The sequence below is a fragment of the Candidatus Woesearchaeota archaeon genome, from assembly GCA_016214075.1.
Lineage (GTDB): Archaea > Nanobdellota > Nanobdellia > Woesearchaeales > DSVV01 > JACRPI01.
The window spans coordinates 1-56,777 of sequence record JACRPI010000020.1; the positions used below are offsets into that span (position 1 = coordinate 1).

The 56,777-nt window shown below is 39.3% G+C and carries 62 protein-coding genes (1 of these 62 running past the window's edge); 37 read left to right on the forward strand and 25 right to left on the reverse strand.

What is annotated here, in order from left to right; genetic code table 11:
• Positions 1-185: 185 nt before the first annotated feature.
• The gene (locus HZC31_03825) at positions 186-530 is read left to right on the forward strand and encodes a hypothetical protein (GenBank protein ID MBI5002488.1); all 345 of its coding nucleotides are present in this window, start codon (positions 186-188) and stop codon (positions 528-530) included.
• Between the two features lie 64 nt (positions 531-594).
• Here HZC31_03825 and HZC31_03830 read toward each other — a convergent pair whose 3' ends face one another.
• The 5 genes from HZC31_03830 to HZC31_03850 all read right to left on the reverse strand — a co-directional run bounded on the left by HZC31_03830 (position 595) and on the right by HZC31_03850 (position 6,140).
• Entirely contained in the window at positions 595-2,790 is a 2,196-nt protein-coding gene (locus tag HZC31_03830) for a hypothetical protein (protein MBI5002489.1), read from the reverse strand.
• A gap of 18 nt (positions 2,791-2,808) precedes the next feature.
• Entirely contained in the window at positions 2,809-5,097 is a 2,289-nt protein-coding gene (locus HZC31_03835; protein ID MBI5002490.1) for a type II/IV secretion system ATPase subunit, read from the reverse strand.
• A 66-nt stretch (positions 5,098-5,163) separates the two neighbouring features.
• Positions 5,164-5,409, reverse strand: a complete 246-nt coding sequence (locus tag HZC31_03840) for a hypothetical protein (GenBank protein ID MBI5002491.1) — start codon at positions 5,407-5,409, stop codon at positions 5,164-5,166.
• Between the two features lie 169 nt (positions 5,410-5,578).
• Positions 5,579-5,947: a PIN domain-containing protein gene (locus tag HZC31_03845; protein ID MBI5002492.1), complete on the reverse strand. Its 369-nt coding sequence runs from the start codon at positions 5,945-5,947 to the stop codon at positions 5,579-5,581.
• Positions 5,934-6,140, reverse strand: coding sequence for a hypothetical protein (locus HZC31_03850; protein MBI5002493.1), 207 nt, complete (start codon positions 6,138-6,140; stop codon positions 5,934-5,936). Before HZC31_03850 ends, HZC31_03845 begins: the two co-directional genes overlap by 14 nt.
• Before the next feature lie 82 nt (positions 6,141-6,222).
• On the opposite strand from HZC31_03850, the gene HZC31_03855 reads away from it, so the two are divergent.
• Positions 6,223-6,729 (forward strand): hypothetical protein, encoded by a 507-nt coding sequence (locus HZC31_03855; protein MBI5002494.1) that lies wholly within the window; start codon positions 6,223-6,225, stop codon positions 6,727-6,729.
• Between the two features lie 4 nt (positions 6,730-6,733).
• Positions 6,734-7,567, forward strand: coding sequence for a hypothetical protein (locus HZC31_03860; GenBank protein MBI5002495.1), 834 nt, complete (start codon positions 6,734-6,736; stop codon positions 7,565-7,567).
• 22 nt (positions 7,568-7,589) lie between these two features.
• Here the strand turns inward: HZC31_03860 and HZC31_03865 are convergent, their stop codons facing one another.
• From HZC31_03865 to HZC31_03880, 4 genes are all read right to left on the reverse strand, one after another.
• Positions 7,590-8,282 (reverse strand): hypothetical protein, encoded by a 693-nt coding sequence (locus HZC31_03865; GenBank protein MBI5002496.1) that lies wholly within the window; start codon positions 8,280-8,282, stop codon positions 7,590-7,592.
• Positions 8,283-8,329: 47 nt separating this feature from the next.
• The gene (locus HZC31_03870) at positions 8,330-8,959 is read right to left on the reverse strand and encodes a hypothetical protein (GenBank protein MBI5002497.1); all 630 of its coding nucleotides are present in this window, start codon (positions 8,957-8,959) and stop codon (positions 8,330-8,332) included.
• A gap of 6 nt (positions 8,960-8,965) precedes the next feature.
• Complete coding sequence (locus HZC31_03875) at positions 8,966-9,574, reverse strand: hypothetical protein (GenBank protein MBI5002498.1); 609 nt, start codon at positions 9,572-9,574, stop codon at positions 8,966-8,968.
• Between the two features lie 98 nt (positions 9,575-9,672).
• Positions 9,673-10,272 carry a hypothetical protein gene (locus HZC31_03880; GenBank protein ID MBI5002499.1) on the reverse strand — a complete coding sequence of 200 codons (600 nt, stop codon included), beginning with the start codon at positions 10,270-10,272 and terminating at the stop codon, positions 9,673-9,675.
• Between the two features lie 51 nt (positions 10,273-10,323).
• On the opposite strand from HZC31_03880, the gene HZC31_03885 reads away from it, so the two are divergent.
• The 16 genes from HZC31_03885 (at position 10,324) to HZC31_03960 (ending at position 26,095) form a co-directional block, all read left to right on the forward strand.
• The gene (locus HZC31_03885; protein ID MBI5002500.1) at positions 10,324-10,932 is read left to right on the forward strand and encodes a hypothetical protein; all 609 of its coding nucleotides are present in this window, start codon (positions 10,324-10,326) and stop codon (positions 10,930-10,932) included.
• Positions 10,913-11,578 (forward strand): MBL fold metallo-hydrolase, encoded by a 666-nt coding sequence (locus HZC31_03890; GenBank protein MBI5002501.1) that lies wholly within the window; start codon positions 10,913-10,915, stop codon positions 11,576-11,578. Before HZC31_03885 ends, HZC31_03890 begins: the two co-directional genes overlap by 20 nt.
• A gap of 316 nt (positions 11,579-11,894) precedes the next feature.
• Positions 11,895-12,575 (forward strand): hypothetical protein, encoded by a 681-nt coding sequence (locus HZC31_03895; protein ID MBI5002502.1) that lies wholly within the window; start codon positions 11,895-11,897, stop codon positions 12,573-12,575.
• Between the two features lie 27 nt (positions 12,576-12,602).
• Positions 12,603-13,358 carry a hypothetical protein gene (locus HZC31_03900; protein MBI5002503.1) on the forward strand — a complete coding sequence of 252 codons (756 nt, stop codon included), beginning with the start codon at positions 12,603-12,605 and terminating at the stop codon, positions 13,356-13,358.
• 12 nt (positions 13,359-13,370) lie between these two features.
• Entirely contained in the window at positions 13,371-14,051 is a 681-nt protein-coding gene (locus tag HZC31_03905; protein MBI5002504.1) for a hypothetical protein, read from the forward strand.
• 6 nt (positions 14,052-14,057) lie between these two features.
• Positions 14,058-14,828, forward strand: coding sequence for a hypothetical protein (locus HZC31_03910; GenBank protein ID MBI5002505.1), 771 nt, complete (start codon positions 14,058-14,060; stop codon positions 14,826-14,828).
• Between the two features lie 6 nt (positions 14,829-14,834).
• The gene (locus HZC31_03915; protein ID MBI5002506.1) at positions 14,835-15,695 is read left to right on the forward strand and encodes a hypothetical protein; all 861 of its coding nucleotides are present in this window, start codon (positions 14,835-14,837) and stop codon (positions 15,693-15,695) included.
• A 5-nt stretch (positions 15,696-15,700) separates the two neighbouring features.
• Positions 15,701-17,437: a hypothetical protein gene (locus tag HZC31_03920; GenBank protein MBI5002507.1), complete on the forward strand. Its 1,737-nt coding sequence runs from the start codon at positions 15,701-15,703 to the stop codon at positions 17,435-17,437.
• An 8-nt stretch (positions 17,438-17,445) separates the two neighbouring features.
• Positions 17,446-18,258 (forward strand): hypothetical protein, encoded by an 813-nt coding sequence (locus tag HZC31_03925; protein MBI5002508.1) that lies wholly within the window; start codon positions 17,446-17,448, stop codon positions 18,256-18,258.
• 4 nt (positions 18,259-18,262) lie between these two features.
• Positions 18,263-19,927 (forward strand): hypothetical protein, encoded by a 1,665-nt coding sequence (locus HZC31_03930; GenBank protein ID MBI5002509.1) that lies wholly within the window; start codon positions 18,263-18,265, stop codon positions 19,925-19,927.
• Between the two features lie 16 nt (positions 19,928-19,943).
• Complete coding sequence (locus HZC31_03935) at positions 19,944-20,735, forward strand: hypothetical protein (GenBank protein ID MBI5002510.1); 792 nt, start codon at positions 19,944-19,946, stop codon at positions 20,733-20,735.
• Positions 20,732-21,718 (forward strand): hypothetical protein, encoded by a 987-nt coding sequence (locus tag HZC31_03940; protein MBI5002511.1) that lies wholly within the window; start codon positions 20,732-20,734, stop codon positions 21,716-21,718. The genes HZC31_03935 and HZC31_03940 overlap by 4 nt, the downstream gene beginning before the upstream one ends.
• A complete protein-coding gene (locus tag HZC31_03945) occupies positions 21,715-22,686 on the forward strand; it encodes a hypothetical protein (GenBank protein ID MBI5002512.1) in 972 nt (323 codons plus the stop codon). The genes HZC31_03940 and HZC31_03945 overlap by 4 nt, the downstream gene beginning before the upstream one ends.
• Positions 22,683-23,333, forward strand: coding sequence for a hypothetical protein (locus tag HZC31_03950; GenBank protein MBI5002513.1), 651 nt, complete (start codon positions 22,683-22,685; stop codon positions 23,331-23,333). Before HZC31_03945 ends, HZC31_03950 begins: the two co-directional genes overlap by 4 nt.
• Positions 23,334-23,378: 45 nt before the next feature.
• Positions 23,379-25,136 carry an aspartate--tRNA ligase gene (gene aspS, locus HZC31_03955; GenBank protein MBI5002514.1) on the forward strand — a complete coding sequence of 586 codons (1,758 nt, stop codon included), beginning with the start codon at positions 23,379-23,381 and terminating at the stop codon, positions 25,134-25,136.
• Between the two features lie 35 nt (positions 25,137-25,171).
• Positions 25,172-26,095, forward strand: a complete 924-nt coding sequence (locus HZC31_03960; protein ID MBI5002515.1) for a hypothetical protein — start codon at positions 25,172-25,174, stop codon at positions 26,093-26,095.
• 18 nt (positions 26,096-26,113) lie between these two features.
• On the opposite strand, the gene HZC31_03965 is transcribed toward HZC31_03960, so the two are convergent.
• The 4 genes from HZC31_03965 to HZC31_03980 all read right to left on the reverse strand — a co-directional run bounded on the left by HZC31_03965 (position 26,114) and on the right by HZC31_03980 (position 28,855).
• Complete coding sequence (locus HZC31_03965; protein MBI5002516.1) at positions 26,114-27,163, reverse strand: hypothetical protein; 1,050 nt, start codon at positions 27,161-27,163, stop codon at positions 26,114-26,116.
• Between the two features lie 56 nt (positions 27,164-27,219).
• A complete protein-coding gene (locus tag HZC31_03970; GenBank protein ID MBI5002517.1) occupies positions 27,220-27,678 on the reverse strand; it encodes a hypothetical protein in 459 nt (152 codons plus the stop codon).
• Between the two features lie 69 nt (positions 27,679-27,747).
• Positions 27,748-28,383 (reverse strand): helix-turn-helix domain-containing protein, encoded by a 636-nt coding sequence (locus HZC31_03975; GenBank protein MBI5002518.1) that lies wholly within the window; start codon positions 28,381-28,383, stop codon positions 27,748-27,750.
• Positions 28,384-28,426: 43 nt separating this feature from the next.
• A complete protein-coding gene (locus HZC31_03980; GenBank protein ID MBI5002519.1) occupies positions 28,427-28,855 on the reverse strand; it encodes a GNAT family N-acetyltransferase in 429 nt (142 codons plus the stop codon).
• 140 nt (positions 28,856-28,995) lie between these two features.
• On the opposite strand from HZC31_03980, the gene HZC31_03985 reads away from it, so the two are divergent.
• Positions 28,996-29,310 carry a type II toxin-antitoxin system RelE/ParE family toxin gene (locus tag HZC31_03985; protein ID MBI5002520.1) on the forward strand — a complete coding sequence of 105 codons (315 nt, stop codon included), beginning with the start codon at positions 28,996-28,998 and terminating at the stop codon, positions 29,308-29,310.
• Here HZC31_03985 and HZC31_03990 read toward each other — a convergent pair.
• The 6 genes from HZC31_03990 to HZC31_04015 form a co-directional block, all read right to left on the reverse strand.
• Positions 29,300-29,446 (reverse strand): hypothetical protein, encoded by a 147-nt coding sequence (locus HZC31_03990; protein MBI5002521.1) that lies wholly within the window; start codon positions 29,444-29,446, stop codon positions 29,300-29,302. The two genes, HZC31_03985 and HZC31_03990, sit on opposite strands and share 11 nt — an antisense overlap.
• Before the next feature lie 44 nt (positions 29,447-29,490).
• Entirely contained in the window at positions 29,491-30,651 is a 1,161-nt protein-coding gene (gene tgt / locus HZC31_03995; GenBank protein MBI5002522.1) for a tRNA guanosine(34) transglycosylase Tgt, read from the reverse strand.
• A gap of 168 nt (positions 30,652-30,819) precedes the next feature.
• Positions 30,820-31,416, reverse strand: a complete 597-nt coding sequence (locus HZC31_04000; GenBank protein ID MBI5002523.1) for an HAD family phosphatase — start codon at positions 31,414-31,416, stop codon at positions 30,820-30,822.
• A 28-nt stretch (positions 31,417-31,444) separates the two neighbouring features.
• Positions 31,445-32,320: a hypothetical protein gene (locus HZC31_04005; GenBank protein MBI5002524.1), complete on the reverse strand. Its 876-nt coding sequence runs from the start codon at positions 32,318-32,320 to the stop codon at positions 31,445-31,447.
• 21 nt (positions 32,321-32,341) lie between these two features.
• A complete protein-coding gene (locus tag HZC31_04010; GenBank protein ID MBI5002525.1) occupies positions 32,342-33,820 on the reverse strand; it encodes a hypothetical protein in 1,479 nt (492 codons plus the stop codon).
• Between the two features lie 14 nt (positions 33,821-33,834).
• Positions 33,835-35,403 (reverse strand): hypothetical protein, encoded by a 1,569-nt coding sequence (locus HZC31_04015; GenBank protein ID MBI5002526.1) that lies wholly within the window; start codon positions 35,401-35,403, stop codon positions 33,835-33,837.
• 348 nt (positions 35,404-35,751) lie between these two features.
• On the opposite strand from HZC31_04015, the gene HZC31_04020 reads away from it, so the two are divergent.
• The 6 genes from HZC31_04020 to asnS all read left to right on the forward strand — a co-directional run bounded on the left by HZC31_04020 (position 35,752) and on the right by asnS (position 41,066).
• Complete coding sequence (locus HZC31_04020) at positions 35,752-36,471, forward strand: hypothetical protein (protein ID MBI5002527.1); 720 nt, start codon at positions 35,752-35,754, stop codon at positions 36,469-36,471.
• Positions 36,472-36,528: 57 nt separating this feature from the next.
• Positions 36,529-36,675, forward strand: a complete 147-nt coding sequence (locus tag HZC31_04025) for a hypothetical protein (GenBank protein ID MBI5002528.1) — start codon at positions 36,529-36,531, stop codon at positions 36,673-36,675.
• A gap of 77 nt (positions 36,676-36,752) precedes the next feature.
• Entirely contained in the window at positions 36,753-37,547 is a 795-nt protein-coding gene (locus tag HZC31_04030; protein MBI5002529.1) for a hypothetical protein, read from the forward strand.
• The gene (locus HZC31_04035; GenBank protein MBI5002530.1) at positions 37,547-38,185 is read left to right on the forward strand and encodes an HAD family hydrolase; all 639 of its coding nucleotides are present in this window, start codon (positions 37,547-37,549) and stop codon (positions 38,183-38,185) included. Before HZC31_04030 ends, HZC31_04035 begins: the two co-directional genes overlap by 1 nt.
• Before the next feature lie 316 nt (positions 38,186-38,501).
• Positions 38,502-39,704 (forward strand): hypothetical protein, encoded by a 1,203-nt coding sequence (locus HZC31_04040; GenBank protein MBI5002531.1) that lies wholly within the window; start codon positions 38,502-38,504, stop codon positions 39,702-39,704.
• Positions 39,705-39,797: 93 nt separating this feature from the next.
• Positions 39,798-41,066 carry an asparagine--tRNA ligase gene (gene asnS / locus HZC31_04045; GenBank protein ID MBI5002532.1) on the forward strand — a complete coding sequence of 423 codons (1,269 nt, stop codon included), beginning with the start codon at positions 39,798-39,800 and terminating at the stop codon, positions 41,064-41,066.
• A gap of 430 nt (positions 41,067-41,496) precedes the next feature.
• On the opposite strand, the gene HZC31_04050 is transcribed toward asnS, so the two are convergent.
• Together HZC31_04050 and HZC31_04055 are read right to left on the reverse strand one after the other, a co-directional pair.
• Positions 41,497-41,901 carry a hypothetical protein gene (locus tag HZC31_04050; protein ID MBI5002533.1) on the reverse strand — a complete coding sequence of 135 codons (405 nt, stop codon included), beginning with the start codon at positions 41,899-41,901 and terminating at the stop codon, positions 41,497-41,499.
• Positions 41,894-42,193 carry a hypothetical protein gene (locus HZC31_04055; protein ID MBI5002534.1) on the reverse strand — a complete coding sequence of 100 codons (300 nt, stop codon included), beginning with the start codon at positions 42,191-42,193 and terminating at the stop codon, positions 41,894-41,896. Before HZC31_04055 ends, HZC31_04050 begins: the two co-directional genes overlap by 8 nt.
• 519 nt (positions 42,194-42,712) lie before the next feature.
• On the opposite strand from HZC31_04055, the gene HZC31_04060 reads away from it, so the two are divergent.
• The 3 genes from HZC31_04060 (at position 42,713) to HZC31_04070 (ending at position 45,824) form a co-directional block, all read left to right on the forward strand.
• Positions 42,713-44,185, forward strand: a complete 1,473-nt coding sequence (locus tag HZC31_04060; GenBank protein MBI5002535.1) for an aldehyde dehydrogenase family protein — start codon at positions 42,713-42,715, stop codon at positions 44,183-44,185.
• Positions 44,186-44,250: 65 nt separating this feature from the next.
• The gene (locus tag HZC31_04065) at positions 44,251-44,583 is read left to right on the forward strand and encodes a hypothetical protein (GenBank protein ID MBI5002536.1); all 333 of its coding nucleotides are present in this window, start codon (positions 44,251-44,253) and stop codon (positions 44,581-44,583) included.
• Between the two features lie 26 nt (positions 44,584-44,609).
• The gene (locus tag HZC31_04070; GenBank protein ID MBI5002537.1) at positions 44,610-45,824 is read left to right on the forward strand and encodes a DNA repair exonuclease; all 1,215 of its coding nucleotides are present in this window, start codon (positions 44,610-44,612) and stop codon (positions 45,822-45,824) included.
• 24 nt (positions 45,825-45,848) lie between these two features.
• Here the strand turns inward: HZC31_04070 and HZC31_04075 are convergent, their stop codons facing one another.
• Positions 45,849-46,457, reverse strand: coding sequence for a hypothetical protein (locus HZC31_04075; GenBank protein MBI5002538.1), 609 nt, complete (start codon positions 46,455-46,457; stop codon positions 45,849-45,851).
• 536 nt (positions 46,458-46,993) lie between these two features.
• Positions 46,994-48,571, reverse strand: coding sequence for an ATP-binding protein (locus HZC31_04080; GenBank protein MBI5002539.1), 1,578 nt, complete (start codon positions 48,569-48,571; stop codon positions 46,994-46,996).
• A 105-nt stretch (positions 48,572-48,676) separates the two neighbouring features.
• Between HZC31_04080 and HZC31_04085 the strand changes: the two genes are divergently transcribed.
• The 3 genes from HZC31_04085 (at position 48,677) to HZC31_04095 (ending at position 51,356) form a co-directional block, all read left to right on the forward strand.
• Entirely contained in the window at positions 48,677-49,930 is a 1,254-nt protein-coding gene (locus HZC31_04085) for a thioredoxin domain-containing protein (protein ID MBI5002540.1), read from the forward strand.
• A gap of 65 nt (positions 49,931-49,995) precedes the next feature.
• Positions 49,996-50,655, forward strand: a complete 660-nt coding sequence (locus HZC31_04090) for a hypothetical protein (GenBank protein MBI5002541.1) — start codon at positions 49,996-49,998, stop codon at positions 50,653-50,655.
• Positions 50,652-51,356 carry a hypothetical protein gene (locus HZC31_04095; GenBank protein MBI5002542.1) on the forward strand — a complete coding sequence of 235 codons (705 nt, stop codon included), beginning with the start codon at positions 50,652-50,654 and terminating at the stop codon, positions 51,354-51,356. Before HZC31_04090 ends, HZC31_04095 begins: the two co-directional genes overlap by 4 nt.
• Positions 51,357-51,371: 15 nt before the next feature.
• Here the strand turns inward: HZC31_04095 and HZC31_04100 are convergent, their stop codons facing one another.
• On the reverse strand, positions 51,372-51,614 hold the full coding sequence (locus tag HZC31_04100) for a hypothetical protein (protein MBI5002543.1): 243 nt from the start codon (positions 51,612-51,614) through the stop codon (positions 51,372-51,374).
• A gap of 190 nt (positions 51,615-51,804) precedes the next feature.
• On the opposite strand from HZC31_04100, the gene HZC31_04105 reads away from it, so the two are divergent.
• From HZC31_04105 to HZC31_04115, 3 genes are all read left to right on the forward strand, one after another.
• On the forward strand, positions 51,805-52,899 hold the full coding sequence (locus HZC31_04105; protein ID MBI5002544.1) for a hypothetical protein: 1,095 nt from the start codon (positions 51,805-51,807) through the stop codon (positions 52,897-52,899).
• A 99-nt stretch (positions 52,900-52,998) separates the two neighbouring features.
• Positions 52,999-54,186 (forward strand): ATP-binding protein, encoded by a 1,188-nt coding sequence (locus tag HZC31_04110; protein ID MBI5002545.1) that lies wholly within the window; start codon positions 52,999-53,001, stop codon positions 54,184-54,186.
• 84 nt (positions 54,187-54,270) lie between these two features.
• Entirely contained in the window at positions 54,271-54,423 is a 153-nt protein-coding gene (locus tag HZC31_04115) for a hypothetical protein (GenBank protein ID MBI5002546.1), read from the forward strand.
• Here HZC31_04115 and HZC31_04120 read toward each other — a convergent pair.
• Entirely contained in the window at positions 54,398-54,736 is a 339-nt protein-coding gene (locus HZC31_04120) for a hypothetical protein (GenBank protein ID MBI5002547.1), read from the reverse strand. The genes HZC31_04115 and HZC31_04120 overlap by 26 nt on opposite strands.
• Positions 54,737-54,820: 84 nt before the next feature.
• Between HZC31_04120 and HZC31_04125 the strand changes: the two genes are divergently transcribed.
• Entirely contained in the window at positions 54,821-55,723 is a 903-nt protein-coding gene (locus tag HZC31_04125; GenBank protein MBI5002548.1) for a protein translocase subunit SecF, read from the forward strand.
• On the forward strand, positions 55,723-56,777 hold the 5' portion of the coding sequence (locus HZC31_04130) for a hypothetical protein (protein ID MBI5002549.1). Its footprint extends 595 nt past the window's final position; 1,055 of the gene's 1,650 nt are visible here — the first part of the coding sequence; its start codon is at positions 55,723-55,725; its stop codon lies beyond the right edge, outside the window. The genes HZC31_04125 and HZC31_04130 overlap by 1 nt, the downstream gene beginning before the upstream one ends.

The window sequence follows — 56,777 nt, forward strand, 5'->3', positions numbered from 1 at the left end:
GTTCATCCGGAATTCTCCAACCATCATCTCTAACAACTAATCCCATCGGGTCACCTCTTCTCATTCTCACGTGACCCATTCCCTAATATCTATTCAATGAGAAAGCTACTATTTATTCCTTTCGGGATAGGCTCTTAGAACGTGAGAGGGTATATTCCACTTTTTTTGAAGATTTTAAAATTTCAATGAATGAAGTAATAAAAAAAAAGAAAATCAAACTGCACTTTAACACTTATGACTCTCATGACAGAAATAAAGAGTATCCCATTGATTGTCTAATAGAAACAAAAAAAGAACCAATATACATATTTGCAATTAATAACGACAATAAATGTAGAGATGCAATGATCTCTATCATGATGTTTGAAAGGTGGAGTATTCAGTTTCATCCTGTGGGTGTTTTTGAAGATCAAACTGAAATAAGTAGAAGGGTGTTAGCAAAGTTTTCAAATGTATGTGAAAAGCAGATATCTAGTTTAGAAGGTATAGATTATTTTGAAAAGTATTTGGAAACTCACATTAATTATTAAGTTTAAGTACCTTCTCACGTATAGCTTCCTTTATGAGTTCTGTTCTTTTTTAATTTATTTTCCCCTACCCAACAACTCCTTCCAACACCATCACCGCAACGGTGTTGAAGATCAACGTAATCACGAACGCAATACCCACATACAACAATGTAGAATACAGCAGATTCTTCCCAATGAGGAATTTCTCATTCAAATTGTCCGCGCCATTCTCAATACCATTCGCTAAAATCGTTAAAATAAACGTAATTTGGACAACATAAATCCCTACAATTGCCTGGAAAAAGTAACTCGGAATGCCCATGCCAAACAAATCCGTCGGTAATTGTCCTGCGCTTCCTGCTCCCGCGCTGCCTACTGATTGTTGTTGCAGCATTGGACCAAGTTTTCCTAAAATATTTGAAATCATAGACGTAATACCAACGACAATCCCCGCAATTACAGGGGTCATAAAACTGATTTGGGATTTCATCGAAGAAATGACTTCCGCGAGCAAGTCTTTCAATCGTTCATCCACGCGATGCATTTCTTTGATATACTGCGAGACATTAATGACTGCCTGCGCCGCGATCTTTGGTCCTTTTCTCGCAGACTCTACTAAAACTTTCATTGAACTTTCAATCATCTTTGAAGGAAAATACTGCACAGCGCCTATTTTCTCATCAAACAGCGCTCGTTCAATACTCATACCCATCCTGTTAATGTTGTCGCTTACCTGCCTGAAGAATTTTCCTGTTGTTGTTCCTTCCATAACTTCTGCGACTTTCATAAACGCGATTTCCGCAGGAATACCATCTCCTAATCTATTCCCCAATTGGAATAATCCTGACGCAAACTCTTGCTCTAATTTCTTTGATTCCTCTCGAATTTTGATGACATTTTGTGAGCGAAGTTTATAGTACAAACCAATGCTGAGTCCAATTGCAAGCGGAAAGCATAAACTGACAATCGCTGCAAACAAACTGAATGGTCCGCGCGCTTCTCCTTCTGGATTTGTTCTATAATCTAAAATACAATATTTGTAGCCGCAATCTGTCGTGCTATCATCATCTCCAAACCCAATGTCTGGGACACCTACAAAGTGCATCAGCAGCGGAAGTATTCCTATTAAGAGGAGTATTGTTCCAATAAACACACTGAGATACATTGGAGAAACTTCTATTTCTTTTTTCCCTAAATTGATAATCATATTTTTGTGCTTTCGTAATTCAGGATGCACTTCTGAAATATCGACATCTCCATATCCTGTTGGTCTGCTGGTGAGAATAGTTCTTCCCATGATGTAAACCGCTGCTGGAAGCGCAACATTGTACAGCGCAGCAATGTGAATCCAGGATACTTCTACCATAAAGCTGACGACAAGTGGGAGAATAACTAAGCCGAGAATAGGAAGGATAATTCCAAGCATGTGTAATGTGGTAATTGGTCCTTTCAGATTTTGCGCATAATGCATCATTTTCTCGTATGTTTCTTCTAAGATGACATCTAATGATTTGTCCAGTAATGAAACTCGTCTTGTTTCTGATCCTTCATAGAGAGATGATTCAATCAGATGGAACGCTTCGACAAATTCAAAGTTTGTTTCTTTCCATGTATCAAGATACACATCTAGCGCGTCTTTGACATTTTGATATTTCCCTGTTTCTACATTCCATAATATTTTTTTTAGATCCAACGCAAGTGGACCCGAAAGATGATCTGCCGCAAACTGAATGGCGCGCTCTAAGTTTGAGGTATGTCGCATATACGTGACAATGTAGAAGATGCAGAGCACCATCTGGTTGCTTGCTTCCATGCGCCAGGTATTCGCAATATACATTGGGATTTGCTGCATGGGATAGATAAGCACTGCTCCTGTCAGGAGGCTGCCCATGATGAAGAATAATGACGGATCTTGTCCAAAAAACGCAGGGATAAACATGCTCAGCACAATGCCGATAAACATTAACGCGAGTGGTCCGAGAATTGAAAGGCTGTAGACTCCTGTTGGTGTAATCTGCAGATGCACCGCATCAATATCTTTTTGGATAAGGGGGATTTTCTTTTTGTCTGGACTAATTTTGAGAATCTTTTCTGCTGTGTTACACGCCTTCTCATAGATGGTCATTTTTACAGGAAGGAGTTCTTCTTTGAATGTTTCATATTGTTTGGAAATTATTTTCTCTGAGAGCTCTATCTTCTTTTCCATCTCTTCTTTACCGCCAAGCTTTTCTTCCAACTTGCGTTTGTATCTTGCTTTAATTTCTTCGAGTGTGTCTGTCATGATTTTTTGCCTTGCTTATCATATCCTTTTCGCTTCTTTCTTTATCCACTGTTGCCAGTCATATAATATTCTTTTGGAATCTAAATATCCTACTTCTTCTTTAATGCTCTCGGAAAGCAAGTGAAATTTGTCATTTGCCTTAATGACAAACGGCGCTTCAAGCATATTCTGATCATTTGTCTTTGCCGCGTACTCCACAATTTCTTGCTTTATTTTTGTTCGAAGTTCAATATTCTCTCGCACCGCATCCCAATTTCCCGCGAACTCTTTGATATTTGACGCAATTGTTTTCAAGATTTCTGATTCTCCATTTATGATCGCGTCTGTCGCTTGCAACTTGTCTGTTTTTGCGTCATATTTCATTAAATCCATAAATCCGCCCTCTGTGAGTGGATCGTTTTCCCACTGCTTTCGCACTTCTGTAATCTGCGTGACTCGTCTGCTTTTGTGCAAGCCATCCGCGCTCTTTATAGGATTCGCGACGATGATGACATCTGTTGCTTTAAACGATGTTTTTGGAACGCCAATATCATTGACGACACGGTCATAGACGCCGTACGGACTGTCGCTGTGGATTGTTCCCGCTACCACGTTTGCAGCTGCGCCGACACGCATTGCTTCATAGAGCGCAATCGCTTCTTTACTTCGTACTTCACCGACAAACAGCGCGGAATCTCCCAATCGAAGTGTTGCGCGAATTCCATCCGCGGCGCTCATTTCTGTTGATTCTTTCGCGAGCGCAGCCGCGACTTTAATTTGCTGGAGGTTGAACCCAAGATCGCGCAATGATTTTCCTGGCAATTCGAGGGTGTCCTCTATAGTGAGAATTCTATACTTTCGCATGATCTCGACCATAATTGCGCCAAGGAAGGATGTTTTTCCTGAGCTTCTTGTTCCACAAACTAACAGTGTTCGTGTTCCATCGATAAGGAAGCTGATTAATCCTGCAGCTTCAGGAGTAATCATCTTTTGTTTGACAAATAACGGCAGGGTCCATGGATTTTCTCTGTGTCTTCGGAATGAGAACGCAAGGCCAGTTGGATCGAGTGGTCTTGTGATGACAGAAACTCTTGTGGAAACTCCTGGGAGCTCTAACTCCGTATCGAGAATTGGATCTGCTTCATCGAGTGGTCTACCCGAAATCATTCGCAGTTTTGTTGCCCAACTTTCCGCTTCCGCGTTCGTTGGGATAATATTTGTTGTACATTCATTATAATCTCCATGGACAATATAGATGGGCTGTTTTCCCATTGGACTATTTACAGAAATATCTTGGATTTTTTCGTCTTGAAGGAGCACTTCGATTAATCCAAAGCCGACTGTGTAACGAACAAGGATATTGGTGAGCGCATCAATCTCTGTTTGCTTTAAACGAATCCCTTTTGTCTGCGCAAGCTCTTCCATGAGATCTCTTCCAATATTGAAGAACACTTGTCGCATTCGTTTTGGATCGGTAAACTCTTCTTGTCTTGGCTTATGCTCTGCCATTATTTTTCTCGCAAGATCAAGCAGCTCATACTTTTCTTCAGAGAGTTTGAACTCTGGTGGAATTACATGATAGGTTGTTTCAATCGAATCAGGATACGTAAAAACAGTTACTTCTGCTTCTTCTCCAATGGTGTAGCTGTCTTTTTCTTCTCCATTCGCAGGATAATCTGCCATAAGTTTAGTAAACATGAAATCTGGCTTTATTGTTGGACTGAAGATGGTTCGATACAGCGTTCTGTCTCCAATCTGGTAGCCTGCAAGCTGCTGTATAACGAGTTGCAGAATTTTTAGTTTTTCTATTTGTCCTGTGATGTAATTCAGAAGCGCAAGATAGCGCTGCCCAAGCATCTGGTCGCGCGGGTTTGTTGCTTTGTCGAGTTCTATTTTCTCATTTCTCGCAAGTCGCTTGAGTTCAAGATAGGTTCCAATCGGATCACTCTTTAATGTTCTGTAAATAATACTCTGCACTGTCGCGTATTGATTATGTACTCTGTTCATTTCTGTTGGACTGAGATTTGCGGTGCTGTAGCCAAAGATTGCTTTATCTTTCACAAACTTTCTGTATAATTGCGCAAGCTCGACTATAATTGCAGTTTGATTAAATTCATATTCATAATCTCTTTTCTGCGTGAAGACAATTTTTGTTACTCGATCAAGTTGGGTCAGTATTTCAACAGTCTTCCCCATCATGAATGCGTTGTCTTCTATGGATGGGATGTATGGCGCGCTTTCTACATAAATGAAGAGGATATTTTCTTCTCCTTCTTCCAATACTTCATATTCCCAATCTTTTTTTGTTTCTTCTGGTCGTTGTCCCATGCTATTGTCTCTTTGTTTTCTCTATTTTATCTTTATGATTTTTCATTTATTTCACTATTTTACTTTTTATAATAGATTGCGTTTGTGTTGTGTGGACGTTGCTCGTGCGTGCGTTTTCTGTTTTCCTGTGCGTGTACTTTGTGTTGCTAATTGAGTGTTGTTTCCTGTTTCTATCTCTTCTTCTTGTTTTAATTTACGGAGCGCAACTTCAACTAGATGTGATTTATTTCTATACTTTGATTGGGATTGAGAATACGTTGTCAGCCATTGAACAAGATCTTCTTCTACTGTGAAACTGATAATTTTCTTCATAAAGCCTCTTTCTTTCTTCTTTTTTGCTTTTTTCTTTATATAATTTTCTATTATAAGATAATATATTATAATATCTTTCTTAACTTCCTAAATTAGCTATTGCAAAAAGGATATTTGAAAAGAAATTCTATTTTTTTAGGTATGATTGGGCAGAGTTATGTAATATATCTCAAGCAATAATCCTTACTCCTTCCAATCCTCTAAAATCATTATCTCCTGTTATCAATTCAGCATTCTTGATTTGCGCTGTTGCATAAATCAATGCATCCATTGCTCCAAGCTTTTTGTCCACTGCAAGTTGCGCTGCTTTCTCGCTAATTTCTATTTCAGGAACAATAATTCCACTTCTTTCTTTCACAAATTTTAGAAATTGTTGCCAATCTTTATTTAACAACAGCAATCTTTTCTTTATTTCAAAAAGACATAGGGAAGAAGTAATGATGAGTCCTTCTTTGTCAATTATTTCTTTTATTTCAGATGATGTTGCAAAATGATACGCGAGCCATGCCGAAGAGTCCAAACATTTAATATCTGTCACTCTTATCCCTCAAATCCTTCAGTATTTCTTTCATACTTAATTTTCCACCTGCTCCCCACATTGATTTCTTTGGCTTTACAGCTTTTGTTATCAATATCTTCAGAAGCGCGTCATAGGATGGAACTTTGAATTGGTCTCGTAATAATTTTAATACATTTACTGTTTCTTCGTTTACTTGTATTGTTGTTGTCATACTTATACTATAGTGCTATAGTTTAAATATTTTCCCCCCCCAAACCGCAACCTTTATTATCTTCCCTTGCTTTATTGTTCTCATGGAACAAGCAAGCATTCTGGAAGGATATGAGGAGTATGGAAAACATACTGCTCCTGAACAAAAGAAATCAGGTTTCTTTGCTTCGAAGCCAGACACAACAGCAAATCCTTTTCCTGCGTCTGATACCACCGATCAACTCCGCGAACTGAGCAGAAGACTTCGTATCTTAGAAGAACGCTACGCAAATCAGCGGAAAAATATTCAAGTTCTTGAACATAATGTGCTTGCGGAAAATAAAAAAATGCAGGCGCAACTGCGCACTGCTCAATCTGACAACGATGATCTCAAAAAACAACTCTATGAAATGAAGCAAAAGTTCGATCTTATTGGCTCAGAACTTTCTGATACCGCGAAACGACAAGATGTTATTGTTCTTGAGAAATACATTAATTTGTGGGAACCATTAAACTTTGTGACGCGCAATGAAGTGGAAAAGCTTATTAACTCCATTGTAGAGAGCAAGAAAGGTCTTCCGAAATCAGTGAAAGCAAAGGATGGAGAATGAAACTATGGCAGGACCACAACAAGTTGTTCGACCATCAAGCGTTCCTACAGATAAAGTCCTTGACATGCGCACGCAGGGATTATCCAACAATCAAGTGATTCAAATTTTACAGCGGGACGGGTATGAACTTCCCGCAATCTTTAACGCGTTAAATCAGGCAGACATCAAAGGGGGCATTGAAGCAGTTCCCGCAAGCGCTGTTCCTCATAATGAATTTCCTGCTCAAGAAACTGGAGGGTATCCTATGGCTCAACAACCAACGCAACAAATGCCGATGCAATCTATGCAACAACCAATGCAGCAAATGCAACAAGGACAACCGATGGGTTATGGTGATCAAGTTCCTATGCTTCAAGATACTGGCATGATGCAAGACTATGGCGGCATGGGCGCTCCAGAAGGAATGCCTCAAGATCAGGGGATGCCGATGCAACCGATGCAAGGTCCTATGGAGTATCCACAACAGCAAAATTTTGCTCCTCCAGGTGGACAGAGTTATGGCCCAAGTTTTGAAACGCAACGCATTGAAGAACTCGCGGAAGCGATCATTGATGAAAAATGGAATGAAATTGTGCGCAGCATTAACAAAATCATTGATTGGAAAGAGCGTGTCGAAGCTCGCGTCACCAAAATGGAACAGCAACTTGATGACATGAACAAGAATTTTGATATGCTCCACAAAGGCGTTCTAGGTAAAATCAGCGAGTATGATCGCAATCTTACCAACGTTGGCGCTGAAATTAAAGCAATGGATAAAGTGTTCCAGAAAGTCTTGCCTTCTTTGACTGAAAATGTCAGTGAGTTAAGTAGAATTACAAGTGGGATGCGGAAGAAGTAGTTTCTATTATTCTTTTTTCATTTTAATTAGACATCGCGTGGGATGGATAAAGAACAGAGAATGGGCTATGTACAATACCAATGTCAGTTAAATTTAAGGATCCGTACGAGCGGCGTTCACGTTCTAACTCCTTTTGCACTGGAAATTGTTGCTCTCTTATGATAACATCAAGAAGAGTGTTTGAACGAAGCATTGTCGTCAATGAGTACAATTCTCTCCCATACAACGTTCTTTTTCTGTTCATTCTATCATCATGCAGTTTTTGAACTGTCCAATGATCGTTAACAGTATATCCATGAGAAGAAAGAACGTTTCTTGTCTCGTCTCGTACTGTCATATAAATTATTTGTTCATTCTTTGTATCATCTATATGTTTGCTAAATTGCGCTAACGCCGGAGACGTTCCCTCCACGACCACTCGTATATCAATATCAGCATACCTTCTTTCTCCTCTTTTTCCCAAAAAGCGATCTACTGTTGTTAATTTTTCTCTTACTTCCCAATGATATTCTGAAAATGTTGAACTTCCTACCGCAAGTAGCGCAACATCAATGCCCCGCTCATATAATTTGCGATGGAGAAGATCTCCTGTTTCCATAAGCGGATCTATGTCTTCAGGCCGTAAGAAATCATCAATGTACTCATACTTGAAAATCTCTGCAGAAGGAATTTCTCGTTTTTTCCAGAGTTCCGCTATTACATTCCACTTAACCATACGAGAAGTAGTTTATTTGTTCTTATAAATATTTTCATTAAAATCAGCTAATGATGTCCGCCACCATGACCGCCGCCACTGTCTTCATAGGGCCAGTCTTCGCGCATCTTTGGCGTCATCGCGCGAATAGTAAACGCTGCAATGACCAGAATCAAAATCATTCCTAATATCTTTGGATTAAATAATGTTGCGATGAGATTTTGTTGATAACTTGATGTCGCAGTACTTCCTTCGCCTGCTTCTGTTGCAGCATCACGAACCTCTGAAATATCTGCACTGTATCCAAGCAATTTCTGTCCAAACCCCGCGCCTAAGCCAAACAAAAGGATTATTATTCCTAACGCAAGAATTGTATATTGCAACGCGCTTGCATTTGCCATGACATTTTTGATTTGATCATCTGTCGCTCCAAACAGTTTGTATGCCATCAGAATGAAAATGACAAAAATAAACAAGACGGTAAACCATGGCGCAATCACTTGCACAACAGTTATTGCTTCTGTGGAAAATAAGAATATCACTGCAATAAAAAAACCGATAAGCGCATGAAGAATTTTATTCTCTCCAAGGAATTTTGTGAACTGAAGAATTCCATAGATCATGACAAACACTAACACAAAGATAAAAATAGGAGAAAAATATTGTAAAAAACTAATGTTTAATGTTGGGGTAGCCATGGGAATTTAATGATGGCCGCCGCCACCGCCTCCAAAGAGTTTTCCTACTTCGTCAAGCAAGCCTTTTGTTTTCGCAGCCGCATCCGCCGGCGTGTCTTCTTTCGTGACATACCAAATCACAATCGCGAACACTAAAATGACAATGACCAATGTAATGGTGTCCTGCGCAAACCAATTGAACATAATATTGTTCCACCATCCTGCTGCGCCGCCAAAGATGTAAATGATTCCCGCGAACGCGGCAATCGCGATTCCTCCTGTGAGTGAACCGCCCATCCATTTTGCTTCGCCGCCAAGTAATCCAAGGAGAAGAAGTGCCATAACTACTGCAACAACAACAATAGACACTTCAGGAAGCGCTTTGTTTAAGATTTCGACAAGATCATATCTTCCTGGATAGCTTCCTGTAATATGCGGGATGACGACTAACGCGGCAATGATGAACGCAACCATAACGTTGAAGTTCTTTTTGCCCGCGCCAAGAATCTTTGTCTTTTGCAACATCGCAAAAAGGATAGTAAATATCAACAAGAACGGAAGCAACGCGTCTGTTAATCCATAGCTCTCCAATGTTCTGAATAAATCAACAAAATTATTTGCAGCCATCTTTTCCATTCTTTTTTAAGAATGGATTCACCTCTTTTCTCTTTTTTGGGAAATCCTCTTTCTTTATTGCATAATTGTACTTTACTAGTTTATATACTTACTGCTGACTAATGTGATCCATGCGATTCTGATTTGCCATGCTCTTCTTTCCCGCCTTTACTTGGTTCTCTGATAATGTAAAACATAAACCCAAGGACGACAACCATAAGGATAATTGAACTTACTGCTGTTGTACTGTAGTTATCCACTAAAAATTCCATGATCCAGGTTAGGAATGATTGTCCAGATTCTGTCGGAATTGCGTACAGGAAAATTGCGAGGATACCGACAAACATAATGACCATAAACATCATTTTCCAGCCGCTGCTGAGCAATACTTCCTCTTTTTCCGAATAAAAAATACCCACTAATAACAGGAAGAAAACACCGAGGAAAAGAAGGATCACAATATTTGGAAGCGCGCTGTTAATGAGAGATACTGCTTGCGATGACGCAATGACCAGAAACGCAATCACAAACGCGCTCATCGCGTTGAGATTTTTCTTAGGATAGGATTTTCCATTGACTTCTTCTGTTCCCAATACTTTTGTTCGTTCAAAGATCGCGAAAACAAGGGTGAAGACTAGAATAAATGGAAGAATGACATCATAGACTCCGAGTCTGTCAAAGAATTCTAAAACTTCCCTAAATGCAGATGTTGTTGCCATATCCGTCTGTTTTTGGAAAACTTTATATATAAACCTTTCGATAATTGTCTTATGTTCTCCAAGAAAAATTTTGAGAAAATCCGCAAGCAACTTACTGACTATTCAAAGCGGCGCGAACACATTATTAAATCATCCAGAGACATTCTTCGTTTTTCCAAAATGGCGATTTCGTGCATTCATCGGCACGATCTTAAAGCAGCTGAAGAACATCTTGTTGCGGCGGAGAAGTTGCTGAAAGAAGTCAAAAAACTCGCTGTGCTTGACGCAGCGCTTTCTGTTCTTGGGGCGTATACTGTCGCGATCCAAGAATATGTTGAGGCGAAAACATTTCTTCACTTTGTGAACACCAACACGCTTCTTGATTTGGATAGTTTAGGCGTTGAACCAGAAGACTATCTTATGGGGTTAAGCGATTTGACTGGTGAACTGGGAAGACGCGCTGTTTTGAAAACGATCAGCAAAAATTATGGCGATGTGCATATTGTTCGTGACTTTGTCGCAGGAGTTCATGATTTCTTTCTCACGCTTGATATGGGTAATGGTGATCTTCGTAAAAAATATGACGCGATCAAATGGAATCTTAAAAAGATAGAAGACATTATCTACGATATTGAAACAAAGCGGGGAAACATCCAGCACAATGACAGTGAACACTCTTGAATACAAATGGTTTGGCCATGCGTCAATTAAACTAATCGGCGAAAAAATCATCTACATTGATCCTTTTCAGATTCCCAAGACCTTTTCTGACGCAGATATTATTTTATGCACGCATGATCACTACGATCATTGCAGCATTGATGATATCAAAAAAGTCATGAAAGAAACAACAACGCTTGTTTGCCCTCCAGATTGTTTAAGCAAATTCAAAGGGTTTTTGGTGAAAGAAGTTATTCCTGTTGAACCAGGGCAGGAGATTACTGTCAAAGGAATTTCTATTGAAACTATTCCCGCGTATAATGTCAATAAATTTCGCGCGCCCGGTATGCCTTTTCATCCTAAAGATAATTATTGGGTGGGATATGTGGTGACGATTGGCGGACTTCGCATTTATCATTCTGGGGACACAGACAAAATTCCTGAGATGAATTTGCTTCACGATATTGATCTCGCGTTTATGGCAGTGGGTGGAACATATACGATGACCGCATCTGAAGCTGTTGAAGCAGTGCTTTCGTTTCGACCAAAAAAAGCGCTCCCTATTCATTATGGTTCTGTTGTAGGAAGTGTGCAGGACGCAATTACTTTTCGTGAAGGTGTTAGTGTCCATAAAATAAAAAGTGACGTGATGAGCACGTTTAGTTGAGAAGGTGAAAAATATGAAAAAAACAAAAAAAATGTTATTATTTATTATTGGTTTATTTTCTGTGTTTCTTCTTTTTTGGTATACTTCTATCACTCCAAAGGGGTAAACTTTATAAAGAGATTTTGCTTTCTTTGTGTTAGTCATACTTTTAGTAGGATGTGGGTTGGAGATGCTTACAAAGCAAAGCTTTGTGGCAACATTGATCTCTTCGAGTTCAATGTTAACAACCATGAACAATGAGCCGGGTTGGAGATAACAACCGTGAACAGATGAGTTCTAAAAACTACCATCTACGGAAACGTAGGGGGTAGTGAAAATGGAACAAAAAAATATTGATGCTTTAGTTTTTATTGAAGAGCGTGAAGACGCGTATGTTCTCCATAATGTTTCTTATTTAGGAGTTCCTCATGATGTTGATGTTCGCAAGGCATTGTTAGAAAAGGTCGTGACACATACACTAGATGATTCGGTAAACTTAATAAAAGAACTTCCTTCTGGTCCGCTGTACTTTGCAGCTGCTCGTTCATTGTATGAAAATAAAGATCATCTTGATGCAAAGCAATGCAGACTCGTTGAAAAAGTAAGGAAGATGTTCGCTTCAGATATAAAACATGGTGTGATGACAAGTACTCGCGTTACCTATAGTGCGAGGGGTTATGATAAGGTTACTCATGATGCGAGCTATCCAACAGAAAGAGTGATTGGCGCGGTAATTGTTTGTCCAAATGGTTATATTAATGATTCAAATTTTGGTTCTGTAACAGAAGCACTTCTTGGTGAAGCAGACACGCAGAAAATTGAAGCGGTTGGTCAATACATTATTGGAAAACCTGCGTATTTGTGGCAGAGAAATAAGGAACCAATGCAAGATACTACGCTTGCGTTGGGGTTTGACGCCTATGATGGTAGGTTCGGCGTCAGTGCTAATATCGCCTTATACGGCAGCAACTGGCGTGCTCGCGGGATGGTCGCACGTCGCGCCGAAAATTCTCCATAGGAAATGATGAGTATGAGGTAGTTGAAAATGAAAACAAACAAGATAGTGGGATTACTTGGATTATTATTACCATCAACAGCGCACGCTGACGAATGGAAAATTTCAGACGCAGAACAATCTCTTTGTTATGAAACGACAACTCCTCTTGGCATCACCGCGTACGCGCTTCTTGATACAGGATCTCCTGTTGCTCTTGAAGCCATTTCTCTCTCCTCAACAAACGTTTGTTATGCTTTTCCTCGGGAAGAGACAGCAACCATTACTCTTACTGGAACCTACGGGAATACTTTACCTTTGCATAAAAAGAGATTTTATGTTTATCGTGGACAGCTCTATGAAGAACCGTTTACTCTGGAAAGCACTGTCGCGCCTTCACCTTCGCATACAAATACAGCTTATGTTTATGATGGAGAGCTCTCTGAAGAACTGTTTATTGTGGCAAGCACAATCGCACCTTCCGCGCTTGCCATTACTCGAGATACTGTTTCATTTACTGATGATAATGCTTTACGAATGAAAGCGTATGGTGTTATCTATGAACCTGGAACAGACACCTCTCATCACGTTGAATTGACAAAAATCACTGAAAATACTACGACCGCGACTTTTCTCATCCCAACAGACGATGTTATCCGCACGCTTTCTCATTCTCCTGTTGGCAGTGTTTCAAGGTACTATGCTGTTGACAGAAATGGAAATCACTCTTTAACTTATATCTCTATGTCGGGAATGTTTTTCGCTTTCTCAGATTCATCGAAGAAGGAAAATCAAAGAAATGAATAATGGTGAATAAAAATGGTTGAAACAGTTGTTTATGGTGGATTAGAATGGGAATTGTTTGCTCAGCGAGAGCGAGAACTTACTCGTTCGGAAAGAATTGCTGTTTTTTTTAGCGATGATTCAAAACTTCCAGAAAAAAGGGAAATGACTGTTGAAAGACATCATCGACGACTTGCTGAATTACCAGCCATAAATAAATTGCCTGGTAATCTGAACTGGCGCGCGCCTTATATTTGGGAAGTAAACAGATTACATATTGATGGACTCAGAAAAAGACTCAATCCTCAACAAATGCGCTTATGGCATGATATGTTTTCTCATGGCGTGGGAGAATGGTATGATCTGGGTATTTCTCGAGAACGAGATGTTCTTACTCTTCATTATTCTTCTCATTTAGACGATCTATCTCCAGTTAGGTATCGCGCTTCAATGCCTCTTCATCTTGAGGATTGTTTTCCGTCTCATGATTCATCGTATTCTCATCCTATTTCTAAAGCAACTCCTTTATTTACCAAGCTTTTGTATGATCGTCTTCCGGAACAGCTTCCTTCTGCGATACGTCAAGAACAAATTATTATTCCCTACGTAAGAAAGTCTATCTGTCCTGCCGGTCGCAAAGATGGCTATTGCATTGCTGTTGATGAGAGATTCGCCTCTCGCGGTGTTCGTGAACTGAAAAGTTATAGTGGTAGGTGAATAGACATGTTTGAGACAGTTGTTTATGGTGGTCTTGAGTGGGAATTGCTTGCTTCAAGAGAGAGGGAATTGACTTTTTGGGAACGTTTTGCGGTTTCTTTTGAACATAAAAGCGAACTCCCAGAAAAAAGGGAAATGACTTTTAGAGAACATCATGAACGACTTGCTCAATTATCAGCCATACATAAATTGCCAGGCAGTGAATCATGGCGTGGACCTTATCTTTGGGAAGTCAACAGATTATACATTGATGGAGTACGAAACAGACTTAATCCTCAACAAATGCGCTTATGGCATGATATGTTTTCTCATGATATGGGAGAATGGTACGATATTGGTCTTTCTAAACCAAAAGATGTTCTTATTCTTCATTATTCTTCTTTTTTAGACGCTCAATCTCAAATTACCTATCGCAAATCGATGCGTTTTCATGTCGAAGATTGTTTTACGTCTGATGGTCGCAGAGGGGGCTCTCGGGGGAGTTGTTTAGGGTTTTCATATTTTCCTGTTTTTGACGCAACTCCGCTGTTTAGCATGTTTTTGTATAATTGTTTTCCGGAACAGCTTCCCTGTCCGTTGCCAGGAGGGCGAGATTATATTCAGTTTCCAACTCCAGACTATAAAGATCTCGATGAAAAAAATGGATTTGCTCCTCTTTCTCTCCAGGAGCGCTCTCTTATTTTTCCTGCCGGTCATAAAGATGGCTATTGCATTGGTCTTGATGAGAAATTCGCATCTCGTGGTGTTCGTGAATTGAAAAGTTATAGTGATAGGTGAATAAAAATGAAAACAAACACTTTAAGCTTAGTCGGACTGTTGTGCGCAACTGGTGTTGGCTGTACTGCTCATAAAGAGATGCATGATTATGTTGAGCAAGTCAAACACAGTTCTGAAGATGTTGCTATTATTCCAAGTTCTACTGAAGTAGATGCAAAAGCTCTTGAGTATTTTCGAGAATTTGGCTACAACGATCCTCTTTTAGATATGACACCATTCTGTTTTGTTGATTACTATCAGCGTCCTTTTGTTCAAGATGCGGTAAAAGTAACTCATGGAGGCTCTCTAATAGCTGTTTGGCGCCTACCAATCCTCTATGTCAAAGATGATAAACATGATCCTGTCGTGTTACCGATCTCTTCTTATAATAATTGTAATACTGGTGTGCCTGCATACGATATTCCTGCCTATTTTCTTGAACAGCCTTCTTTTATTATTTATGATGAGCGGTTTGCTCGTGCTGAGCGGGACGTTCATGGTTTTGACACCGGCTTTTCGGAAACTTATTACACACTTGATGGATATATTTCTAAAAGTCCCTTTTTGTTAGATACCGAAAAAGCTCCTCGCAGTTTGGGTTTTTGGCTTGATAACACTCTGCAATTTCAGGATGACAATGTTATAGGAATAGAAGGATATGCCCTTGTTTCTGCTTCAGGTGAGCAACAGCTTATTCATCTTTCTTCCTTGCCTTATGATAATAATGAGATCGTTTCATTCCGTGTCACAAATGATATTGTCTGCACTATGACTGGATTTTATGCTCTTGATAGAGATAAGAACAGTTCTGCTATTTATACCCCTTCTCCAGAGAGAAAGGCTCAAGCTTGTGAAAAAGTGGGGCAGGCATCGAAGACTAATAGGTGAAACAAATGATCACCGCTCTTCTTGGACTTACCTCGTGCGCTACTCTTGAAAAAAGAATTGTTCCCGCGTACCAACACGCATGTGAACAAGAAGAAAGTGTGGCGTGCGATGACGCGACCATTCGTGTCGCAAAATATGTTGACGAAGCTGATAACGCCGCTCTTCAGCAAAAAAAGTTATGGCAGAAGCAAACATTGGATTTTATTGCTGTTCTTCACGCTGAATTGGAAACCGCTTCCTGCTATCATGATTCAATGATTGGTTCTCGAGCTGTTACCAATACTCGGGATTATTATACGAACACTGCTGATTATTCTACAGGAGGAATAAGTAATGCGCATTTTCCTCAGAATGTCGAAGCTCTTTGCTCAGATAATGTTAAACCAATAGATTACAACGACAATGGCACAAAAAGTTCCTTCATTGGCGCGAAAACAGGAAGAAAAATTCAATGCACTGGAGAACGGCAGGCGATTCCAGATTGTCAGTATAAAGATAAAGATGTTTCTTTTTTTCTTGATCGAAGTAATTTCACCTCTTCCCCTTCTTTCTGTTCTTCAATTGAAGAAGATTTTGTCTTTTCTTTCGCGGATATTGAATACACTTATCACTGGCAGAATAAAACAGGAAAAATAACAACCACAGAATTGCGTTTTGCTTCTTCTTCCTGGCATTATACTCTTCTTTGCGATGCTCTGACTACAGGAGAAATGTTTTGCGCAGCAGAAGCCAAAACAGAACACTATAGACACACGCTCTCTACAAACTCTCTCGACTGTCCCGCTTTGCTTGGATTATTTTCTGATGACTGGATTCCTCACAAAGAAATTGTTACCGCGCTTTCAGAAACAGAGCTTCAAAAAATGCGTACTCTTGTTCGCGAAAATAATGAACAGCAGGAGACACAACAAGTTGCGCAGCGAAAAATACCTGTTGTTCAGGAAGATCAGCCAGGATATTTCTTAACTTCTCAAGTGCTTGTATTTGCCGGGCAATCCGCGGACATTCCGTATCGAGACAAACCAACATTTCCTGGCGTTGAAAATATTGAATCCATTCTCACTCCTTTCGCGCAAGAAAATATTTTTTATACTTATGCGTTTGACGCAAAGACAAAATATTTCAGCACCGCTGTGACGCTTGTCGGTTATACAGAACAGCAAACTGATGTCATCCGAGAGCAGTTAAATATTCTTGTCATTCTTTTTATGAGCGAGCTCACCGCGTCAGGAAAAAGTATGGTGAAGATCACTCTTGGTGATCAACAATTGGATCATATTCCAGCGACCGCTAGTTTTGGTGTCAGCTATCCAATGTCCACAAAGATGATGACTGAGCACACCGCCGCGCAACAAAATCCGTATCGGATTATTTGCCCTGAAAGTATTGCTGCGGACAATGCTTCTTTCGCAGTATTTCAACGTGACCTTTTAGGATACAAATTAGAATGCGTTATGGAAAAAGATAATGCTCCCGCACTTTGGGGTGTTGCTTCTTTTGTTTGGAACCAATGGCAACATCAGCCATTTGCGGTTGAAACAATGGATAATGGACAGTACGCTTCTTTTACGAAAGGAGAGTATCAGCTAAAACATGCTGCTTGCCATAATGGAACAACATGGACAGCGTATGAGAACGGATCAGCATCTGTCCAGACATTTTCATCACAATCTCTTGGAAAAGAATTCAGCGGCGAAGCACTGAATAAAAAAACCGCAGAAAAATTCTGCGAGGAAAGGTAAAAGGAAAAATGGTTCCTCATGGAAGTAAGAAGTATGGGAATACTAGTTTTAGCAATAGATATAATAGTATCGTTGAGACAAGAACTTGTCTGGGGATGGATTGGGAAATTGTAGAAAACCAAACGCCATTGACTATTGAACGTATATTAAATATAGAGTCCTATCGGCAGAGATTTCCGTTTTCTCCTCCAAGGCAATCTATATCTTTTGATCAGCATCTTGCGCGAATGCGTGCATTAGGAGAAGGATGGCGCGCCCCATATCCTTGGGAAATCGCTCAATTATACCATTATTTAGAAAGAGGGTTACCTCGTCTATATTTTGATGCAAGACAAGCAACTATTCCGGAATTGTGGAATGACATCTTCGACCACCATATTACGGAATGGACTGACATTGCATTTCAGGTTGCTCCACGCGCTAACACTCTTACAGTCTATGTTTCTCCAAGAAGAGTAGACGAATCTAGTATACATTATCTTCATTCTCGAACATTTGACCTTCCTGAGAGTAAGGATGTGTTTGGTATTCCACATCATAAGAGAGAATACCGCTCTTTTGAGCTTCCTGAATTAGCATTTTATTTGTCTGGTCGTTATCCTTCTCGTCCAAATGAAGAATTATTCTCTGATATAAGAGATACCTTTGCATTCGACAATTTTAGAATTGTTATTCCTCCCGATGACGGACATCTTTGGCCTGTTACTTTGCATAGTGACTATGCGGTATCTTGTGGTATCCATTCATCTGAATCCTCTGCTTCTTCTCGCGCTATACGTCCAAATAAATATTATATTTGTAATAGTTCAGGTAAACGGTGAAAACATGATGATTCCTCTTTTTGAACTTACCTCGTGCGCAACACTTGAAAAAAAGATTGTTCCTGCGTATCAACAAGCATGCGAACAAGGAGAAAGCGTGGCATGCGATGACGCGACACGACGCATCGCGCCATTTGTGGAAGAAGCAAATGCTGCCGCTCTTCAACAAAAAAAATTATGGAGGAAGCAATCATTGGATTTTATCGCTGTTCTTGATGCTGAATTGGAAACCGCAGTCTGCTATCATCATCTGATTATCGGAAGCCATGTGGTTTCTGAAGATGGCATTCATGGCATTCGTGCTGCCTATATTCCCTCCGACGCAAAAAATACTTGTTCTGACGCTGTTACACCAACACAAAATACTAATGATGGGTCAGAAAGTCAGTATTTGGGGATAAAAACAGGACAGGAAATCATCTGCACAGGAAATCGTCAAGCAGCGCCGGAGTGTATGTATAAAGATGAAAAAATGGTTTATCTTACCGCACCACAGGTGGGATCAAATACATTGTTTTGTAAATCTGTGAAAGAGGCAATCTCCACTTTTAGTGATATCAATGGTTTACCTAAAATTAGCGAGGTTGATAGTCGAGTTGGAAACATGACACAAAAGGAAATTCGTTTTGATGATAAAGACTATTATAGATATGCATGGGATGCTACACTTGATTGTTATATCATGGACACTTATATATTTTGCGAAGCAATAGGAAGGGATGGCTATACAACTTCTCTCGCATGTCCTGCACTGATTGGGCTTCTTTCTAACCATTGGATACCTCATCAAGAGATTATTACCGCGCTCTCAGAACAAGAGTTAGGTGAAATACAGACATTTATTTCTGAAAATACGCAACAAAAAAAGAAGGTAGGAGAGCAGGTCGCTAACACAACAACGCCTGTTGTTGATGATTCATTGGATTATGTTTCTGCTCCTATAACACTTTCTTCATCCGCTGAACAGTGCCCTTCGCAGTACTATCGAGGGTTATGGGGGATCTATCAGACATCAACTGGTTCTCTTCCTGCATACAACAAGAAAACAGAACAATTTGATTTTGTTTCAGTTTCTCCTGGTGATATTTGCTATGATGGTCCGTATCCTTCAATTGCCAGCGTCTCCATTGTTCATGGTTCTACAACTCTTCCTCTTATTCGTTATGAAGATAGGAATTATGAACATTGTGATTGCTTTCCTCTTCCAGCAGATGTCCTGCGCTTTGACCCCCCAACTTTTGTGGTTCATGGTCAGGATTCTTCAGGATCTATTATTCCTCCTGTAAAATTTGCTATTTCAGAGGCTGGAACTATTTATCCTATTAGCTTAGATCGAGAAATTTATCGGCTTGATGGTATTGAATCTTCTACTCCGTTTGTTATGGATAGCACACAAGCGCCAAAAGTTACGCTTACACCATCTGGTTTAGAAGTTACCGATGACAATGCCATTGGCATGCAAGCTTTTGCTCTTGTCAAACATCCAGGCAATGAAACTATTGAATATATTCCATTAGATATCACACGCGGTACCGCACAAGGTGCACTTTTTTCTATTCCTTCTGACATTACCTCTCAAATTATTGGTTATTACGCATTAGATAGAAATAATAATAAATCAGTCACAGTGGATCCAACAGGCAAGAAACTTGTTGAAATAGTTAAATAAATAAGGGTGAAAACAAATGAAAACAAGAATACTTTCAATAGGAGCAGTTGGCTTTATTACGCCCGCGATCCAGCACGCAGACAGCTGGGAAATAACAAAACCAGAAAAACCTGCCGCGTTTGTTGAGCATATCACCCAGATAAAAACATACGCTCTTGGTACTGAGGTTTCTGTTTCCATGGACTTTGAACCCGCGCAATCTCTTTGTTATAACACAAAAAATTCAGAAGGAATTGAAGCGTATGTTCTTGATGATTCTGGCTTTGCGGAACCTCTTACTGCTCTTTCACAATCTCGTGATTCTGTCTGCTACGCTCTTCCTGTTCTTGAAACAACAACAACGCTTACTCTTGCGGGAACGTACGCAAATGGAGTGCCTCTGCAACAAAAAAAAGTGCATGTTCTGGATGGGTATCTTTCAGAACACCCTTTTGTTTTAGAAAGCGTTGTCGCGCCGCAGCGTCCTGAAATTATGATGGATGGTACTCTTGTCTCTTTTGAGGATGACAACGCGTTGGGCATGACCGCGTTCGCTCTTGTGTATGATCATCCAATGATGAAATATTACTCTGTTGAACTTGAACCTTATGTCGAAAACACTGTTGGCGCTGTTTTTCTTCTTCCAGATAATTCAACTCTTTCTGTTACTGGCGTTTACGCGAAGGATAGAAATGACAATTCTTCTTTGCTGTATCATGTTTCTGATGGCATCATTCTTGGTGATCCTACCAAAATGACTTCTCAAACACCGGAAGAAGCTTTTCGTGAAAAGGGATTTGAGAAAATGAATCGGCGGGGGAGCAAATGATATCGCCTTTAACAGCATCATTATTGGCACCCGCGTACGCAGGTGAATGGCTAGAGCCTGAAAAAATTATTCTTCATGAAGGAGAAGTTATGATCGCGGAATACCGCGCGGAACGTGGTATTGCTGTTCTTGAGCGAAAAGCAGAGCTTCAAAATGACACCACTGCTTATAAGATTTGTTATCGTCGTGCTTCTAATGATCCTTTTTATTATGATGCCGCCTTTCTGGATTCTCCATTTAATGTTATTACTTTTGGTTCTGAGCTTGTTCGACTTGATACGTTTCCTTCTTCAGAATCTGATCTTTTGTGTTATCTTCTTCCAAGGGGTACTGAGAATGATGATGGTGCTTTTGATATTTATCTTGTTTCGCAAAGGGATCATTATTATCCTATATCTGATGTTAAAACGCGTACTGACATTCTTATTTATTATGATTCTGAGCGCATGAGATATTATACTGGCTCTGTCACTATTGATGGAGAAGTATCTCGCATTATTACCTCTTCGCAAAAGGATATAGGCAGAGAATTTTCCACAAAAAAACAACTTCCATACACTGTTACAAGAACAAACAAACAGGCGTTTGAAGAATATTTTCCAGTATGGGAAATTACCGTGCCTCACGCTCTTCCTCCTTCAGACCTTACTGTGTGTGAATATTTTATGACAGAACAAACAGTTGGCGATGGCTATTATCTCTCTCCAGCACAAGGGCGTCCTCCTTTTGATAGACCTATTTCCCAGCAGCATCTTTCTCCTAGTGCTGCTTATTTTAGACCATTACATTCAGATTCTAAACCCGCTCTTCTTGTTCTGTCATACGCTGATGACAATCTTGAATCGATAGTTTCTGCTTTTGTTTATTCTCCAGGCAAAACCACACTTAAACATGTCGAAGTTCCTTCTGACTTGCCTGCATGCGAAACTTGGGAAAAACAAACAGAAGAAACTAAGAAAAAGAAACGGGGGAAAAACAAATGATCAGCATTCTTGCACTCCTTTATACTGCGCACGCAGCAAAACCAAAACCATTTGTTGAAAATGGAAATTGGCTGGAACCAAAAATGCTTGTTCGTACAAGCGGTATGGCTATTGCCGATGTTTATGACATGGAAAAAATGAATCCTGCTGATCCAGAAAGCATCGCTATCAAAACATTGCAGGATCGTCAAGTGGCAAGCATTGGCGCGACTGGCCACTGGCAAACGTATGAACTTTGTTTTATGCCAAACACTACTGACCCTAAAACAAAAAAACCAACTCCTCTCATTGATCCAAAGGCAGTGAACGCGTTCATGCATTCAGAAGCGGATAAAGATCTTCTTGGAGATGTTTCGATTGCTCTCGGTTCTTCCTACGAAGAGGCAAACAAATACGTGCTTGATACTTCTTCTGGACAACAGCCGCTTTGCTTTTATCTTCCTCCTGGCACTGCAAGCAGAAAGGATACTTTAGAAATTTATTTTATGCAAGATGGAAAAGGGTTGCTCGCAAAAAAAACATATTATACAGTTGACGCGATTATTGATGAAGAATCGTTTGGCTATATTTCTGACAAACCAATTCCATTGGAAACTTCTGCCGCGCCATCTTCTCTTGCCTTAGAAACAGCGCGAGAAAGGGAGTGGTATTGGACAGTGACTGATGATTTCGCTCCAGCGATGCGCGCGTGCCTTGTTTTTACAAAAAATGAGGAGGAATATAATCTTGCCATCACAAAAACAGAAGAGTATTTTACCACTGCTGTTTTTACTTCTCCTCCTTTGCGATATGGCACTGCTGAAGATGTTACGTTTGTCGCGATAGACAGAAACAAGAATATGACCGCTTTTTCCTATGCAGCAACTGTTGATGGCGAAGGATTTCTTGTTCCAATTACTCAGAAAACTTCTTTGCCTGTTGGATATGTTCCATGCGCAAAGAAACAAGGAAATAGTGAGACACAATGAGCGCAATTACGTACAATAATCTTTCATTAGAAGATCGAACATATCAAGAGAATGGAGAGACAAAACTTCTTCCTTATGATCAAAGCCTTGCACGATTGCGGCAAGCTGGATTTACTCGACACCTTTATCCTGTCGAAGCATTTCAATTTATTATCGATGGCTTAGAAATGAAATTGGCTCCTCATCAACATCTCTTTTGCGCTCAGATGCTTACCTCTCCTGCTGAATGGTTGAACATAGCGATAGGTGTTGAAGAAAAAAAACACTTCCTCTGGCATCCTTCACGTACATTAACTCTTTATTTTGATCCTGAAGGTCTTGTCTGGGATCCAAAGAAACGTCAATACAACACGCAGAAATTTACCTATTCTCGCAAACAAGACTTTGATATTACTTCTCTTCCTGTCGCGCAATATGTCGATCTCTCTCATTTCTCTGATTCTTTTGCTCTCGCGGTTACTGGGCGCTCATGCGCTTCTTTACCAAAAAATTTACGCGATAAAAATGATTCACGGCGAGTGCAGGTTTACATTCCGCGCGTTGGCACTCTTTGTCCCGCTGCTCGTGTTGGATACAAAAGATACGTTGTTCGATTAGGTATACTCTATGGCAGTGATGGCGCTTCTCGCGGCGCAAAAACTTTGTGATCTGTTCCATTACTTTTATAAATCTGTTCTTCATTTCCTTTTGCTATGTTACGAACACACACGTGCGGTGAATTACGCCTTACAGAAAAAGGCAACCACGTTCAGCTTTGTGGTTGGATGGAAACTGTGCGAACACACGGCGGCATCAGCTTTCTCTGGCTTCGCGATAGATATGGCATTACCCAAGTTGTCTTTGATGAAAAGCATAATAAACAAATATGCGAACACGCATTACAATTACGCAGAGAAGATGTGGTTCAGATTTCTGGTAAAGTTAGGTATCGCGGCGATGGATTAGTCAATCCAAACCTTTCTACTGGCGAAGTAGAGGTTCTTGCAGACACGCTCACTGTTCTCGCGCAATCAGACATTCTTCCCATGGAACTTGATGATAAAAATCCCGCGTCAGAAGAAATGCGATTAAAATATCGCTACTTAGATTTGCGCAGACCGACCATGCAAAATAATTTAATCATGCGCCATAAATTTACCCAAGCTGTTCGCGAATACATGACTTCGCAGCATTTTGTGGAGATTGAAACGCCTCTTCTTATGAAATCCACGCCAGAAGGCGCACGAGATTATGTTGTCCCCAGCAGAGTGCATCCAGGACAATTTTACGCGCTCCCGCAAAGTCCCCAGTTGTATAAACAAATTTTAATGGTTTCTGGCATGGATAAATATTTCCAACTCGCGCGCTGCTTGCGTGATGAAGATTTACGCGCGGATCGGCAGCCAGAACACACGCAAATTGATATTGAAATGAGTTTTGTTGAAGAAAAAGATATTCACGCGCTTGCAGAAGGGATGTTGAAATTTTCTTTTAAAAAAGCAGCACATATTGATCTTCACACTCCCTTCCCTCGTATTTCTCATGTTGACGCGATGGAACGTTATGGGATCGACAAACCAGACATTCGCTTTGGTTTAGAATTAAAGACAGTGACAGACATTGTCAAGCATTCTGATTTTGGCGTTTTTAAAACAATCATTGAATCTGGTGGCATTGTTAAAGCAATCAACGCAGAACAGTGTGGAGAAAAATTTTCCAGAAAAGACATTGACGCGTATATTAAACTCGCGACTGACAACGGCGCGAAAGGACTCGCATATGTAAAGGTTACTCCTACTGGATTTGATTCTGGCATCGCGAAATTTTTGAGCAAACAAATTCAGGACTTATTGATGGAAAAATTAGCGGTAAAACCAGGAGACTTATTGTTTTTCTGCGCAGATAAACCTAAAATAGTGAATGATGTTTTAAGTAAGGTTCGCAATACTCTTGGCAGTCAGCTTGGTCTTATTGATACAAATACCTACGCTTTTTGCTGGATAGTGGATTTCCCTCTTTTTGATTGGAACGATGATGAAAAGATGTGGGAACCTGCGCATCACATGTTTTGCATGCCTAAACAAGAGCATCTTGATATTCTTGAATCAGATCCTGGAAAAGTGTATTGCCACCAGTATGATTTAGTTTTGAATGGCATGGAAATGGCTTCTGGCAGTTTGCGTATTAACAGACCGGAAATTCAGGAACGAGTTATGCGTGTTGTTGGGTATCCAAAAGAGAGAGCGCAGCAACGGTTTGGCTTTTTGTTAGAAGCATTCAAATATGGCGCTCCTCCGCATGGTGGGATTGGAATTGGATTGGATAGAATGGTCGCGATGTTGTTGAAACTGACTGATATTCGCGAAGTGATCGCGTTTCCAAAAAATAAACAAGCGCAATGTCCAATGGATGGTTCTCCAAACGTTATTGATCAGAAACAGTTGGATGAGTTAAAGCTAAACATAAAATAGAAAGGTTTAAATTATTCTCTCTTCTTTGATTGATTATGCCTCATGGAAACATTCTTGAAATTACTGATTTCTCTCAAAAAGAATTTATGCTGCTCATAAAAGAGGCAATCGCGTACAAACAAAATATTCATCGGCATAAAAAGGTGTTACAAGGCAAACGTGTGTGTTTATTATTTGACAGCAGTTCTTTGAGAACACGCTTGTCTTTTGAATCAGCAATGCATCTTCTTGGAGGAACGACGTATTTTATTGACACTGATTCTGTTTTGCATGAAAAGGATGGTACTCCCCGAGAAACGTATGAAGATATCATTGAGAGCATTGACCGAATGGTTGACGCGTATGTTGTGCGCGATTATTCGCAAAACATGCTTGAAGTTCTAAAACGAAAACAGTATCCCCCCATTATCAATGGTTTTTGCCAGACCGGGCATCCAAGTCAGGCATTAGCTGATTTATCTGTGATCCTGTGGAAAAAAGGCACTTGGAAACTTCATTTCGTCGCTGTTTGTCCTTCTGAAGGAAGCGGAGTTATAGAATCTTTTGTGTATGCGGTTCTTTTACTTGGCCAACACATTACCCTCATTACTCCTTCTGGAGAATTTGTCGGCAAAAATCTTGGTTTTCATAAAACAGTAAAAATGCTTTCTAAATATGGCGGAAAATTAACTCTTACAAAAGATATTCATACAACTATGAAAACCGCTGCTGTCTTGTATGTTGATGAGTGGTGGGAAAATAAAAAAGATTTTCTGAAGCGGCAGATCGGAAAATATCAAGTCGACAAATCATTTCTCAAGAATGCAAAAAAGAATCTTGTTATTCTGCATTGCCTCCCTGCGCACCATGATCGAGAAATAGCAAAAAATGTCATTTATTCTCCACAATCTATTATTTTTGATCAAGCGGAGTTTCGCGTTTATTCCGCAATGGCTTTATTGAAGCATGTTATATGTTAGTGTTGGAGTTTTGTTTTATTATATTTTTCTTACGATTCCTTTATCAGCATCCACTTCAACGATATCTCCATCTTTAAATACTTTTGTTGCTCTTCTTGTACTCATGATACATGGCTTATCAAGCTCTCGGGCAACAATCGCAATGTGACTTGTTAATCCTCCTTCATCCGTCACTATTGCTTTTGCTCGCTCTATTGCGGGCAAGAAATCAGGCGCGGTCATTGGTGTGATAAGAATATCCGCGTTAAAATCTTTCACTTGCTCTGAATTAAAGATAACTCCTACTTTCCCTCTTGCTACGCCTCTGCATGCGGTCATTCCTTTTACGCTCTCTTCTTGTTTTTCTTCAGCGAGAAATAATTTGTGCTCCGCAAGGAATTTCTTCAGATTTTCAGTAGGGTTTATTGTTCCATTCATATAAAAAAATCCTTTGAAGCGTTTGTCTAGATCACTTTTCTTTGGCGCGGTTCCTTGTGTAAGCGCGTCTATCTCTTCCACACTCAAAATCTTTACGTATTCTTTTGGAATCTTGCTTTTCTCTAAAAGTGGACCAAGCAATTCGCGCATGAAATTATCATTTTTTTTTATGCATCCTTCACTGTGAATTCTGCTTTTCATTAGTCGTGGAAGTATCGCTTCTGCTTCTTTTCCATTTATCTTTACAAAATCTTCACGCCACGCTCCTGGAATAAAAACACCAATGGGATATAAGACATACATTTTTTTGAAAAGAGCTTTTAATTTTTGAATATGCGAATAAACATTTTTAACAGAATTTGGATCCACTTGTAATGCTTCTCTAAATGCATCTACATTTTTTCTAAATGTTATATGAAGCTCTTCGCTAAATATGTCACTCTCTGGATTTTTATGTGTCATGAACTCTTTGAGTTCAGCATTTTCATCTTTATATCGATACCATGTATATGATTTGCCATCAAAATAAACCATTTGGTCATTTAATCCTTTTCCCCAAAGCGCAGGAATCTCTTTTGCAAATGTTTCTTTCACTAATTGATTAGACCATTGGTTAAAATCACGAACAAAGATGTGTTGAATTTCTTTCATTTTGTTATGGAGAATTTTCTTCTTTTATAACTTTTATTATAGCAAAATTAATTCTTTTACTTTCTATACGATGCTTTCGTCTTCCTAAATGATTCTTCAAACGCTTCCTGCGCAATCTCTGCTGCTTTCTCGTTTGTGAATTCAGGAATCTGATATGATTTGTTTGCTGCTTTGTTTCGTGCTATGAGGCTTGCATATTCTCTGAGTTTTTGTTCTACTGTTACACAGTATGCTTTTCTATGTTCTTCTGATACATCTGTTTTTACTTGTTGGTTCCCACTAAAAGAACTTTTTTGGAGTGCAACTGCTCCTCCATACGCAACTTCAAATGTTTGTTGCTCTAAAAGAGGGGAGTATAATTTTAGAAGAACATCAATGTGACTTCTTATTGTGTTAGGATACCCTTCTCCAATAATTGTTGCTACTTTTGTAATCTCTTCTCTTCCTATTTTCTTCTCTAAATTCTCAAATTCTCTCGCTACATTTCTGTCATCGTGTTGTGTCATTGTTATCACTATTAGAAAGAATGTTTCACTTTTATATAAGTCTTTACCCTGATATGTCTGGTATTGAAGAAACATTGATCATGCTTTTTTCGCCATTGCATGAATCAATTTATTTTCCGCTTTGAGAAGATGTTCTCCAGCTGTTGCCGATGTAAGTTGAAGTGCTTTCGCAATCTTTGCGATGGTTGTTTTTCTTGGCAATTCATAATATCCCTGCTCATATGCGTAGTGAAATATATTTTTTTGTTGGGGGGAAAGAAGATGCTGAGTAAAATCTACTTTGCCAATATACAGTGTCTTTAAATTTCCTGCTTTTTTGAGCTCTTTTCTTATCTTTTCAATTGTTTTTCTTTCTACAACTCCTACATGCCAGTATTCGTAGCCTTCAGAGACTGTGTGAAGATCAATGAAAAATCCGTTATATTTCTGAATTGTGTTCTGGATATAGCCTGTCTGATAAAGAATGACTAATAAAACAAGTGTGTCTCTTGATCGCTCCACTTCTTTTGTACATTTATATGTTTTTGATTTTTGTAAATAACTTATTATTTTGTCAAACTCTTTTTGATTTCCTTTAATGTAGTACAAATACTGCTTTTTTTTTGAGTCTTTTGCCTGAATATCAAGAACAGTAATATGATGCTCTGGGAACTTGATGCTTAGTCCTGTTTCTGAGCAGTTTTTGTGTCTTATTTTGAAGCTGAACTTGTACATGATTACATTAGAATTGTTTTGATATAATAGTGTTTCTATTTTCCTAAATCTTTTTCTCCATTCTTTTGTTTTTATGAATGCTAAATCCGCGTCGTTTATACAACTCTTCAGCAGCTTTATTTTGCGGAGTCACTTCGAGAAACAAAGAAACCGCCTTGTTTACTTTCTTTTTCACAAGATATTGAATAAAATTTGTTGCAACTCCTTTTCCTCTCCACTCTTTCTTGACAAAAAGTTCATCAATATACACAATATTTCCGCCATATTCATTACTCCAGAAATTAATCAATATAGAATATCCTATAATTTCTTTTCCACTTTCAAATACCATTATTGTTCCTTTTTCTTTATATTTCAAAAGTGTTCTTATTGTCCTTTTTATCTTTTCATCAGACATTCCTTGTGGTGTTGGATCTTCATGGAATAAACCTTTGATATATTGTGTGATGACTTTTTCTTCGCCTTTCTTCATAGGCCTATATTTTATCTTTAACTGCGTTTTCTCATCATTCTTCATATCATATCAAATTCACATATTTTTTTGCTTCTATATAAATTCTAGTTTTTTCGAGAAAACTAGTATTTATATATTTCTTCACATCATTTTGTCTCATGTCTTACAAAATTATGATAACTGACGAATTTGACCATGACTTTCAGAAGTTAGATCATTCTTTACAGATTCAAATAAGCAAAGAGATTTCTCAATTAGAGCAAAATCCTTATGTGGGGAAACCTCTTGGGTTCACTTTCTTTCGTGAGAAAAAGGTTCATAACTATCGTGTGTATTATCTTGTTTATGATGACTATGTTCTCGTCTTTGTTATTGCTTTAAGCACAAAAAAAGATCAACAAGAAGTCATTAACAAAATTAAACATCTTTTACCTTATTATAAAGAAGAAGTCAAGAAGAAATTTAATGTATAGGTTTCCAGGGTTTTACTCTTCCTGCTTTTATGTCTTCTAATCCTCTAATGAGTTTCATAAGCAAATCATCTACTGTTTCTGCTTTCTTTTTCAATTCAATATACTCTTCTTTTGGGATTGTTATTGTCTCTTCCATTTATGTTATTAGTTGTTTGAGGTTTATATAAGTTTCTTTCTTGTTTACACCAAACTCACATTCTTCTGCTTCTTTGCTTTTGGTTGTTCTTTCTTCTTTCCAAAACTTTTCGCAAACTCTTTCTCAAACTTTTGATATCTATTTTCTTTAATCGCACACTTTGCTTCATTCATCAAGCGTTTCATAAACGCGATATTGTGATAGGTTTTCAAACGCATCGCGATTGGTTCTTCACTCTTCGCAAGATGACAGACATACGCTTTTGTGTAATTTTTGCAGGTGTAACAATCGCAATCTTCTTCTATTGGTGTATCGTCATGCATAAACCTTCCTTTTGCGATGTCTATCTTTCCATTCATCGTGAACAATGTGTTATGGCGAGCATTTTGCGTTGGATAGGTGCTGTCGAAACAGTCAATGCCCATCCCAATTGTGTTGATCATTTCTACTGGACTTCCTAAACCCATCAAATATCTTGGCTGCTCTTTCTTGATTATTTTGGTGACTGTGTTGACGATTTTTTTCATCACTGGAATAGGTTCTCCTGTCGCAAGTCCTCCTAACGCCATGCCATCAAATCCTACTGATTCCATAAGCTTTGCGCTCTTTTTTCTTAAATCAAGATAACTTCCTCCTTGAATAATCCCAAACAGTAATTGTTTTGGATTTATTTTGCTAGCAAGGCATTGTTTTCCCCAGTCATAGGTTTGAAGCACCGCTTCCGCATGTTTTTCTTTTGTGTGCGTATGCGCATTGTGATCATCGAGAATCATCGCAACATCACTTCCAATTCTTCCTTGTACATGCATCACCCATTCTGGAGTCGCAAGAAATGATTTTTTCTGGTTTAATGGGTCTCTGAAGACAACTCCTTTTGGTGTTGTTTTTTCGTAGAAACTTTCTCTGATCATTTGAAAGCCACCAGAATCTGTGAAAATAGTGCCATCGTAATTCATCATCTTGTGGATGCCACCGCGCTTTTCAATATATATTGACCCTCTGCTGAGTTCAATCACAAGTGAGTTTGCGATAACTGCTTGAATCCCTATTTGCTTAAGATCAGAACTGGTGAGATGCTTGACTGCCATTTTTGTGGCAACAGGCATGTAGAAGGGTGTTTCGACTGTTCCATGGCTTGTTTTCCATCTGGTGATTCTTGCGCTGGTTTTGTCATCTTCTGCGATGATTTTGAAGTTGGTGTTCATTATTTGTTGTTTACTTTAATTTGTTTATAATACTTGCTTTCTATTTTGTACAAAAAATAACAACAATAATGGCGACCTACGAACAAAATTCTAAAAAATTTTGTTCTACGCGACACCCCGAAGGGGCCATCCCCCGTCTCGTCGGTGCCATTGTTGTTATTTTTTTAACTAGAATTTGATTGCTCTTTTCGTCAATTCATCCTTCAGTTGTTCTAAAGAACTAAAATGTATCGTCGTAATCCCCAACTCTTTTGGCGCTCTCAGATTCGCAACGCTGTCATCAATGAAAATGGTTTCTTCTGGCTTTACGTTGAACTGTTTTAGAATCATTTCAAACATCTTTGGTTCTGTTTTTCGTGCATGCGCTTGATAGGACGCAATACCTCCATCAAATAATTTGTCAAAATGCATAACCTTGTTGTTGTACTGAAATTCTTCCTCTGCATTATTTGTCGCAAACGCAATTTTATGATGCTTTTTTAGTTTCAAAATAAGCTCTCTTACTCCTACAGCTTCTTTTGTTGCTTTTCGTCGTATATCTAAGAACTTTTCAGGCTTTTCCTTACACTTCATCTCTTTTAGGAATTGCTTAACAAACTCATATTCTGATAGTTCTCCTCGTTCAGACTTATGCATGAATGGCTTTATCATTTCTTCAGTTTCTTTTATTTCTTTTCCTATTGCTCGTGCTAATGCTTCAAAAAATGGAAGATCATAATTCTCTGTAAGAATTCCGCCGAGGTCAAAGATGATGAGTTTTATCATTTTTATGTTATCTTATTCTAAATATGAGTTATTTTAACGTTGTTATTGGTCGCGCTTGCAAGACATGCACTTTTCCATCTTCAATTGCCCATTCAATGTCCATTGGCTTTTTGTAGTGCTGCTCAATCTTTTTTCCAACAGTGATGAGCTCTTTCAGCTGTTCTTCGCTTAATGTTTGTTTTTCAAAATTGAGATATTGTTCTTTCACTGTTTCTTCTTTTTTATTGAGAATAAACGTGTCTGGCGTAATTTCTCCGCTGACGAGCTTTTCTCCCAACCCAAAACATGCTTCAATAATCATTTCATCATGCGATTTGTTGATGGGATTCATCGTAAACAGCACTCCTGCGGTGTCTGCGTTGACCATCTTCTGAATGACGACCGCAAGAAACGCTTTCTCATGTGGAAAATTATTTTTTTCTCTATACATAATTGCTCGGCCGTTGAATAAGGATGCCCAGCATTTCTTTACTGCGGCAAGGACATCTTCCTGTCCTTCAATGTTGAGGAATGTGTCCTGTTGTCCCGCAAAACTTGCTTCTTCTAAATCTTCGCTTGTCGCGCTGGATCTTACTGCGACTTTGCCTCCTAATTTTTCATAGTTGACTCTGATTTCGTTTTCCATTTCTAGCGGGATTGTTACATCAAGAATTCTTGATTTGATGACATTCGCCACTGCTTCAAGTTCTTCTATATTCTCAATATCTCTCTTTTCCATTATTTTTAAGAATTCATCTTGATGTTGTTTTAGAACTTCTTTGTACGCAGCAACACTAATACAAAAGCCGTTTGGAACAGGCATCACGCTGGACATTTCTCCGAGTGATGATCCTTTGCCCCCGACAATCGGTGTATCGTCTTTGTCGACTTCTTCGAACCAGAGTATGTGTTTTGTTTGTTTCATGTTTCTGTTTTGTTATGTTCTTTAGTTTATAATTTTAATGGTTCCTGTGCTCGTATCAAGCTCTACACGCATTCCATCTTGAAGTATCTTACTTGCCTGCTTTGTTCCTACAATACAAGGAATTTGGAGTTCCCGAGCGACAATCGCGGCATGGCAGCTCAAGCCGCCAATATCGGTAATTATTCCTCCTGCTCCTTTCATTGCAGAGAAAAGATTTGGGTGCGTCATTACCGAAGTGAGGATTATTCCTTCTTTCATCTTTTCCATATCTTCAACTGTATTAACTATACACACTTCTCCTCGAACATTTCCGCTACACGCGACTTGACCTTTCAGTTCTGTTATCATGTTCTTGTTTTCTTCTTCTACATTCTCTTTCAGTATCTTTGTTGCTTCTTCTTCTGTTAATGGATAACATTTTCCTTCATAACTCACAAACGCACAAAATTCTTCTCTGCTTCTTATTTCTTCAATCTTTTCTTTTGTGATTCCTTGTGTTAGCGCTTCTTCCACTTCCCAGTCAAACATTCCTCTGGTATCATCAAGACTTATATTCAGTTGTTGTCCTATCTCCTTTAGGAGAAATTCCACGCAGTAATAGGATTCCGCGAATATTCCTTTTCTAAAATATTTAAGATACACAATGTCCTGTGCAATCTCTGCGAAATTCTGCGTTTGCTCTCGAAGCGCATACTTCTTTATGTACTCCTTCTGTCTTTCTTGCAGCTTTTTTTGTTTTTCTTCGATCTGTTCTACTCTTTTTGTGGGATCTTTATGTTGTTCTATGTCTTCTTCTATTTGTCTGAGAAAATCTGCTTCGATTAGGGGAATTCCTTCAAACATATATTCTCTCCAATTCCATCTCTCTGTATGCATTCTTATTTCTTGTTCCACATTTTGTTTCTCTGCATATTTTGCCGCGATCTTTAATCGTTCTATTTCTTCTTGCAGTAGATATGAATTTTTTGTTGGACTGCTTAAGGTACTAAATGCGTCATTAAGCATTTCTCCTTCTATTTGCTGACCTAATTTTTCCTTTAAGAGATTGCTTAAGATAGGTGTATCATGTTCTAGCATCATGGGAATTGAGCTATACACACGCATATCTTTGAATAAGTTGCAATATTCTTGATAGAGCGCTAGAAGTTCTGCTTGACTTTTTGTTTTGTAGTTTATGTTCTTTAGATTTCTGCTGAACGCAATAAGCGCTGCTGCTCGAACATAAATCTCTTTTGTTGCATGTTCAAACCATTTTGCCTCTTCTTGGATTTTTTTAAGAATAACCTCTGCAATTCTGAGACATTCTTCATGATTCATATACATAGGAAAATTTCTTTTTTTCCCTATGGCAACAATTGGTTTGTACGTTGTTCCTAGTGATTTTTGCAATGTCCCTGTTCTCGCGTCAAATCCCAAAAACATTGCAAAGACATTTGCCTTATTCTCATAATAGTTGTATAAAGGATAGTTTTTGAGTGCTTCCAGCGCTTTTTCTTTCATGATTTTCTATCCTCTTAATCTTTCAGTACTTTTAGATATCCTTCTGTCGCGTTCACTTCAACTTTCATGCCGTCTTTCAGTACTCGCGTTGCTTTCTTTGTGGAAATAATACATGGTTTCTTGAGTTCTCGACTGATAATCGCAGCGTGACAGGTTAAGCCCCCTTCATCTGTAATAATAGCAATCGCTTTTTTCATCGCAGGAACAAACTCTGGCTGTGTCATGCACGCGACAAGAACTTGTCCTTCTTGAAATTTCGCGACTTCTTGCATGCCACGACAGACTTTCACTATTCCTACTGCATGTCCTTGTGACGCGCAGTGTCCTTTGAGTATTTCTTGCTCTTCATGACTGTGTTCTTGCGTCAATGCATTAATCATTTCTTCTGCTTCTTTTCCTGTTATGAGATATTGTGTTTCTCCTTGTTCTGTAACGAAGACACTCTTTCTTTTTCGTTCTTGAAGTTCTGCTCTGCTTATTGATCTGAGAATTGCTTCTTCTATTTCATAATGAGAAATGTAGCGCATTTCCTCTAGTGGAATACAGAGTTCTTTTCCCAATCTTGTGAGTAAAAGATCAATGAAGTGATTCGTATGAGTGATGACTTCTTTTCGCACGTCATGGATAATACCCATCGTGTCATTTATTTCGATCAATGTTTTGAGTTCCTGACTCAGATTCTGCTCTTCAATGAACTCTCTCTTTGTTTGTTCAATTGTTCTAAAGTGTTCTTCTTGTTCTTGCGCATCTTTTGCAGGATGCTTGTGTTTTTCCAGCGTGTGTTTTATTTCCTCGACAAAATGCTCTACAGAAAGGACTTTCGCTCCAGCATAGGCATTATTCATCCAGAACATTTTCTGTTGATATTCTTGGATTTTCTTGAGAATATTTTTTCCTTCAGCGCTTTGTTCTAATGTCTTCGCTATTTCATGCGCGTTCTTTTGCATGAATATTTCTTTCCATCCTTTTTCTTCTGCTTCTGCTGCGATATGAAGCATTGCGAGCGTATGTTTTCCAATAAATGAAGGGTGCAACGCTCCTGTTAAAAGACTAATCGCTTTCTCGACAAGCTCTTTCTTTCCTTTTTTCGTGAGCTCGTCTGTTATTGTGTTTCGAATAAGATCTTCTGTTGGGTAGGTGAAGCATTCAATGATCAATGAGATTGCTATTGCTTTTCTGTACGATGCGCTGAATTCTTGATACTGTTTTACTGCTTCTTGAAATCCAAGTGTTTCAATATTTGTTTTCTCTAATTTTTTGATGAACTTTTCATGCGCTTTTCGTAGTTCTTCATCTTTCTTGAGAAGCCAAGTGAGATATGTTTTGTCTTCTTTGACTTTCTTGAGAATATTTTTTAGTCCTTCTTCAAGATCATTCCAATCATAGAGATAATAGCATTTATCTCCTTCATAATACTCCAGAATTGTGGTGTAGCCAAACCCTAACACTTCATGTCCTTCTTTGATGTTTCCAATTGTTGGACCGCTCAGTGGAGCAGGTGTGCCGTTAAAGCCTTGGAAATACCAGTGTTTTTTGAGCAGTGCATCTTTCTTGTCTTTTGGGAGATTATGATAGAGTTTCATTTTTACAGTCTTACCCCTTTATCCTTTTATTGTGAAATTTGGGTTTACTTCGGACCAAAGGTCCGTAGTATTACGAGCATAGCTCGAAATAATACCCCACAGCTTGCTGTGACCCAATTTCACAATTCCACAGACGCACCGAATTGCGAGTGGGCAATATTAATAATTTCGCTAACGATAGAGCATAATGGCGAAATTATTAATTCCGTGAATTGCGTTTTATATCACTTGTTGACGTAATTCACGTTACCCTGCAGCTTGCTGCGATTGGGATGCCCTGCGAGCGGTGCGTCTGTGTTATCTGAAGCGAAACGTATATATATTCTTGCTGTTATAGTTGTTACTACAATGATGGGCAAACTGTTGGAGTTGGGGTTCTCGACCAATGAAGCAAAAGTCTATTTGGCTTTAGTGAAGCTGGGAAGTGGCACCACAAGTGATATCACTAAGGAATCTGGCGTGCACCGCGTCAATACCTACGAAATCATCGACAAATTAGTAAATAAAGGTTTAGTGAGTTCTCTCAAAAAAGGAGCAAAAACAATATACAGTGTTGGCGATCCAAAGAATCTTCTTCGTTTTGTTGAGCAGAAAGAAGAAATTGCAAGACAGCTTGTTCCTGAACTTTCTGGACTTTATAACATTAAAAATAAACGGGAAGAAGTTTTTTATTTTACTGGCCCTGAAGGGGTTATTACTGCGTATTACATGATGCTTGATGAAAAAGCGCCTGTTATTTATGGTCTTGGTGGCACTGGTCTTTTACGGAAAACACTGAAGCACAGACATGAACGATTTAACGCAGATCGACTTGCGCAAGGCGTTAAATGTAAGGGACTTTATTATGAATCTGTTCGATCTGAAAAGGAAAAAAAGCCTGATAAACTCTTCGAGATTCGCTACTTGCCGGATTCTTTCAAAACGCCCGCAACTGTTGATATCTGTGGGAATGTTGTTTTAATCCTGCTTGCAGCGGATATGCCTCGCGTTATTGCTATTCGCAACAAAGAGATAGCGGAAGCGTACAAAAACTATTTTGAGTTTATGTGGAAGTTCGCGAAGAAGTAGTGTAGTTATACTTATTACTACAATATTTCTTATAGTTCTTTGTTCTTTATTGTTTCTATGGCTGGAAACGAAGCGTATGGCGCGTATTTGGAAACACTTCAGGAGATACCGCAAAAGAAAAAACAGCCAGTTTTAGACGACAATACTTTCTTTTTTGTCTCTCTTTTTGTATTCGTTGCTCTTTTGCTTTGGATCTTTTTGTAGTTGTATCTATTACAGCAAAGGTATATAAGTTTAGGCCTAACTATACACAGTGAAAACAGAGATTATGGGTGTAAGAAATGACAATGATAGAGACTACAACTGGACAACGAACAGTGCATTTAATTCGACATGGGGAAAAGAACCCAAGCACTGCAGCAGTTGATCCTAATCAATTGAATGAAAAAGGAAGGCGTGGTGCACTTGCATATGGTGTTGCATTGCGAAGTACTCCTACTCTTGAAGTGTATTGTTCTACAGATGCTGATGGAAGAGCAGTTGATCGAAGCCATGACACTGGCTGGTATATTCACGCAGGATATGCTGGATTAGAATATGATGCGGCAAATGCTTTGTTTCGTTCTGATTCTGCTGAAAAACAACAGTTTGTTCCTGGACTTGAACAGCGGTTAGAACAGCGTGTTCCTGATCGTATTTTGAAAGAATATAAAGCAGGTACATTAACTCGCGCAGAAGCAATGGAACAGTGTTATAGAATGCTTGCGGCAAATACTGAAGGAGTTGATCCTGCTGAACATGCGCTCATGCTTCATGGCGCACAATCGTATCTTGTTGCGGTGATTTATCACATTGTTGGACGCTCTCCTCAAGAAATACAACCACGTGACGCTTCTCACGCAATTGTTTTAGTTGGACATGATCCTAACATTGGTGGATTACAACAACATTTGGAGCCAACAATGCAGTTCACGGAGCTTGCTCCTTTGGAGGGTATTACTGTTACTCGCGGATATCTAGAAATCATACACTATTCTTTTGGGAAAAATAGAGATTCTTTGGGTTTTCTTTCTCTTTCTCTGACTGATTGTTTAAGATATTCTCACGATATGGGTGATATGAGGCGTGTGCTGTAATGAACACAACTCACATATGGTTCGACCTTGAAGGAACATTACTAAAAAATCCTTTGTATGACGCTGCTGTAGAAGACTTTGCCTATCAATTATATCTTCAAGAAACTGGAAAACAGCGAACAGCAGAGACGAAAAAGGAATTTGACGCATTGCTCAAGCAACAGGGTAGAAAATCTCTCATTTTTGTTTCGTTAGGAAAGTCAAAGAAATTCTACGCAGAAGCATTTGCCACGCAGTTTCCCTTTCAAAACTATATTTCTCGAGATGAAGATGTTCAGAATGTTATTTCCTTCCTGAAACAAAAAAAAATTGGTCTTGGTGTTTATACGTCGGTTCCTCGTGGTCAGCTTATTACTATTCTTGGATTACTTGGTTTAGATCCTCTTGACTTTACGCTGCTTTCTGGCGACGATGTCCAAAACGCAAAACCTGATCCAGAGGGTTTTGAGAAAATTGTCCAATGTTGTGGCGTTCCTGCTGAACAGCTCATTTTTGTGGGTGATAGTGAAAAAAAGGACATTATTCCCGCGAAAAGTGTTGGCATGAAAACAATTCTTGTTTGTGGTTCTTCTTTAGTTGCGGATTATTCTGCTCTTGATTTCAAAGAACTTCTCTCTTTTTTCCAAAAAGATTTATAACTCATAATGAGATGATATCTTCATGATCAATCCAGAAAATATTCTTAAAGAAGCGCGGGGAAAAACGCTCTACCTTCAAGCAGGTGAAGCAACTCCTATTAATGTAAGTTTTCCTTTGACTTCTCTTTTGAGGATGCACAAGTATTATGGAACTCATTATCCATTTTGGGTTGCGCATGTGAAGAATAATTATCTCACTAATTATGTTTCTATGGAAGGTATGAGAGAACTTGCTCTCTTTTTCCTTGAAAAACAAAAAAAAGATCCAAAATATATTGATTTTATCGAGAAAACATGGCAGAAATCCTTTGAACCAATGCAAAAAACAGTTGCGTCTTTGCAAACACTTGATTTTTCCAAATGTTCTGAAAAAGAACTACTCGCTCATTTGCAGACACTTATAGAACAAGGCGCAGAACAATGGTGTCCACTCATTTTTATTGATTCATTTGACGCAGAAGGGAATCAATTTCTTGAGGCAGAAATAAAAAAGCATACCCCTCAGCTTCTTTCTGAACTAGGAACACTCACTACTCCTTCTGCAATGTCGTATTCACAACGAGAAAAGCTTGCATTTTTGAAACTTGCTCTTCTTGCTTTGAAGGAAAAAAATATTATTTTGAAAGCAAAAAAAGCAAAAGAACTTTCATCTTCTCTTCAAAAACTACTTCACGCTCATGAGCAGCAATTTTATTGGAGTAAAAATAATTATGCACACATTTTCTATCTTGATGCACAATTCTTTTTGAAAGAGTTGCAGAAACTCTTGTCTTCTTCTTCTGAGAAACAAATTACTGATGAAATTCGTCGTATTGAGACATCATCCACTACGCAACTCAAAAAACGAGACCATCTGCTTTCCATTGCTCCTGTTTCTGTTCAGAGTATTTGTTATTTCTTCCAGAAACTGACTGTGCTTCGCGACATTCGCAAGGAAAAACAATGCATTTTGGTGATGTGGGTGAAGTTGCTCAGTCAAGCACTTGCAAAGAAAATGAATTGCGATCCTGTCTTGCTTGAACGAATGGTATACTCGGAAATTCCCAGGCTTTCCACTGATCGAAAACAATTTCTTAAGGAACTTCAGGAACGAACAGAAGTTGTGTATGTGATGTCTGATTTGCATGATACTGTTCTCTTTACCAATCAAGAAGCAGCCCAGCTTCATACTTTTCTTGAATCCAAAATTTCTCCGTCTTCTGGATTGAAAGGTATGGTCGCGTCTTCTGGAAAAGCAGTAGGAATTGTTCGCGTGATCAACAAAGTCTCTGAGTTTGGAAGTTTTCAGAAAGGAGACATTCTTGTTTCCGCGATGACACGACCAGAATTTTTACCAATTATGGGAAAAGCAGCAGCAATCGTGACTGATGAAGGGGGCATTACTTCTCACGCAGCGATTGTTTCTCGCGAATTAGGGATTCCATGCATTATTGGAACACAAACAGCGACTCGTGTCTTGAAGACTGGGCAGAAAGTTGAAGTTGACGCAGTCCATGGGATTGTGACAATATTGCACTAATCCACGTCACAATATTTATAAATTCCTCAGAACTTTCTTTTTTTCATGACAACTACAAAAACAAACACCCCTTTTCTTAGTATTCAGGACGCAATGAACCACGGCAGTGGCGATGTCTCTATTCGTGGCTGGGTCTATCGAGAACGAGGGAGTAACAAACTCAAATTCATTACTTTACGAGATTCTTCCACTATTATCCAATGTGTTATTGAAAAAGATATTGTTGGAGAACAAAAATTTACTACTGCTGACAAAGTTCAAATGGAAACATCCATGGAAATTCATGGAACTATCAAAAAAGATGACCGCGCGCCAACAGGCTATGAAATTGCGGTGAAAGATTTCATTGTTGTCGGTTCTTCAGATTCTTTCCCTATTAACAAAGACCAAAGCGTTGAATTTTTGGCAGATAACAGACATCTCTGGCTTCGCAGCAGAAAAATGACTGCTGTTTTAAAGATTAGAAGCACTGTTTTTGGCGCGATAGATGAATACTTTCGCATGAACGGATTTTATGAATATCATTCTCCTATCTTTCAGGCAATCCAATGTGAAGGAGGAAGCACGCTCTTTGAAGTAGATTATTTTAAACAAAAAGGGGTCTTTTTATCCCAAAGCTGGCAACTGTACGCTGAACCCGCGATTTTTGCGCTTGAGAAAATTTATACTATTTCTCCTTCTTTCCGTGCAGAGAAATCCAAAACAAGCAGACACTTAACAGAATACTGGCACGCAGAAATGGAAGAAGCGTGGGCTTCATTTGATCAAATTATTGACCATGGCGAAGGGGTTTTGAAACATATTGTCAAGAAGGTTCTTGCTCAAAATCAGGCAGAGTTGAAGATTCTTGAGCGAGATCAACAGAAATTGATTCCCGCAACGCAGAAAGCTTTTCCTCGCATGACGTATGATGACGCTCTTGTTATTTTGAAAAAACAAGGAATGGACGTGGAGTGGGGTAAAGATTTGCGCACGATTGAAGAAGATGTTCTTAGTAAACTCTACGATACTCCTATCGCAGTTACGCGATATCCAAAAATTGTCAAAGCATTTTACATGAAAGAAGATCCAAAGAATCCAAACGTTGTTCTTGGCGTTGACTTTATTGCGCCAGAGGGATATGGCGAGATTATTGGCGGCTCTGAACGAGAAGCGGATATTGAAAAAATCAAAGAACGCTTGACTGCTCAAGGAGAAAATCCAAAAGAATATGAGTTCTATCTTGATACTCGACGGTATGGTTCTGTGCCGCATGGTGGTTTTGGGATGGGCGTTGAACGAGTTATTGCTTGGGTTTGTGGACTTGAGAATATCAAAGACGCAATTCCATTCCCGCGAACGATGATTCGATGGAAGCCATAACATATTTTTAGTTTTTTCTTCATTTTTTAGATTCGTTCTTTTTTGTACATCTTGTTTCCAAATGAAATGAATACAAATTCCTAAAAATTCACCATCCCAATCGGAGCAGAGCTCCGGGGTATCGGTGAATTTTCTTAACGGAATTTGTGTCATTACGCTCATGGGTTTTCGAATCCGCAGCAGAGCTGCGGGGTATTAAACCCATTAGGTAATAAATAATAAAAGCATAGGGATTCTCAAGGACTGTAAGGCGATTCAAACAATGGTAAGGCAAATTTTCCTATTAGCAAAGAAAATACACGCACTTGCAAAAGCAAAATGTCAGGGGGACCCATGCAACGCGGAGCATTGCAGGGGGTTATTTTTACATATTATTAATCAAAGAAATCTATTAAATCTTGAAAGAAACAAAGATTAAATCAAAAAATCTCTAATACGAATCATCTTGCGTGCTGTATGCTTGTTCGCTTGCATCATTTCTGTCCATCTCTTCTTCTGCAGCTTCACACGTCATGTAGGTGACTCGCGCGACCATACGACCATGACTCATTACATATTCCTGCTTCCCAACTGTACAGACATCCTGTTCTAAGCATGTTCCTCGCGCTTGGCAATCTCTTTTGAGAAAAGGGCTGATAGCCATCGCTGTGGGTGTATCAGAATCTAAATATGATTGTTCTTCGCCTTCAGTAATCTTAATGATATACTCATCCATTTCATTTGATCCCCAATATTTTCCTTCTGTTGCGGTCATCACGAAAAGGAACGCAAACGCAAGAATTGCAAAACCAGCAGTTACTGTTTCTGCATGAATTTTTTTATGATATTTACTCATTCTGGAACTCCGATCGATCGTCACTCAAATATAATCGTGGGATTGCTTTATCCTTTCCTTTTGACATTCCATCCACTTCTTCTCTGCATTTTTGGATCTCATCCCACATCCACTTTCCATAAAGATCTCTTCCGTATTTTTTTAGGCACTGTTCAAATTTGTATGATTCTCCTGCAACTGCGCCGGTAAGCGTCGTATCCTGTTTTCCAAGAAATGAGAATGAGGAGAGTACCAATAATCCAATAAGCGCAATTGCACCAATTGTTACAACTTTTCTTTCACTTTCGTCCATTCTGTTATTTTTGAGGAAATTAGTATATAAATATGTCGGTTCATGAGTATTAATCTTTTTTTAGAATAAGCGCTTGAGAATAAAAAGAAAAAAAAGATGGAGTCAAGTCACCTCAACTCCATGTTATATCATTATCTCTTTTTTTTCTTTTTACTTCCAGACTTCTTTGCTGCTTTCTTTTTCTTTGCTGCCATTTTGACACCTCTTTTTATTTCTCAGAGAGTTTCCTCTCTTTGATCATTTGTTTTTTTTATGACTTGCGCTGTAATAATTTGTTTTACTCATCTGTTTCAGAATTTGTTTTGTTTTTTTTTGCGCACTCATTTTGTTTTTCTAACAATTTTTTTTAATTTCTCTTTTATGGACAATCTCATATATAAACATTTCGAATTCTAAATTTTTTTCCTTATCTTTTTTTCAAAAAATTTGAAACAAAAATTATTTTCTTTCAAAAATTTTGAACATTTTCCCAAACATATTTATTCTTGCTTCACTTATTTTTTTTAAAGAGGTGTTTTTGTGCAATCATACAAACTGTACATTAATGGGAAATGGGTTAATTCCTCGTCGAAAAAGACGTTCACAAGCAAAAATCCCGCAAATCCAAAAGATATTCTTGGAGTTTTTCAAGAAAGTACCTCTGCTGAGGTTTCTCTCGCGGTTGCTGCTGCCCAAAAAGCGTTTGTCCAGTGGAGCGCGCTTCCTGCTCCACGGCGCGGAGATATTCTTCTTCGTGTTGCATCGCTTCTTCGGCAGGAAAAGAAAAAGCTTGCTGCTCTTGTGACGAGAGAAATGGGTAAACAGTATATAGAAGGTCTTGCGGATGTTCAAGAAGCAATTGATGTCGCGGAATATATGGGCAGTGAAGGAAGGAGATTTTTTGGATCTACGACGCCAAGCGAGCTTCCTCAAAAATTTTGCATGACTGTTCGCAGACCGCTTGGCGTTGTTGGTTTAATCACTCCATGGAATTTCCCCATCGCAATTCCTGCATGGAAAATTATGGCTGCGTTGATTTGTGGCAACACTTGTGTTCTCAAACCGTCGAGTGATACGCCGCTTTGCGCTTTGACGTATGTCCAGCTCCTCGAAAAAGCAGGTGTTCCTCGTGGTGTTGTCAATGTGGTGACTGGCGATGGCTCTGTTGTTGGTGACGCTCTTGTTGCACATCCACAAGTTCGCGCTCTTTCTTTTACAGGATCCAAAGACGTTGGTGCACATGTTCTTGCACACGCAGGCATTAAAAAAGTTGGTTTGGAAATGGGTGGCAAGAACGCAATTATCATTATGGATGACGCGGATCTTCCTCTCGCTGTTGAAGGAGTTCTTTGGGGCGCGTTTGGCACGACGGGGCAACGTTGCACTGCCGCAAGCAGAGTGATTGTGCATAAAAAAATTCAGAAACAATTTGAACACTTGTTGTTGAAACAAGTTCGTGGGTTGCGGGCAGGAGATGGCATGCATTATAATTTTGGTCCTCTTGTCAACCAAGCTGCACTTGAAAAAACAGAAAAGTATGTTCAGATTGGATTGCAGGAGGGCGCGCAGCTTCTTTTTGGAGGGAAACGAATTTCTCACAAGCAAGGGTATTTTCATGAGCCGACCATCTTTACTCATGTTCATCCGTCTATGCGGATTGCTCAAGAAGAAATTTTTGGTCCAGTGTTGAGTATTTTGACGTGCACCACTCTTGCGGACGCGATCCGAATTGCGAACGACATAGAATATGGATTAAGCAGCGCATTATATACACAGAACATTCGTAACGCGTTCCTCGCGATCGAACATCTTGACGCAGGGATTACCTACATTAACTCCAGCACGATTGGCGCGGAAGTGCACTTGCCATTTGGCGGGGTGAAGAAAACAGGCAATGGCACGCGAGAAGCCGGTATCTTGGGGATTGATGAGTTCAGCGAAGTGAAGACGGTTTACATAGATTACAGTGGCAAATTACAAAATGCGCAGATTGATATGTTTGCGCGGAAATAGTGTGGTTCTTGTGCGTGTATAAGTCACAACACATAAAAAGCACGCTTTCTTCTTTCTCTCTCTCTATGAATATAGAAGTGTTGTTGGGGATTGAACCTACTGGTGTTGAGGATGGTAAATCTCTGTATAATTTAGAACTTGAAGTGAAAAACAGAAGGTATACCGCACGTCTCAGTCTCGAACGCGCAGAACTTCATATTGTCGCAATGAATGTTCTCTCTGTTATTGAAGGAAATAGTATTCGCAATCCTATCTATGTTTTTAATTGGAAAGGAGAAGATGAAAAGCAGCGAGCCAGTACTATCGCATCTCTCACTGAAATGCTTTATCATCGAGAAGCATATCTGCGCGCATTTGGAGTAGATCAAAATGCATCTTTCCCTCATCCAGAAGCTTAATAAATTCTAGACGCCTTCTTTTTTTCATGAAATTCTCCCATCTCGCAGACTGTCACATTGGTTCTTGGCGAGATGAAAAACTCAACAGCTTATCGACAGACGCATTTATTCGCGCATTGGATATTTCCATGCAGGAACAGGTTGATTTCATCTTGATTGCAGGAGATATTTTCAACACAAGCCTGCCTGCGATTGAGAAACTCAAGACAGCCACCAAGAAATTGAAGCAGGTTAAGGATTATGGCATTCCTGCCTATATTATTCCTGGCTCTCATGATTTTTCTCCTTCTGGAAAAACAATGCTTGATGTGCTTGAGCATGCTGGTCTTTTCATTAACGTGGTGAAAGGAACTGTTACTCCGGAAAATAAACTGCAACTTCGCTTTACCATTGATCCGAAAACAGGCGCGAAAATTACTGGCTTGCTTGGTCGAAAAGGGAGTTTGGAGCGACGCTATTATGAAACACTTGATCCGACAAACATTGAGCAGGAGGAGGGGTTCAAGATTTTTCTTTTCCACACTGCACTTGCAGAACTTAAACCTGTGGAGCTTGAAAAAATGGAGGCACAGCCTGTTTCTTTTCTCCCGAAGAATTGCAATTATTACGCAGGAGGGCATGTTCATATTGTGAAGCACGCGTCACTTCCTGGCTATCAGAACCTTGTCTATCCTGGTCCTCTCTTTCCCAACAGCTTTTCTGAACTCGAAAAATTACAAAACGGCGGCTTTTATCTTTATGATAATGGCAATCTTCGGTATGTACCAATCGTTTTACATCCAGTTATTGCGCTTTCTGTTGTTGCTCATCATTGTTCCGCGCAGGATGTGTACAAGATGCTTTTTGACAACATTACTTCTTGCGATCCAAACAACGCAATTGTTCTGCTTCGTGTTACTGGGGAACTTTCTGAAGGAAAATCCAGTGATATTGACTTCAAAACATTGCGCGATCTCCTTGAACAGCGCGGCGCATGGTCTGTACTGAAAAATACTTCTTTGCTCAAAACAAAAGAATTTTCCGCAATTACTGTCAAAGGAGCAAGCACACAGGATATTGAGGAAAAAGTGCTTGCAGAACACATTGGACAATTTTCTTCCTCGCTTTTTTCTGCTGAAGAGCAAAAACAATTGACTCTGCAATTATTGCATCTTCTGAATACAGAAAAATTAGAGGGAGAAAGGGTTGCTGATTTTGAGAATAGAGTTCGAAAGGATGCGCAGGACGTTATTACACTTTAGATTAAAGCAATAGTATATTCGTTTCTATCCAAATATCCAAGAAAATATTTTTGCGAGAATTCCTTTGCTCTCTTTTGGTTCTTCTGTTGTTGTGCTTGTTTGTTCTTCGTTATCTTTCGCGTCTATTGAAAGACCGGTGACATCATAGCCGCTAATTCTTACGACGGTGCTGTCTCCTACTTCTTTCATTGCCACTTCTTCAACTTCACCTGTTTCTGTTTCTTCTTTGTCACCAAAATAAAATTGAACGACTGTTTCTCCAATAATCTCTTCTTTTATTTCACTTTCTTTCTCTTCTTCCATTCCAGAATAGATAAATTCGCATCTATCCCCTGTTTTTGATTCACTGTTGACAGGATAGACTTCCTGTACATATATGGTGATGCCATCTACAGTTACTTTATCTCTTCGATCGACGACCACTGTTTTTCCATTGACCTTGAAAATACACGCGCTGTCTTCTTGTGTATCTCCAGTACTGACGTCGATAAGGACGATGGATTGCTCTGCCGCGAGGGCGATTGTACTTACTGTAAGAATGCCTATTAAGAATAGAATCAGTGCACTTTTTATTTTCCGTTCTTTTTGGTGTTTCATCTTTTTTTGATGTTTGTTTATTTCTTTGAGAACCATTCTATATATATTTTGTTTTTATTGTGAAATTTGGGTTTACTTCGGACCAAAGGTCCGTAGTATTACGAGCATAGCTCGAAATAATACCCCCCTGCTTGCTGTGACCCAATTTCACAATTCCACAGACGCACCGAATTGCGAGCGGGCAATACTCTGCAGCTTGCTGCGATTGGGATGCCCTGCGAGCGGTGCGTCTGTGTTATTATGCTCCTTTATCTTCATTTTGTCTTTATTCTATATCAAAAAGACCCCATTGCACAATTCTTTCGCCATACTCTGAGCAAAGCTCAGAGAACTTTGATCAGAGATCAAAGAATTGGAAGCGAGATCAAGTACGACCATTTCGAATCTTCGATTCGTAATGAATTGGAACACGTTCCAATCACTCACTCCGTTCGGTCGTACGCTCAACTACTGCTCTTATTCGCAATGATGGTTTATGTTGTTTGTGCAATGGGTCCCCCTGACACTTTGCTTTTGTTTGCGCGTGTCTTTATTTATTCTGCTGAGCGATTATAAACTATTTTTTCTTCTTCTTACTCTAACCCAATCCCTTCGAATGTTAATTTCTCCTGCATCCCATTTCGTCCAACACGTTCAATATCTTTCTCTGCGTATTCTTTGAATAACGGCGTCTTTATTGGTATCGCAAACCGCGCGAAATTACTGGTAATCACTGCTTCTCCTTTATCGAGACTTGCGATATTCCTGCCATCCTGACTGAGATCTTGCGCAGCGCTTTCGATGATTGCCTGGCGCTCCGCCGCCATTTCTGTGCCGAGAATTATTTTTGTATTCATATTCGCAAGAATTTCCCGTGGAATCAAACTTGGCAGCTGCGTGATCGCGCATAATCCCACTTGGAACTTTCTGCCTTCTCTCGCGATCGTACTAAAGATGTTTCCTCCTCGTTCAATCACGTCTTTTCCTAAGACTCGTGGCGCTTCTTCTAGCACGATTGAGATAACTGGTTTTTGCCTGAGTGTGCCGAGGCGTTTGTACTGCTGATAGCGCTGCAAAATTTCTGTACTGATCATGGAGCCAATCAACAATTCTGTCGCTCCTTTGAAACTTGACGTATCTATTATGACTGTCTTTTTCTCTTCCAATTCTGTGGCAATATCTTTTATTGTTGTTTTTCCCGCGCTCAAATCAAAAATTCCTTGGCTGTTGAGTTGTTGTCCATTCCATTCTAAATCCAACAAACTCAGAAGACGTCGTCTTACCACTGTTACTGTCGCTTCATTGAAATTGCCTGTTCTTTCTAACTGCACATTCATAATGATCTTTTCGATCCATGTATTCCCATACTCTCTGTAATACGCGTAGAGCGCTTGTTCCTGCGGATCGCTCCACTGCACCACTCCCGCAAAATGCTGTGGCTTAATCAGTGTAATATTAATTCTCAGTGTTTTCGCGCCAATCGGTGGATCTTTTGGAGTATAATAACTGACTCGCTCTTTGTAGGGGTGATCTTTGAGACCAATTCCTTCATGGTCTCTGCCGTAATACTCGTCGTGCGGATCAAGGACAAGAATTCCGCAATACTCCTGTTTTGTCGCGTCCCAAAGCATGACTGAAGTGAGGTTTGATTTTCCTTTTCCTGTTGTCGCGCTAATAAGAATGTGGTGGCTGAACACTTCTTTTCCTGGAAGATACACTTCAACAGGCAATGTTTTGCTGCCGCTTCGCAATTTTCCCATAAATAGTGGTTCATCAGGCGTTGTCATAAACGCGACATCTTCTTCTCTTATTTCACGGACTGCCGCGAGAAACGGTGGAAGCGCTTTGCACGCGCCAACGCTTTCGTTTTGTATACTGATGATTCCTTTTGCCACCGCGAGCTTGTAATTTCTTAGCTCTGGCTCCATAATCTGTATTGTTTCTTCTTCAAAGAATTCTTTTTTTGTTCCATTTTCCAGTTGCATGCCCGAAATCAATTCGACATGCTGCTCTGAAAGCTGGCTGCCATAAATAAGATCAAAAACCTGCAACAGTATTTTTTGTCCATTCGCTTCTGCGACAAGAAGTTCCCCTAACTCAATATCCGCGCCTGCTTTTTCCCGAATGAGTATTTTTCCAATCTCTCCACGGATGACAAGCCCTTTTTTCATAGATTTTGTGATCGCTGTGCGCTATATAAAGCTTTAGATTCGTCTCCACTCTGGAATGGAAAATTATATAAAGATTGTTCATTCATGTTTTCTTAGGGATGACCAGTGGCAACGACTTCTAAAGATAACAAAGAGAATCCTGTCTTGAAACAGGAAAAAGACCGGCTTGCGCGCGAATTTGTTCATCTTGAAAAGACACAGAAGACAGGCATGCTTTCTTCTCAGGAATATTCCACCGCGAAAAAATCCCTTGAAAAAAAACAGCGTTTCATTGAACAAAAAGAAAAACAAGAAACCGCGAAAGAGAAAGCTGTTGAAGAAATATTAGGCAGCGCGTCTATTCTTCCTGTTTCGAGTAAATCTTCTTCATCTTTACCTCCACAGGATCAGGTTTCTGACAAAAAGCGCCATCAGAAATATTTTATGAAACTCGATACTCCTAAACAGCAGCCTTCCCCTGTATTAGAAAAAACTAAGTTAGAAAAAACTAAGGGAAATCTCAAGGAAGATACAAAGGAGAACCTCAAAGAAAATCTAAAAGAGCATTCTAAAAAAGGATATGATAAACATTCTGATAGAAAAATTCTTAAGAAAGCAGAAAAGAAAAAAGAGCCAGAAACTCCTGCAGTTCAAATTATTTCTGTTGATAAGAAGCCAGTAGAGCAGCATCCTCAGCCAGAACAACATCAGCACGTCCATAGGGAAACTTCATCTGCATCCAGCTCATTTGGTTCACCAATACAACCTTCTCTTTCTTCAGAAGAATACAAAGATATTGATGACCTTACTCCTGATGATGAAAATCACTGGCGCTTCGCGCTTGCGTTGTTGACGATCTTTCTCTTGATTTTACTCTATGTCAAATTCACGTCGTATGGAAATGCCGCTGATGTTATTACACTGGACGCCTATCTTGATCCTACTTCCTCTTATAGCAAGGATATGTATCTTGCGCTTCAGTCTCTCATTGGAGAATACGGCGATGCGCTCTGGGTTGATTATCATCTTATCGGCGTCACGGACCACGCGATTCTTGTGAGTCACGCCATGTTTTGCGCGGAGAAAGAAGGCCATGGGACAGAATATCTTTCGTATTATTTTGCTCAGGATGTTCTTGCATCTGACATGGAAAGTATGTTGTCTTACGCAACTGCTCTCGGTCTTGACAGCGCCGCGTTTGAAATTTGCCTCTCTGATACCTCTTATGCCACACTTTATGCGGAACAGCAAGCGCAGGCAAAAGAACTTGACATCACCTATACCCCCACTCTTCTTGTGAATAATAAGAAAATAGTTGGCGCAGTTGGCGCGGACGCTATTCGCGTTGTTCTGGATCAGGAATTGACAAAGATTGGATAATGGATAGCTTTTGAGCGTGTCCATAGAGCGATAGGATTAAATAGTTCTTTCTCTTAAGCGATTGCATGAGCAAGAAGCGCAAGAAGTTGGATCAGCCTTTGAACACTACACTTGATAAGAAAGATGCTTCGATATCTCCTTCTTCTCCTCACGCGCTTCATCATTCTGTCAAAGATGATATTATCGCTGTTCTTCGTAACGGCATTAAAGCATTGCTCAAAGGAGATCTTGTCGCGCTTCGTGAAGAAAGCGATCACATCATTCACTGCTCCGCGATATTTCAGCGCCAAGAGTCCATTCAAACAGCTGTTGTTATTTACGCGCTCGCGAAAATTCTCGAACGAGGAAAAACCATTGACGCAAAAGTGATTGCGGCAATAGAAAAAGCAATTAGTTTTATGCAGGCAGATAATCTTCGCGGTTTTAATACAGAAATCAAAGCGATTTATGACATGATCGGCGCTGTTGATGATCAGCTCAGCATGTACATGCAGCACGTTGTTACAGAAGCGCAAATCAAAAAAGGGTCACGTATTTATGAGCACGGCATTTCTCTTGGACAAACTGCGCAGATCTTTGGTTTATCCCAATGGGAACTCATGAAATATGTGGGAAAAACTCGTGTCAGTGAAGAGGCAGGGGACATTGTGCCTATTCGTACTCGCATTACTTTTGCACGAACACTCTTTAATTCAAATGGTGTTTTGCGAGGTACAGGAAAATGACTAAAGCACTTGTCTTTGATACAGGGCCTATCATTAGTTTGACCATTAATAATCTTCTTTGGGTTCTTGAGAGTCTTAAGAATGAGTACAAAGGAGAATTCTATATCACTCCTGCAGTCTATGATGAATTGATTAGCAAGCCCTTGAATACGCGCAAGTATAAATTAGAAGCACTTCAAGTTTTACCTTATATCACAAAAGGAACGCTTAAGATTTACAACAATCTTCCCATGATCAGCATTGCAAAGGATGTCGCGGATTACGCGAATCATTCCTTTGAAATTGATGGTAATTTTATTGAAATTGTGCACAAAGGTGAAATTGAAGCAGTCGCAACAGCAATTTCTTTACAGGCAGACGCAATTGTTATCGATGAGCGAACAACGCGGCATCTCATTGAAAGTCCTGAAAAAATCGCGTGGCACATGGAAAGCACTATGCATCAAAAAGTTTTGATTAACAGGCAAAATCTCAATAAAGTGAAAGAACTTGTTGGCACATTACGGGTTATTCGCTCTGTTGAACTCGTGACCATCGCGTACGAAAAAGGATTTCTTAATCGATTTACGGATAACGCATCGACAAAAATTGTCCCTAATATTAAACAGGCTGTTCTTGAAGGAGCGCTTTGGGGTGTCAAATTAAATGGATGTTCTGTTAAAGAGCAGGAAATTGTGGATATATTGAAGATGGAGAAATAAAAAATATTTTCGTTCTTACTTTCTCTTCTTTGGTTTCCGGAGAATAATTTTACTTAACGAAAGCGCTTCTTTTTCAAACTCTTTTGTTTCGTTTCTTAATTCTTCAAATGTGGGGATGTGTTTCTTTTCCTCTTTCTTCGCGCGGAGAAGCGCAGGGACTTCTCTTGCTTTAATTTTTATTCTTTGGCGAAGCTTGAGCTTGTTTTTTGGTTTCTTCGTGTTTTTTTTCATGCTTCTTTTTTCGACTTTCTTTACCATTATCTCTTATTTTGTGTTATCGTCCTATTTAATAATTTCTAAATTAATCATCGTTTGTTTGTATTTTTGAAAGAGTTTCTTATTATTGCTCATAGCATTCTCTCATGAATCTCCGCTTTCCCTATTGACGAACAGGGTGATTCACTTTGTCTTCACTACTTTTATATATTCCACTCTTTCTTTGTACTGCATGGAGAAGGCTCAGTTGAACGTAATATTCAAACAATTGATTGCTATTCATATAACTGACTATTTTCCAAAGAATGGAATAATACGTACCCGTTATTCTACTGATCCATCAACATGGCTCAGAGACACTGTTCATTTTTCTCTTAATGAATCAGCAGGATCTATCTCTGCATTTAGTTCGCCAAATATGAGAGGTTCATCGTGGTCAAATGAAAAGTTTGCAATCTTGATCCCTTTTGATAAATTATACACTCAATCTAAGAATCAGTTACAAACTATTAGCGTCACAGATACTTATTTTCTTGGAAATATTACCATTCCTCCAGGATCTGTTTTTCTTGTTCTTGGACATGGCATCTCAGACGCAATCCATAATGGAATAACTACTCAAGATGAAGTTTTTAGTCATTTCGGTGATATGAGCTCTCCTGCCGCGAAAAAAAAGACTGTATTTTATGTTAAAAAAATTAACGGTGTTGAATACATCATTTACAATTATTGGGAAAATGGGAGTGTAGGAGAACTTGTGAAACAAGTTGTTGTACAAATGGGGTTCTCAACTCATCTTAATATACCTTGGCGTATTTTAAATGATGCTCTTGGTCCTGCGTTCAAGCAGCATTCTGATCATTGGACTTCTGATATGGAAGATTTTGGGGCTCTCACAAAAAATATGGAAGAAATAGTTGATTATATCTTTATTTTCTTGAAACGGTTAAAAAGCAAAGGAGTTACTTTGCCGTTAGTTAATATACATGGTGATCTTGACTTCTCCATTCATCATGATAACGAATTAACTGACGCAAAAAGGAAAAAGTTCAGAAGCATACTTTTATATCAAGACTTTTCTCATGAAGAATTAGAGGGTGCTCAAATCCTTGGTAATTCTCTTATTTATTCATCTTATGAAATTAAACTAACATTACAACTGCCATTGCGCCGTGGTTTAGAACTCCTTCAACGGGTTCCTGTTGAATATCATAAAACGATACAGACCTATTTGAGAAGCTATCAAGCAAAAGTAAAAAAACAACTTCCAAAAGAAGTTATTACCCTTTGCCCAAGTTTGTTAAAATTACTCGAGCAGAGCTTTTAGGGAGTGAAAAATGGTGTTCCTTTCTCCTTCTGTCTTGCTTGAATATATGCTCATTTCATTAAAGCAACCTTTTTATATCTCAAAGTTTCTTATTTCTTCATGGAAAAAACTGTTGGGGACTTTTTCATGCTCTTTCGTCCATTGGGCATGAAAGAACGCGAACTTGTCAGCCATGTCAAAGACTATGTCGATGCCGCTCAGCTTCGTGATCTAATCTCGCTTCTCAAACAAAAAAAGATTTCTGCATCTCTCATGTACCTGCCTATTTCCAAAGATCTCTTCGCGCAGACAGAACAATGTGTTATCTTTAAAGCAGAAACACAAGACTCTGAGGTTCATGAATATATCCTTGAGGCAAATCAGGCAATACAAAAAAAATTCTTCAAAAAACAATACGCCTCTTTCGCGGAACATGCTCCAGAAATCTTGCCGAAACTTATCGCGCCGCACATTATCGGGCATGATGTCATTAAACATGCTGTATCCATTCAGCTTTTCGCTTCAGAACCAATCCACATTCTTCTCCTCGGTGATCCAGCTATTGGAAAAACTGACATTATCAGAAGCATCGCTGATTTTCATCCAATCTCAACCTACGGACTAGGTTCTGGTATGAGTGGTGTTGGTCTCGCGGTCACTACTATTGGCGATGTTATTGAACCAGGATTATTGCCGCAGGCAGATCAGGGCATCTGCTGCATTGATGAACTGAATTTACTTAAAGAGGAGAGCCGTGGCGCGTTGTACAACGCAATGGAAAAAGGATTTATTACGTATGACAAAAAAGGAAAACACCTCAAGCTTGACGCGCGTGTTCGCGTGCTTGCGACAGCAAATCCCATTGGTGATAAATTCATAGGAAAAACTGTCGCAGAACTCAAAAAACAAATTCCTTTTGATGACGCGTTGCTCACTCGATTTCATCTTGTATTTCTTGTTCGTAAACCAGACACGTATCAATTTATGAAAATAACCGACGCGATTTTGAAGCAGAAACACGATACTGGACTGACAAAAACAGATCTTGAATTCATCAAAAGTTATGTTTTCCACGCAGAACAACTGAAGGTAACATTGCCTGAGGTTTATCATCAAGACATTGTTTCTTTTGTTGGAGAGCTCAAGAAAAAGGAAAGTAAATGCCTTTTTGAGATTTCTCCTCGGCTTGTTGTTGGACTCATTCGTCTTGTGCAGGCTCGCGCACGAATGTGCTTGCGAGAAAAAGTAAAACAGGAAGATATTGACGCAGTAAAGGTAATTGTTGAACGCGCGTTGAAGATTACCTGATCATTTTCAATGAATCTCTATGATAAACATATTCTTTGAAAAATTTAAGCAAACTATATATAGAAGAATATGTGCATACCCCTTATGGAAACAATAACAATTGCAAAAGATGAATATGAAGGAATGAAGCATGAATTAGAATCATTGCGAAATACTGCGCTCTATAAACGATTACTTGATTTTGAAAAGAACATTGCAGAAGGAAAGAAATTTACACGGAAAGATCTTGGTTTTTAGTTTCCATAATGCTTTTCTTCAATCGGGAGATGGTTTTCTTCTGTTTTTCTGGACTTGTTTTCATCTCAAATTCAAAAACATAAATTTCATCCGTTTCTTTTTTGTGCTTATAATAAAGACGAAGAGGAGGATGTTTGTTTTTAACTTCATACAAAAAAAGTTTGGAATCCAACAGTTCTCCCGCATATTGTCCGAGAAGTTCAATTTTGTCAAGCATTCTGGTAAGGATTTTTCTGATATGACTGTTTGATGCTTCTTTTTGAAGTTGTTTGACAATAATTTCATCAAAAATTAAGGGGTATTTTTTCTCCATCACTAAATTATGAGAATAGGAATATTTAATGGTTTAGAAATAATTTCCACAACGTTTAAAAACAATAAGCTATTTTTTCTCTTTATGTTAGACCAAATAAAACATTTTTACGAAACAAAATACATGTTCTTCTTGATTTTTACTTCTTTTATTCTCTTTACCGCGCTCGCGCAAATTGGATGGCAATATTATACTACTGGTGATTTCCTCCACAAAGGAGTCAGCTTGAAAGGCGGCGCGACTGTTACTGTCCCAGATTATTATGACGCGCTTGGTTTACACGCTGTGCTTGCTGCTTCGTATGAAGGGTATGATATTTCTGTTCGTGAACTTCGCGGTTCATCTGGCGCGCAATCCGGCGTTATTGTGGACATTGATATTCTTGATCAAGAAACCCTTGGGGTATTCGTTTCTCAGGTTTCTTCTGAGACTGGTATTCCAGAAAACATGATGAGCATTGAAACGTTTGGATCCCGCCTGAGCGGTGATTTCTTCTCTCAACTGCTTCTTGGTCTTCTTGTCGCGTTCCTCTTTATGGGCTGTGTTGTCTTTTTGTATTTCAAGGACTTGATTCCAAGCATCGCTGTTATGCTTGCGGCAGGATCTGACATTATTATTACGCTTGCAATTATCAATGTGTTAGGGATTAAACTTTCCACAGCAGGGATTGCCGCGTTTCTTATGTTGATTGGCTATTCTGTTGATACAGATATTCTTCTCACTATTCGTGTTCTGAAACAAAAAGAAGATGGGAACCTTAATGAACGTATTTATGGATCATTCAAAACAGGCGGTCTCATGACCTTTACCGCAATTGTCGCGGTCGGAACTGTTTTACTTTTTACAAACTCTGATGTCTTGTTTCAAATCATGCTTATCCTTTTCATTGGTTTATTTGTGGACATCATGACGACATGGGTACAGAATGTCAGCATTCTTCGCTGGCATCTTCGTGATAAGGAACATACTAAAGAAGGTGGCCACTAATGGCAGACTTTGCATCAGTTAAAGCGCTTTTTTTCCGCTGGCGTGTTCTTATGCTTGTGTTTTTCCTCTTTGCTTCTCTTCTTATGATTCAGCCTTCTTTTTTTTCAGAAGGCGTCGCGATTCGAAGTATCGAGAAAGACAGCCCTGCCGCGCTTGCAGGCATCCATAGTCCATACGCAAAAGACAAGCCGATGTTTCGTGAAGTGATTACTGCTCTTAATGGGCAATCTATTACTTCTCTTGATGATTATGCTGCCGCAATTTCTTCTTTGCAGGAAGGAGAACTTGTTCGGCTTGAAACAATGTCTCGTTATACATACGACGGTGGGACACGATCGCTGCATATGCTTCGTCAAGAAATGCTCTACTCTCTTTATTATAATGAAACCACTGGGCTCGGTATTGAAGTCTATGACGCGCCAACCTCTAACTTGAAGAAAGGACTCGATCTTCAGGGTGGAACGCGTGTTCTTCTTCAGCCAGAAGCAGAAGTTTCTGCTGATGACATGGATCTTCTTATTCAAAATCTTCAGCAGCGCCTCAACGTGTATGGATTAACAGATCTCGTTATTACAGAAGCAAAAGATCTCAATGGCGCACAATTTATTCTCGTTGAAATTGCAGCTGTTACAAAAGACGAAGTGCAGGAACTTATAGGAACGCAAGGAAAATTTGAAGCAAAAGTTGCCAATCAAACTGTTTTCAGCGGTGGCGAAGACATTGCTGCTGTTTGCCGCAGCGCAGACTGCAGTTTTGTTGTTGATCCGCAACGACCATGCCAAGGAAGTGTTGACTCTGGCTATTATTGCACATTCTCTTTTGCGATTACATTGAGTCAGAAAGCAGCAGAAAGACAGGCAGCAGTCACTGCAGACATTCCTTTGAGCAGTGAGCAAGGTGGCGCGTATCTCGCGTCTGATCTTGATTTGTATCTTGATGATGTGCTTGTTGATACCCTCAAAATTGGCGCTGATTTGAAAGGTCGAGCGGTCACTGATATTTCTATATCAGGACCTGGCACTGGTCCGACGTATCAAGAAGCGGTGCAAAATTC

What these genes read in the sequence shown, in the direction of transcription:
- HZC31_04120 (MBI5002547.1), bottom strand. Translation starts at nt 54,736, where the DNA reads ATGGAGAAAAAATACCCCTTAATTTTTGATGAAATTATTGTCAAACAA.
- HZC31_04105 (MBI5002544.1), top strand. Translation starts at nt 51,805, where the DNA reads ATGGAGAAGGCTCAGTTGAACGTAATATTCAAACAATTGATTGCTATT.
- HZC31_03935 (MBI5002510.1), top strand. Translation starts at nt 19,944, where the DNA reads ATGAAAACAAGAATACTTTCAATAGGAGCAGTTGGCTTTATTACGCCC.
- HZC31_04065 (MBI5002536.1), top strand. Translation starts at nt 44,251, where the DNA reads ATGAATATAGAAGTGTTGTTGGGGATTGAACCTACTGGTGTTGAGGAT.
- HZC31_04075 (MBI5002538.1), bottom strand. Translation starts at nt 46,457, where the DNA reads ATGGTTCTCAAAGAAATAAACAAACATCAAAAAAAGATGAAACACCAA.
- HZC31_03870 (MBI5002497.1), bottom strand. Translation starts at nt 8,959, where the DNA reads ATGGCTACCCCAACATTAAACATTAGTTTTTTACAATATTTTTCTCCT.
- HZC31_04000 (MBI5002523.1), bottom strand. Translation starts at nt 31,416, where the DNA reads ATGATAAAACTCATCATCTTTGACCTCGGCGGAATTCTTACAGAGAAT.
- HZC31_04025 (MBI5002528.1), top strand. Translation starts at nt 36,529, where the DNA reads ATGGCTGGAAACGAAGCGTATGGCGCGTATTTGGAAACACTTCAGGAG.
- HZC31_04005 (MBI5002524.1), bottom strand. Translation starts at nt 32,320, where the DNA reads ATGAAACAAACAAAACACATACTCTGGTTCGAAGAAGTCGACAAAGAC.
- HZC31_04115 (MBI5002546.1), top strand. Translation starts at nt 54,271, where the DNA reads ATGGAAACAATAACAATTGCAAAAGATGAATATGAAGGAATGAAGCAT.
- HZC31_04050 (MBI5002533.1), bottom strand. Translation starts at nt 41,901, where the DNA reads ATGAGTAAATATCATAAAAAAATTCATGCAGAAACAGTAACTGCTGGT.
- HZC31_04055 (MBI5002534.1), bottom strand. Translation starts at nt 42,193, where the DNA reads ATGGACGAAAGTGAAAGAAAAGTTGTAACAATTGGTGCAATTGCGCTT.
- HZC31_04095 (MBI5002542.1), top strand. Translation starts at nt 50,652, where the DNA reads ATGACTAAAGCACTTGTCTTTGATACAGGGCCTATCATTAGTTTGACC.
- HZC31_03950 (MBI5002513.1), top strand. Translation starts at nt 22,683, where the DNA reads ATGAGCGCAATTACGTACAATAATCTTTCATTAGAAGATCGAACATAT.
- HZC31_04090 (MBI5002541.1), top strand. Translation starts at nt 49,996, where the DNA reads ATGAGCAAGAAGCGCAAGAAGTTGGATCAGCCTTTGAACACTACACTT.
- HZC31_03980 (MBI5002519.1), bottom strand. Translation starts at nt 28,855, where the DNA reads ATGAAGAAAGGCGAAGAAAAAGTCATCACACAATATATCAAAGGTTTA.
- HZC31_04020 (MBI5002527.1), top strand. Translation starts at nt 35,752, where the DNA reads ATGATGGGCAAACTGTTGGAGTTGGGGTTCTCGACCAATGAAGCAAAA.
- HZC31_03975 (MBI5002518.1), bottom strand. Translation starts at nt 28,383, where the DNA reads ATGTACAAGTTCAGCTTCAAAATAAGACACAAAAACTGCTCAGAAACA.
- aspS (MBI5002514.1), top strand. Translation starts at nt 23,379, where the DNA reads ATGTTACGAACACACACGTGCGGTGAATTACGCCTTACAGAAAAAGGC.
- HZC31_03965 (MBI5002516.1), bottom strand. Translation starts at nt 27,163, where the DNA reads ATGAAAGAAATTCAACACATCTTTGTTCGTGATTTTAACCAATGGTCT.
- HZC31_03925 (MBI5002508.1), top strand. Translation starts at nt 17,446, where the DNA reads ATGGTTCCTCATGGAAGTAAGAAGTATGGGAATACTAGTTTTAGCAAT.
- HZC31_03940 (MBI5002511.1), top strand. Translation starts at nt 20,732, where the DNA reads ATGATATCGCCTTTAACAGCATCATTATTGGCACCCGCGTACGCAGGT.
- HZC31_03855 (MBI5002494.1), top strand. Translation starts at nt 6,223, where the DNA reads ATGGAACAAGCAAGCATTCTGGAAGGATATGAGGAGTATGGAAAACAT.
- HZC31_03905 (MBI5002504.1), top strand. Translation starts at nt 13,371, where the DNA reads ATGGTTGAAACAGTTGTTTATGGTGGATTAGAATGGGAATTGTTTGCT.
- HZC31_04125 (MBI5002548.1), top strand. Translation starts at nt 54,821, where the DNA reads ATGTTAGACCAAATAAAACATTTTTACGAAACAAAATACATGTTCTTC.
- HZC31_03885 (MBI5002500.1), top strand. Translation starts at nt 10,324, where the DNA reads ATGTTCTCCAAGAAAAATTTTGAGAAAATCCGCAAGCAACTTACTGAC.
- HZC31_03890 (MBI5002501.1), top strand. Translation starts at nt 10,913, where the DNA reads ATGACAGTGAACACTCTTGAATACAAATGGTTTGGCCATGCGTCAATT.
- HZC31_03865 (MBI5002496.1), bottom strand. Translation starts at nt 8,282, where the DNA reads ATGGTTAAGTGGAATGTAATAGCGGAACTCTGGAAAAAACGAGAAATT.
- HZC31_03895 (MBI5002502.1), top strand. Translation starts at nt 11,895, where the DNA reads ATGGAACAAAAAAATATTGATGCTTTAGTTTTTATTGAAGAGCGTGAA.
- HZC31_04070 (MBI5002537.1), top strand. Translation starts at nt 44,610, where the DNA reads ATGAAATTCTCCCATCTCGCAGACTGTCACATTGGTTCTTGGCGAGAT.
- HZC31_03920 (MBI5002507.1), top strand. Translation starts at nt 15,701, where the DNA reads ATGATCACCGCTCTTCTTGGACTTACCTCGTGCGCTACTCTTGAAAAA.
- HZC31_03840 (MBI5002491.1), bottom strand. Translation starts at nt 5,409, where the DNA reads ATGAAGAAAATTATCAGTTTCACAGTAGAAGAAGATCTTGTTCAATGG.
- HZC31_04015 (MBI5002526.1), bottom strand. Translation starts at nt 35,403, where the DNA reads ATGAAACTCTATCATAATCTCCCAAAAGACAAGAAAGATGCACTGCTC.
- HZC31_03880 (MBI5002499.1), bottom strand. Translation starts at nt 10,272, where the DNA reads ATGGCAACAACATCTGCATTTAGGGAAGTTTTAGAATTCTTTGACAGA.
- HZC31_04030 (MBI5002529.1), top strand. Translation starts at nt 36,753, where the DNA reads ATGACAATGATAGAGACTACAACTGGACAACGAACAGTGCATTTAATT.
- HZC31_04080 (MBI5002539.1), bottom strand. Translation starts at nt 48,571, where the DNA reads ATGAAAAAAGGGCTTGTCATCCGTGGAGAGATTGGAAAAATACTCATT.
- HZC31_03825 (MBI5002488.1), top strand. Translation starts at nt 186, where the DNA reads ATGAATGAAGTAATAAAAAAAAAGAAAATCAAACTGCACTTTAACACT.
- HZC31_04035 (MBI5002530.1), top strand. Translation starts at nt 37,547, where the DNA reads ATGAACACAACTCACATATGGTTCGACCTTGAAGGAACATTACTAAAA.
- HZC31_04100 (MBI5002543.1), bottom strand. Translation starts at nt 51,614, where the DNA reads ATGGTAAAGAAAGTCGAAAAAAGAAGCATGAAAAAAAACACGAAGAAA.
- HZC31_03930 (MBI5002509.1), top strand. Translation starts at nt 18,263, where the DNA reads ATGATGATTCCTCTTTTTGAACTTACCTCGTGCGCAACACTTGAAAAA.
- HZC31_04110 (MBI5002545.1), top strand. Translation starts at nt 52,999, where the DNA reads ATGGAAAAAACTGTTGGGGACTTTTTCATGCTCTTTCGTCCATTGGGC.
- tgt (MBI5002522.1), bottom strand. Translation starts at nt 30,651, where the DNA reads ATGAACACCAACTTCAAAATCATCGCAGAAGATGACAAAACCAGCGCA.
- HZC31_03960 (MBI5002515.1), top strand. Translation starts at nt 25,172, where the DNA reads ATGCCTCATGGAAACATTCTTGAAATTACTGATTTCTCTCAAAAAGAA.
- HZC31_03835 (MBI5002490.1), bottom strand. Translation starts at nt 5,097, where the DNA reads ATGGGACAACGACCAGAAGAAACAAAAAAAGATTGGGAATATGAAGTA.
- HZC31_03900 (MBI5002503.1), top strand. Translation starts at nt 12,603, where the DNA reads ATGAAAACAAACAAGATAGTGGGATTACTTGGATTATTATTACCATCA.
- HZC31_03860 (MBI5002495.1), top strand. Translation starts at nt 6,734, where the DNA reads ATGGCAGGACCACAACAAGTTGTTCGACCATCAAGCGTTCCTACAGAT.
- HZC31_03850 (MBI5002493.1), bottom strand. Translation starts at nt 6,140, where the DNA reads ATGACAACAACAATACAAGTAAACGAAGAAACAGTAAATGTATTAAAA.
- HZC31_03830 (MBI5002489.1), bottom strand. Translation starts at nt 2,790, where the DNA reads ATGACAGACACACTCGAAGAAATTAAAGCAAGATACAAACGCAAGTTG.
- HZC31_04040 (MBI5002531.1), top strand. Translation starts at nt 38,502, where the DNA reads ATGCAAAAAACAGTTGCGTCTTTGCAAACACTTGATTTTTCCAAATGT.
- HZC31_03915 (MBI5002506.1), top strand. Translation starts at nt 14,835, where the DNA reads ATGAAAACAAACACTTTAAGCTTAGTCGGACTGTTGTGCGCAACTGGT.
- asnS (MBI5002532.1), top strand. Translation starts at nt 39,798, where the DNA reads ATGAACCACGGCAGTGGCGATGTCTCTATTCGTGGCTGGGTCTATCGA.
- HZC31_03945 (MBI5002512.1), top strand. Translation starts at nt 21,715, where the DNA reads ATGATCAGCATTCTTGCACTCCTTTATACTGCGCACGCAGCAAAACCA.
- HZC31_03875 (MBI5002498.1), bottom strand. Translation starts at nt 9,574, where the DNA reads ATGGAAAAGATGGCTGCAAATAATTTTGTTGATTTATTCAGAACATTG.
- HZC31_03910 (MBI5002505.1), top strand. Translation starts at nt 14,058, where the DNA reads ATGTTTGAGACAGTTGTTTATGGTGGTCTTGAGTGGGAATTGCTTGCT.
- HZC31_04010 (MBI5002525.1), bottom strand. Translation starts at nt 33,820, where the DNA reads ATGAAAGAAAAAGCGCTGGAAGCACTCAAAAACTATCCTTTATACAAC.
- HZC31_03990 (MBI5002521.1), bottom strand. Translation starts at nt 29,446, where the DNA reads ATGGAAGAGACAATAACAATCCCAAAAGAAGAGTATATTGAATTGAAA.
- HZC31_03985 (MBI5002520.1), top strand. Translation starts at nt 28,996, where the DNA reads ATGTCTTACAAAATTATGATAACTGACGAATTTGACCATGACTTTCAG.